The sequence below is a fragment of the Thioalkalivibrio denitrificans genome, assembly GCF_002000365.1.
Lineage (GTDB): Bacteria > Pseudomonadota > Gammaproteobacteria > Ectothiorhodospirales > Ectothiorhodospiraceae > Thioalkalivibrio_A > Thioalkalivibrio_A denitrificans.
In genome coordinates, this window is the sequence record NZ_MVBK01000010.1 from 1 (window position 1) to 42,432 (window position 42,432).

A 42,432-nucleotide genomic window follows, 5' to 3' on the forward strand; every position below is an offset into this window, starting at 1 on the left:
ATATCTCACCGGGATCGCGGTTCAGGCTCGTCTTCGCGCCCGTATGCTTGCTCTTCACTCAACCCATAGCTACGGCTATGGGTTTCGCTCCAGAGCGGCGCCTACGGGCGCGAATCCTTCGCCTGCTCCCGCGATCCCGGTGAGATATGCGGGCTAGGGCCAACGTCCGATTCTGCAGCAAACCGGGCCGTGCTGTCTCGCGGACCGGATTGCGCCTGCGCGGAAGCCGCTTCTATACTGGCCCTCCAGCCGGCGAACCGCGCCTGTTTCGTACCCGTACCGGGAGAGTCACTCGTTTCCATGTGCACCACCGCCACAGACCGGGTGTGCCCATGAGCCGGTCCGAGTGGGCCCTTTGGCCCGGCAGTCCCTATCCCCTGGGCGCGACCTGGGATGGCGAAGGTGTCAACTTCGCCCTGTTCTCCGAGCATGCCGAGCGTGTCGAGCTGTGCCTGTTCGATCCCAGGGGGCGGCGCGAGATCTCCCGCGTCGAACTGAAGTGGCAGACCGATCAGGTCTTTCACGCGTACCTGCCCGAAGCCCGGCCGGGCCTGCTTTACGGCTACCGCGTCCACGGCCCGTACGAACCGGAGCGGGGGCACCGCTTCAACCCGCACAAGCTGCTTCTCGACCCCTATGCCCGGCACGTGGTGGGGCAGGTCCGCTGGAGCGACGCCCTGTTCGGTTACCGGATCGGTGCGCCCAAGGCGGATCTGCAGATGGACCGGCGCGATTCCGCCGCCGGCATGCCCCGTTGCCAGGTGATCGATACGGCGTTCACCTGGGGCGAGGATCGCCATCCGCGCACCCCGTGGCATGACACGGTCATCTACGAGCTGCACGTGAAGGGATTCACCGCCCTGAACGAGCGCGTTCCCCCGTCACTGCGCGGCACCTATGCCGGGCTCGCCACCACGCCGGTGCTGTCCTACCTGCAGCGCCTCGGCGTGACGGCGGTGGAGCTGATGCCCGTGCACGCCTTCATTGATGATCGCCACCTGGTGCGCCAGGGATTGCGCAACTACTGGGGCTACAACTCCATCGGTTACTTCGCGCCGGACATGCGCTACTCGGCCACCGGTCACGTGGACGAGTTCAAGACCATGGTGAAGGCGCTGCACTCAGCCGGCATTGAGGTCATTCTGGACGTCGTCTACAACCATACGGCCGAGGGCAACCAGCTGGGACCGACCCTGTGTTTCCGGGGCATCGACAACTCGGCCTACTACCGGCTGGTGCAGGACGATCGCCGCCATTACATGGACTACACGGGTTGCGGCAATACCCTGAACATGCGCCATCCGCGCGTGCTGCAGCTGATCATGGACTCACTGCGCTACTGGGTCCAGGAGATGCACGTGGACGGTTTTCGTTTCGATCTGGCGTCCGCACTGGCCCGGGAACTGCACGCGGTGGATCGCCTGGGGGCGTTCTTCGACATCATCCACCAGGACCCGGTACTTTCACAGGTCAAGCTCATCGCCGAGCCCTGGGACCTGGGTGAAGGGGGCTACCAGGTGGGTAACTTTCCGGTGGGCTGGACCGAGTGGAACGGCCGCTACCGCGACGCCGCGCGTGCATACTGGCGTGGCGACGAGGCCATGCTGGGCGAGATGGCCTACCGGCTGACGGGATCTTCCGACCTGTATGAATCCAGTGGGCGGCGACCCTACGCCAGTATCAACTTCGTCACCTGCCACGACGGCTTTACCCTTCATGACCTGGTGAGTTACAACGACAAGCGCAACGAGGCCAATGGCGAGGGCAATCGCGACGGCGAGGACCACAATCTGTCCTGGAACTGCGGAGAGGAAGGACCGACGGACAACGGCCACATTCAGGCCCTGCGTGCCAGGCAGAAGCGCAACCTGATGGCCACCCTGTTTCTCTCCCAGGGTATTCCCATGCTGGCGGCCGGCGACGAGCGCGGCCGCACCCAGAACGGCAACAACAATGCCTACTGCCAGGACAACGAACTGAGCTGGCTGGACTGGTCCCTGGATGAGGAACGCAAGCGCCTGATCTCGTTCGTCCGGCTGCTGGTCCGGTTGAGACGCAAGCACCCCGCGCTGCGCCGCCGACAGTTCTTCCGCGGCCATCATCATCTCAACGGGGGGCGCATCAAGGATCTCATCTGGTTGCGCCCGGATGGCGAGGAGATGAGCGAAGTGGACTGGCATCAGCCCTTCGGACGCGTGCTGGGCATGTTCGTGGCGGGCGATGCCTTCGAGGAGCATGACGAGCGGGGCCGGCGCATCCGGGATTCCGATCTGATCCTGCTGTTCAATGCCCACCACGCCGCCATCGATTTTCGTCTGCCCGCCGAACCGGGGCGCACGCGATGGGGCGTGCTGATCGACACTCATTACGAGGACGGCGAACGGCCGGACCGGCGCAATTTTCACAGTCATGAGTATTATCCCCTTCAGGGTCGAAGCGTCGCGCTGCTGATCAACACCAGTCGGCCGGTTCCAACCGCGCGTGAGAGCGACGGACTCATCTGAGCGGGCAGGGGGAATGGATTGAACCAAAGAAGCACCGATCACTGGTGGTCATCGAGGGACGTGGAGACCGGGAAGGGGATCTGCTGGTCCCTGGGACCGCTCACCCTCAGTCTTTTCCGCAACGAGGACGCCTGGCACATGTGGATGTCCCGCCAGGAGGTGGACGACAGCCGGCCCACGGTGGCTCGGGTGGAGCCTCTTGACGCGATGCCGGCGGACACGGATGCGGAGCGTTTCGTGTACGGCAAGGCGCCCGGCAGGGTGCGCCTGCGTCCCCTGCTGGCGGATCGCCCGGTCGTGGTGCGTGCCCGCCAGCCGGTCTTTGTGCCGCCCGGTGAACGCACCACACTCTATCTCAGCACGCCGGTGTGGCTTTCCATCGACCTGGGCGATCCCGCGCGGGCCCTGAAGGAGGTCCCCGTGCTGCGTCTTTCCGACACCTGGTTCGGACCCTCCACCCGGGAAGGGGAGTTGTGTTACGCGGCACGCACCCACGCCCGCAGCCACCTGGACGAGGTGCCGCGCCGCCCGCATCGGGCCGTGACCCCCGTGCAGGTGCGCAACGAGGCAAACACCCTGCTGCCCATCGAGAAGATCAGCGTCCCGGTGCCGCTGCTGTCCGTTTACGGTGATCCGGAGACCGGATTGTGGACCGAAGAGGTGCATCTGACGCGCAGTGCCGACAGCGATCTGGCGGCGCTGCGCATCGTTCCCGGCAAACCATCCTATGCGCCCCGGGCGGAGCGTCTGAGCCCGCCTCGTGCGGAACCGGGCCGTGGCGGGCTGGTGCGGGCCTTCAGTGACCTGTTTGGTTGAAGGCGATTCAAGATTCAATATTCAAGATTCAAGGGGGAAACCAGTGCCCAAAGGACGCCCCGCTGCCAAAGCGACGATCCCTTGAATCTTGAATATTGAATCTTGAATCGTATTCACCCTGGAGCATTCCATGCTGGATTCCACACTCAACTTCCTTGCCAGCGACCAGGTGATGGGTGCGTTGCGCGCGTTCCTCTTTCTGCTGGTGGGCTTCGTGCTGGCGCGGATTGTGTCGCGTTTGGTACAGAGGATGATGGTGCGCCGCTTCAGTGCGCATCACGCCATGGTGGTGCGCCGCTTCGCATTCTATCTGATTCTGGCCCTCTTCATCGCATCGGCATTGCGGGAACTGGGATTCAGTCTGGCTGTGCTGCTGGGTGCAGCTGGCGTGCTCTCGGTGGCGATCGGTTTCGCTTCGCAGACATCGGCGTCCAACCTCATCAGCGGACTGTTTCTGATCGGTGAACGACCGTTCGGCGCGGGAGATGTCATCAAGGTGGGCGATACGACCGGGGAGGTACTGTCCGTGGATCTGCTCTCGGTCAAGCTGCGCACCTTCGACAACCTGTTCGTGCGCATTCCCAACGAGACCCTGATCAAGAGCGAGGTGACCACGCTCACCCGCTTCCCCATCCGCCGGTTCGATCTGCAGCTGGGTGTGGCCTACAAGGAGGACATCGAGCGCGTGCGCAAGGTGCTCATGGACGTGGCGGATCGCAATACGCTGTGCCTGGATGAGCCCAAGCCCCTGTTCATCTTCAACGGCTTCGGTGATTCCGCGCTGGAGATCCAGTTCTCCGTCTGGGCCAAGCGGGAGAATTTTCTGGATTTGAGAAACAGTCTGCAGATCGACATCAAGCGCGCGTTCGATGCTCAGGGCATCGAGATCCCGTTCCCGCACATGACGCTCTATACAGGCAGCGTGACGGACCCGTTCCCCGTGCAAATGGTGGACCGGAAGAGTCCGGAGCAGCGCACCGGGTCCGCATCCGGGAACCACCAATCGGAATGATCTGTTACATCGCCGCCGGCCTATCGCAATGCTTGCGGCCTCTGGGCCTGTCTCGCTTGCCTGTGGGTCGGGCTTCAGCCCGACGGGCGGTGCCTGTTTAAGCCGCGCCTGTCGCCCTGAAGGGCGACCTACAGATGCGCCTCTCTTACAAGACGACGGCGCGAGACAGGCCCGGAGACCACAATCATTCGCGATCCTTGGTGCAATATGCGGGTTAAAGATGCATCGTAGGATGCCGCGACCCTGCGGCGAACCGTCAGTTCGTCTGCCGGGGGAAAACGCGCGGTGTCAGAGCGCCTCCTGCTGATCACGTTCGCGCTGCTTCTGTGAGAGGTAGGTCTCCTTGTCCAACTCGCGCAACTGCTCGGGATAGCGCTCGGTGAGGTCGAACCAGTGCTCATGGCGAGCCTCAACTCGCTCACCCTCAGGCAGATGCAAGGTGTCCAGGTAGGCCTGCACACCCAGATAGAAGCGCATCACGTTGCGTTCGGTCATACCCTGAACGCCGCGTACCAGTTCGTCGTTATCATCGACGCTGCTGAACCCCACCCGGTCCCGGCCGGCAGTGGCGAGATAGGTCTCCATGGCAAATCGCCCGGCGGCGCCGACCTCCAGCGCGTACCGAAACCGCACCAGCGTCCGGTCGCTGCCGCTGGGGATGGCTTCCAGTTCCATACGAAGGTCACGCACGCCGTGCGGGCCGCGATCGCCGCTCAGCACGACCTCCAGATGGTCCTTCTCGATGCTCGTCAGGTAAAACGCCATTTCCACCAGGGTGGCCTCGTCCGGTTTCTCAAATTGCTTGCGCCCTATGTAGACGCGCAACTCCGAGGCGTCGTCTCCATCCGCATGGACGCAGGCCTTGACGTTCTGATGCAGAAAGATGATCTCGCACCAGTCGGCGGCCGATCCAAGCGCCTCCGACACCTTGTCGAAGCGGTGTCCCACGAGCGCGTGGATCTCGCCGCGCAGCTCGCTGTTCTCGTCACGGGAATCCAGATGAATCGGCTCGTCGAGGGGTGATGCCTCGATACGCTCCAGTATGTCGTCATGGTGCTCCTGCAGGGACTGCGCCCATACGGTTACACACCACAGCGTGGCTGTCAGGATCAGAACCAACGTAATCGGCCTTTTGCTCATGGGCAATCCCACGATGGAGAACGATGCCGGCCCGGTCGGCCCATTTGATCGGTCACAGCATCTTCTGCATGATCACGAGATCCATCCAGCGGGCGAATTTCCACCCGGCCTGCGGGATCATGCCTACGGTCTCGAAGCCCATGTCCCCATGAAACTTCCGGCCGACTGCATTCTCTCCGGTGACACAGGCAATGAGAGAGTGCACGCCACGGACACGTCCCTCGTCTTCCAGTGCCCGCATCAGTTGTTCGCCGAGGCCCTCCCCTGCGGCGTCGGGGTCCAGAAAGATGGTGTGCTCCATGGTCCGTGCATAGCCCTCACCCTCGCGAAAGGGTGCAAAAGTGGCAAATCCCGTCACCCGCCCATCCTCTTCCGAGACGAGCCACGCATAGCCTGTGCTTTGCCGCTCGCCGATCATGGCGGCAATCGCTTCCGTGGAGTACACGTCATGGTCGAAGGTGAAGGATGTATCGCGAATCATGGCGTTCCAGATGGCGGCAATCGCCCCTGCATCCCCACTACGCGCATATCGGATGGTCACCATACTGTTGATCCCTGCTCCCGAAAGACCCGAAGGCGCGGAACGCGGCGGACAGGCTCATGCGTACCGCTACATCAGATTACCCGATCGAAACGCCCCATGATGATCCGGACCAGACGGTGTGTCAGCCACCATGCGGCCGCACACGCTGCGATCACGATACCGAGCCAGGCATAGGGAGAAATCAGGTCCTGTGGCTCACCGGGGCCCCAGACCCAGTTGACGTTGCGATCCGGGCTGGAGAGGAAGAATGTCAGGATCAGGATGCCGGTGCCCGCCACCACCCACACCTTCCATGCGTCCTGATCGTAACCGAGCCGCCATACGATCCAGAACAATACGAAGGGCAGCGCCAGGTGATAGAGGGAAAGCAGACGCACGAACAGCGCGATTTCGGGATCGTACATGTAGTCCACAAAACCCAGCGGCGGCGTTCCACCCAGTAGCAGACTCCCGAGGAAGTCGATGATCCAGCCCATTTCCAGCAGTGCGACGGCCACCAGCATCATGCTCGCCAGGCGCGGGCTCTCGAAAAGCGCGGCCAGCAGTCCCCCCATCAGCGCCAGGTTGGAGAACCATAGAAAATTCAACAGTCCGTGCTCCAGGGTGTAGGCCGGGACGAGCACGGCGACGAAGGCGAGATACACCGCTTTGAACCAAACGGGGATCATCGTTTCCCTGTCGCGGACGTCGATAACGCGAAGCTCATTTCTTGTCATCTCCTAGGAGCCTGTCGGACTTAGGTGCCCGTAGCGAGNNTCCGACAGGCTCCTAGTGCGGCGACTTTCGAGTGAAGATTCTCCACGATCTCCCGCTCATCGCGGCCGTAGCGCTCCGGATCCATGGGCTCACCGATGATCACCCGCACCCGTCCGGGCCGCGGCAGGATTCGTCCGGGCGGCATGGCCTCCCGGGTCCCCTCGATCCACACGGGGATCACCGGCACCGGCTGCGCCCGAAGCACGAGGCCGATTCCCGGCCGGAACCGCTGCAGGGCGCCATCAGGGGAACGCTGACCCTCCGGGAACCAGATCAGGGTGTGGCCGCGCTTGAGGGCGGTCGCCGCCAGTGCCAGGCTGCTGCGCGGCGCCGCGCCCGGGTCGATGGGCAGGACGCGCGCGATGCGGCTGAACCAGCGCGTGAGGCGACCGGAAAACATCAGTCCCGTCCATCCGGCCCAATACAGGGATTCCAACTGGCGTGCGCTGAGGCCCCGTATGAGCACCAGGGGATCGAGGGCGCTCAGGTGACGCGGCGCAATCAGGTAAGGGCCGTTGGTGGGGATGCGGCCACGGATCTCCACCCTGAGCAGGAGTCGGGTCGCCAGCCGCACGAGGCCCAGCAAGAAGCGCCCGGCGATCCTGCGCATGGGCCCGGGCGGGGTCAGTGCGTGTTCATGCTCCGGCTCCAGGAGTTCCTCCGGATGCGTGAGCGCCTCGGCCAGATCCTCGCCGCCTTCACCCGCCTCGGCAGCGCCCGCCGCCTCGCGCAGCAGGTCCCGCACCGTGCTCACCCGGGAGATCGCCGAATCGTCCAGTTCGATCCCTGCGTGCTCGCGCAGGGCCAGGCTCAGATCCACCCAGCCGAGCGAGTCGATGTCGAGATCCCGGCTGAGCCCGCTGTCGGGAGTCAACCGCCGATCGTGAAAGCGCTTCGCCAGATAGTTCCATGTGCCCTCGGCGGCCGGATCCGACAGCAACTGCTGATCCTCGGGGGACATGGATTCACGCGAGATGGGTTCGGGTGCCGCTTCGGAGACGGCGTCGCCTTCGCCCAGCAGCTCGAACAGTTCCTTGAGCTTGTGGCGGCGCAGCTTGCCGAGGCGCGTGCGCGGCAGGGGGTCGAGGGCGAGGCGAACCGTGCCCGGCCGGTGGTGGCTCGGCAGCTCGCGCGCCGCTTCCTCCGCGGCCTTCTCGATGCGTTCGCGAAGGGCATCACCCGAGGCCTCGCTCAGCACCCCGGACTCCGGCACCACCACGGCCGCCAGGCGGTCTTCATGTGCCAGGATCCCCGCCTCGCGGATGTCCGCGGCCGCCGCCAGGGCCTTCTCCACGCGCTCGGGGTCCACGTTTTCGCCGCCCGAAAGCACGATCATGGCCGACTCGCGGCCGCGCAGGTACAGATACCCGTCCTTGTCCACCTCACCCGTGTCGCCGGTATGAAACCAGCCGTCCTCGTCCAGATCCTTGGCGGTCTTCTCGGGAAGGTTCCAGTAGCCGCCGAAGACGTTCGGGCCCCGGGCCAGGACCTCGCCGGCCCCCTCACGGGCGTCGATGCGCAGCTCCACCCCGGGCAGGGCGATCCCGGCGCTCTCCAGCCGGATCCGGTCCGGCGGATTGAAGGTGAGAATGGGCGAGGTTTCGCTCAGTCCGTAGCCGGTGGCGACCTCCCAGCCCAGGCCCTGCAGCCTGCGGCCCAGATCCGGGTCAAGGGCCGCACCCCCGGACACCACCAGACGCAGATCCGGGGACAGGCGCTTGTGGAGGCCTGCGAACAGGCGGCGCCCCGCTCGCCAGCCCACCCGCCGGCGCATCGCCATGGACAGGCGCAGCAGGCCGTGGAACAGGGCTCCCGCCAGCCGCCCGCGGCCGGCAATGCGCTCCTCCAGCGCGTTCCAGACGGCTTCGTAGAGACGCGGCACCCCCAGCATGACCGTGGCTTCCCCCTCGCGCAGGGCGCGCACGATCTGCGGGCCCACCAGGGAGAAGGGGATGATGATCGTTGCCCCCAGGGTCAGGGGAATTAGGATGCCCACCGTGAAGGGGTAGACGTGATGGAACGGCAGCGGCACCAGGATGCGGTCCGCCTGATCCGCCAGGCCCTGTTCACACAGGGCCTCCACGTTGCTGCTCAGATTGCGATGAGTGAGCGGCACCCCCTTGGGCGGACCGGTGGTGCCGGAGGTATAGAAGATAGCCGCCAGGTCCTCTTCCCCGGCGACGGGCTCGGCGGTCGCCGAGGCGAGCAGGGTGTTCCAGGCCTCTGCGTCGTCCGCATCTCCTCCGAACAGGCGAAGTTGCGCGCGCAGATCCAGGTCCAGCCCCTTGATGCGCTCTCGCAACGCAGGCGTGGTGAAGACAAATGCCGGATCGCAATCGGCGAGGGCGTGTGCCAGATCCTCACCGGGCATCTGCACGTCCAGGGGCACCACCACACCGCCGGCGTTCATTACGCCAAGCGCCGAGACGATCCAGTCGGCGCTGTTGGGGGCCATGAGCACCACCCGATCACCGCGTTCAAGGTCCGCCTTGGCGAGGCCGGCGGCCAGCCGTCCGGCGCGCTCCAGAAGCTCGCCGCGGGTCATGGTCTCGATCGAGTCCCGGCCCAGCGCCGCCACGGCGGGCCGATCGGTGGGCGCGGAAGCTGCGGAAATCAGCTCAGCGAGGGTCATTGCCCTCGACCGTCGGGTGTGCGGAAGAATCGCGCAACAGATCCAGCAGGCCGTCGATGGCCGACGGATCGGCGTTGTCGAACATGGCGCCGACACCGGTGTCGGTGACGCGCACCACAAAACAGTTCCAGATGCGGGTCGGTCCGGCGTCCTCTCTGTCCGGCCCGAATATCAGCCGCAGGCGTGCATAACTAGTCAGGTCCGCACTGGGCATCTCCAGGTAAAGGCCGCTGAGGCTGACATCGCGAATCCGCCCGGTCACCTTGCGGCCCGGCATACCGGAAAGGTATTCGATCATGGCTCCCAGGTTCACCGGTTTGCGCGCCCCTTCGCGACGTTCCATTCTTGCCCTCCTGCTCCTGCCAAGGCCCGGCGGTTGTTCGGGCAATGCTGTCGCTGCCGCACAGGTTGCCCGGACGGACTTTCGGTGTGCCCGGTTGATCTCCAGAAGAAGTCTAGCAGACCGTCGGACTCGGCCACATACCGTGCTGCAAAGCATTGACTACCCTTAACCTGCATGTCACACCAAGGCGGGCGGCGGTGAGAAGTTGCCCCGTGACCACATTCAGCGCCCCGGAGGCATGCCGTGGCCAGACTCAACGCCGAGATCGCGGACAAGTTCAACCGTCTGGCGGATCTCCTGGAGATCGAGGGCGCCAACCCCTTCCGCGTCCGTGCCTATCGCAATGCCGCACGCACTGTAGGCAGCATGTCCCGAAGCATGGCCGACCTTATCGCCGAGGGCAGGGACCTCTCCGAACTGCCCGATATCGGTGATGACCTGGCCGAAAAGATCGAGACCATCGTCAGGACCGGGCGGTTGCCCCTGCTGGAAGAGGTGGAGCAACGCACGCCGGCGGCCCTGAGCGATCTCATGAAGATCGGCGGCCTGGGCCCGAAGCGGGTCCAGACGCTCCATCGGGAACTTGGGATCGCGAGTGCGGAGGATCTCAGGCGTGCCGCGGATCAGGGCCGGATCCGAGGCCTAGAGGGCTTTGGCCCGAAGCTCGAGCAGACCATCCTGAGCCGGCTGGCGGGTACCCCGGGCTCCAAGGGCAAACGCCACCGGCTGATCGATGCCGAGGCAGTGGCCGAGCCGCTGGTAGCGTATCTCCGGGAGACCAAGGGCCTGAAGGACATCGTTGTGGCTGGCAGCTATCGGCGGCGCAGGGAGACGGTCGGGGATCTGGATATCCTGGTCACCGCCCGCAAGGGCACGCCCGTCATGGACCGGCTGGCGGCCTACGACCAGGTCTCGGAGGTGATCTCACAGGGCACGACCCGCTCGACGGTGATCCTGCGTTCCGGCATGCAGGTGGACCTGCGTGTCGTGCCCCAGGTGGCCTATGGCGCCGCGCTGCATTACTTCACCGGCTCCAAGGCGCATAACATCGCGGTGCGCAAGCTGGCGGTCGACCGGGGCCTCAAGCTCAACGAATACGGTGTGTTCCGTGGCGACAAGCGGGTCGGCGGGCGTTCCGAGAAGGAGGTCTTTGGCAGCGTCGACCTCCCGTACATCGAGCCTGAACTGCGCGAGAACAATGGAGAGTTCGAGGCCGGGGCAAAAGGCCGGCTGCCGAGGCTCATCACCCTGGACCGCATCCGCGGGGATCTGCACTGCCACACCACCGCCACCGATGGCCGCGACACCCTGGAGGACATAGTGGAGGCGGCCCGCGAGCGCGGCTACGAATATGTCTCCATCAACGACCATTCACGCCGCGTCGCTGTGGCACACGGCCTCGACACCAAGCGTCTGCTCGCCCAGATCCGCGCCATCGACAGGCTGAACGAAAGGCTCGATGACATCGTCGTGCTCAAGTCCGTCGAGGTGGACATCCTGGACGACGGCGCCCTGGACCTGCCCGACGATGTACTCAAGGAACTCGACTTCACGGTGTGCGCCGTACACTACCGGTTCAACCTGTCGCGCCGGAAGCAGACCGAGCGCATCCTGCGCGCCATGGACAACCCGCATTTCAACATCCTCGCCCATCCCAGCGGGCGGCTCATCGGCAGGCGCGAACCCTACGAGGTGGATATGGAGCGCATTATGAAGCGGGCCGCGGAATGCGGCTGCTTCCTGGAACTCAACGCCCAGCCGGACCGACTCGACATGGACGACAGCGCCTGCAAGATGGCGCGTGACATGGGGGTCAAGGTCGCCATCAGCACCGATGCGCACCGCACCGGCGATCTCGATCTCATGCGCTTCGGCATCGGCCAGGCGCGCCGTGGCTGGCTGGAGCCGGACGACGTGATCAACACCCGACCGCTCAAGGAACTGAAAAGGCTGCTCAAACGGCACTGAGACGCCGAGGGGAAGGAGACGAAAGCCGATAACTGCCTTCCAAGGATGAAAACGGGTGGCTTTTTTTGAGCTAGAAGACTCTGAAACAATGGGTTTCAACGGTCCACCCCGAACGATCAGGAGCACTCATGCAGCCAGACCGTTCCGCTCTCGGTGACGCGATCGCCGTCCTCACGCGTCCCAGGGAGTTTTACCGCACCATGCCCAGGGGAACGGGGGTTCTGGAGCCCTTGCTGTTCCTGGTGGTGGTCGGCATGATCACCGGTGCTGTTCACCTGGGTGTCGCGCGCCTTTTCCCGGGTCAGGTGATCGACCCGGGCCTGGAAATTCTGCTGCTCGCGCCGGTGGTGCTGATGGTGCTTAGCTTGGTGATCGGCAGCCTCCTTCACCTGGTCTGGAAACTGCTGGGCTCCGGAGAACCCTTTGAAACTGCCTTCCGGTGCGTCGCATACGCCATGGCGATCGCACCTGTCGCGGTCGTTGTGGGCATGCTGCCTTACATGGGGACGCTGATCGTGGTGCTGTGGTGGGCGTTGTTGCAGGCCCTGGCGAGTATCGAAGTACATGGCATCGCTGAGCCCGTGGCGGTTGCGGTGTTTGGCATCATCGCCGTGCTCCTGATCCTGCTTGGAGTAACGCTTGAGCTCGCAGTACATGAAATGCAGCGAGGGGGGGAACTTCATGTGGCGGCCGGCAGCCGCGCTGCCCTGGAAGCACGATCCAGCCTGTCTGAACTGGTGACGTAGAGGGTCCGCGAAGCGATTGGCATGCTTCTGCGTCAGTGAAGTTTCCGGGCGAAAGCTATCATTGAGATTTTGTCTTTGGAGAACGTGCCATGAGCCTAGATGAGAAAAAAGTCGCGATCCTCGTTGAGGACGATTACCAGGAGCTGGAACTGCACTATCCGCGGCTGCGCTTGCTGGAGGCGGGAGTGCGGGTCCTCGTAGTAGGCGCCGGCAAGCCGGAATACACCAGTGCAAAGGGGTACACGGTCCGGTCAGACGTCAGTGCCGAAGAGGTTGATCCGGGCGATCTGGATGCGTTGATCATCCCCGGCGGTATGGCGCCCGACAAGATGCGTCGCCATCGCGCGATGGTCGACCTGGTGCGGGCCGTGCATGACCGGGGCAAGCCGGTGGCCTGGATCTGCCACGGGGGATGGATGGCGGTATCCGCTGGTATTCTGCGCGGTCGGCGTGCGACCTCATTCCACTCGATCCGGGATGACATGGTCAACGCGGGAGCCGATTGGCGTGACGAGGAAGTCGTGCAGGATGGGAACCTGATCAGTAGCCGCACTCCGGATGATCTGCCTGCATTCTGTCGTGCCTTGCTCGAGTCCCTGGCATGACTATAGAGGTGTCCATCCACGCACCGGCCGGGATGAATAGACCAAGGCGTTGCCGTGATCACTGGTCGCGCCTGCATCGCGAAAAGAGATGGATGGTGTAGACACCCGCCGCTATCGAGGCAAGCCCGGATAGGGCGAACATGTGGCTGGGCGCCGCTCCCAGCGGGCCGGTGAGGATCCAGAAAAGTACCGGTGCCACGAGCATGGCTGAAAAGGCCAGGAAGTTGCTGGCGGCGATGAACCGGGCGCGCCGACTGGCGGGACTCTTGTTCTGGAGGTAGGCGGACATCGGCACGATAAAGAATCCGGCGCCAACGCCCAGCAGGAAGGACAGCGCGAGGGTTGCCGCATAGCTGCCGACCGCGAACAACATGAGAAAGCTGAACACGCCCACGGCAATCATCCCCGCCGGCACATGCCTCATCTCAATCCGCTCTCCAGCCAGGTGGCCCGCAACGATGCTGCCGATGCCGATACCCACTGCCAGTACGGTCAGGATGATGCCGGTGTGCATTTCGCCGACCTGCAGCTGCAGCTCGGCAAACAGCGGTACGTTGAGCTGGTACAGGGTTCCCAGCGCCCAGAACAAGGCGATTCCCAATACGACCAGGAACAACACACGGAAGTGACGAATCTCTCCGATGGCCGCCCTGACATCGGCAAAAGCATTGAGCCGGAATGGGGCTGGATCATCCTGGGCTTCGGTGGGTGTGATAAACAGGCTGGAGACCAGGCCCAGGATGGAAAAGAGCACGATGACCATCGCAGGAATCCACAACGCATCTCCGGCCCACTCCATGATGAATCCGGCCAATGCAGTCCCCAGGATGATCGCGAGGAAGGTCCATAGCTGCATGTGCCCATTGGCTCGCGACAATTCCTCCTCGCGCACGATCTCCGGGAGGATGCCGAATTTCACCGGACTGAAGAACGTGCTTTGCAGCCCCATCAGAAACAGGGTGATGAACAGACCGGTCATGTTATTCAGTATCAGCATCACCGCCGCGATCATGAGGATCCCCGCCTCAGCCAGCCTGGTACTGATGATCACGGCCTTCTTGCTGTAGCGATCTCCGATAAATCCCGCATAGGGAGAGAACAGCACGAATGGAAGCAGGAATATGAAGCCGACAAGGCTGTAGTAGAACGTTTCTGCTCCATCGGCGACGTAAACACGAATCGCGAGAAAGATGAAGACCAGCCGAAAGTAATTGTCATTCAGGGCATTGATGAACACCGTCACCATCAAGGCCGCGAAGCCCTTGGTTCTGATGTCGGATGGACTAGCCCGCATACCTCACCACCCTTCTACTGCGGCCGCCGATCTGCGCGCTGTGACGGGGCGTGCTCGCTTCAGCCGGCTTGACGTAGTGCCGGCTACGCCGGCGCCGTCTTCCGTTCCGCGCGCCCCGCCACAGCGGCATCTCGACACCCTCGCTACGAACGGTGGTGAGATATGCGGGCTAGCCCCGCATATCTCACCGGGCGGACACCGGCTGGCGCGCAACAGGTGGAAACATACGAAGAATGCCTTGGAATGGGTGCCGATCTCAGCATGACAGACTGTCTCCGCCGGTGTCCTGTCGCGGTTCAGGCTCAATTACCGGGTGGGTTCGTGCCGCACTTCTAACGCGTGAAAGTTTGCCATGGTACGCTCGTTGTTTACAGAAGGATGCCGGCGCCCTTGTCATCAAGGCGCATGGCAGCAATCGCGCTCGCTTGACCAATGCAGAACCGCTCCTGCAAAGGAGAGGAGGTATCCAAATGCCCCGCATCGTCCTCATGCGCCATGGCCAGAGCACCTGGAATCAGCGCAAGCTCTTTACCGGATGGGTGGACGTGGACCTGACCGATGAGGGCAGGGGTCAGGCCACCGATGCCGCCGGGGTATTGGCGGCCGAGGGGATCAGGCCCGATCTGTGCTTCACCTCGGTGCAGATCCGGGCCATACGCACGCTCTGGATCGTCCTCGACGGCCTGAACATGGATTGGTTGCCCGTGGTTCGCGACTGGCGCCTCAACGAGCGCCACTACGGAGCACTCCAGGGCTTCAGCAAGGCGGAGATCGCCGATCTGGTCGGCGAGGAACAGGTCCGCATCTGGCGGCGTTCGTGGGACGTGCGCCCGCCGCTGCTCGATCCGGAGGACCCCCGCTTTCCCGGCAACGATCCGCGCTACGCGGAACTGTCGGCCGATCAGTGGCCGCGCGGCGAGAGCCTCAAGGACACGGTGGACCGCCTGGCGCCGGCCTGGACGGGGCCCGTGCGCCACGCCCTGGAGCAGGGCCGCACACCCCTGATCGTGGCCCACGGCAACTCCCTGCGTGGCGTGGTGAAGATCCTCGACCGCATCCCCGATGAGGTCATTCCGCGGGTCGAGATCCCCGTGGGCAGGCCGCTGCTTTATGAACTCGATGATGCACTGCAGCCGCTGGAGAGCCGATATCTCGGCCCGGTGCCCAAGGGGACGATACTGCCACGCGACGTGCCGCGTTCGTAAGGCAGGTGCGCTTCGCTTATCCGCCCGACGCGCGGTCATTCGTCATGGCCGGGGCTCCTTGTCCGTTGCGTGGTGGGAGGGCGCCTGGTGGCGGTTCTCGTCGCGATCCCGCTCTTCGGGCTTGAGCAGGCGGAATGCACAGGTCTCGCCCGGTGAGAGATCGCGGTAGTGACCACGGTAGGCGATGGTGACGGGTGTGGTGGTGCAGGGCGCGCTGCGGATGCGCAGCATGTCGTGGTCGGCCTCCACGTCCAGCGTCTGCCCCCGGTAGTGCAGGCGCACCCGTGCCCGGTGCAGATCGTCGGGCAGCGACGGGTCGAAATGCAGCACGTTGGCCCACATGTCGATGCCCAGGTAGCAGCGCTGCACCAGGTCGACGGTGCCGGCCATGGCGCCCAGGTGGATGCCCTCGGGGGTGGTGCCGCCCTGGATGTCTGCCAGATCGCTGTCCAGGGCGCGCTGGAACAGGCGCCACGAGCGGGCGCGGTCGGCCCGCGCCAGGACCCACGAGTGCGCGAGCTGGCTCAGGGTGGAGCCGTGGGAGGTGCGCGCGGAGTAGTACTCGATGTTGCGCGGGATCGTGTCGTACTCAAAGGGATAGCCGAGCTGCTCGAACAGCAGCGCCAGCTCCTCTGCGGAGAACAGGTAGAACAGCATCAGCACGTCCGCCTGCTTGGAGACCTTGTAGCGGTTCGGCGTGTCGCCCTCGGCCTCCAGGATGCGGTCCAGGCGGTGGATGTCGCCGTACTTCTCCCGGTAGCCGTCCCAGTCGAACTCCTCCAGGTCGTCGTAACCGTCGAACTGGGAGATGATGCCGTCCGCGTTGATGGGCACGCGCAGCTTGCGGCTGACCTCCAGCCAACGCCCGATCTCCTCATCGCCCAGCCCCAGGCGCTCGCAAAGCTGCTCGCGGCGCCTGCCCGGCAACAGGTCGATCACGTCCAGTGCCCGGGTCAGCACCCAGGCGGCCATGACGTTGGTATAGGCGTTGTTGTCGATGCCGCCGGCCGCTTCGGGATCGGTATCCGGATAGGCGGTGTGATACTCGTCAGGGCCCATGACCCCCTTGATCTCGTAGCGGTCCAGCGAAGTGTTGTACGTGGCGATGCTGGCCCAGAGGCGGGCGATCTCCAGGAGCATCTCGGCGCCGTAGAAGTGCATGTACTCATGGTCGCCGGTGGCCTGGTGGTACTGCCAGATGTTGTAGGCGACGGCCGAGTTGATGTGGCGCTGACGGTGGGAGGTGTCAGGGAGCCAGCGGCCGGAGTCCGGGTTGAGATGCAGCCGCTGGGTCTCCTCGCGCCCGTTGCTGCCGCTCTGCCAGGGATACATGGCACCCCGGTAGCCGGCCTCCTTCGCCGCCCGGCGCGCCTCGGTCAGACGGCGGTGGCGGTAGCGCAGCAGCGCGCGGGTGAGGGTGGGGATGCGCAGGCTCAGGAAGGGGAAGATGAACAGTTCGTCCCAGAAGATGTGCCCACGGTAGGCCTCCCCGTGCCAACCGCGCGCCGGCACGCCCGTGTCCAGGTCGATGGAGTGTGGCGAGACCGTCTGCAGCAGGTGGAAGATGTGCACGCGCAGCTTGAGTTCCGTTTCGGACGCCTCATTGCCTTCCAGGCCGATGTCGCACTCGTTCCACAGATGCGCCCAGGCCAGTTCGTGGGCAGCACGCAACTCGTCGAAACGCCCGGCGTTTCCCAGCGCTCTCAATGACTCGATGCCCGGTTCCGAGATGGCCCAGTCCCGCGATGAGTACATGGCCACGATCTTCTCAGCCCGCAACGGCGTGTTCGCCTGCACGGTGCAGTCGATCTCCTGGGCGATGCACCGGTCCTCCCTGATCGTGCGCCGTTGCGCGTCGACGGGTGATCCATCCACATACAGGCGCATGCGCGCTGCCTGGGCGACGCCCAGTTGTGACTGGTTGGTGCGGGCACGCAGGAAGATTGTCTCCTCGCCCCGATGTTCCAGCTCCAGGACATCCAGGTGTCGGTTGGCCAGATCCCGGTAGCGGGCCACGCCGCTGTTGGTGACGCCACCGTCCAGGGCCGAGCGCAGGGTGATCCGCCCCGACCAGTCCTCAGGGGTGAGTTCAACGCAAAGGCCCGCCAGGTGCGGGTCGGCCATACTGACCATGCGGCGTTCGTTCCATCGGGTGGTACGCCCGCGGGCGTCGCGAAAGCGCAGGTCCCGGCACAGCAGCCCGCGCTTGAGGTCCAGCGTCTGTCGCAGGGACAGGGTCTCCACCTCATCCATGGAGAGCCACGGGCCGTCATCGATGCGAAACGTCAGGGGCAGCCAGTTGGGCTGGTTGACCAGATCCTCGTTTTCCACCTTGCGCCCGGCAATCTCGCTCACCAGACGGTTGTAGCCGCCGGCCAGGTAGGTGCCGGGGTAGTGCACGTCGTCGGCGCGAGCATCCGGCGCGGCGCCGCGGGTGGCGAAATAGCCGTTGCCGAGTGTGCACAGGGCCTCGCGCAGGCCCTCCTGGTCCGGGCGATAGCCCTCGTAGATCAGTGACCATTCCGGGAGGGGTTCGTCCATCGGTTTCGCGCTCATTGCCCGCCTTCCTCGTTTGCCTCGGATCCTCCCGCGATGCCGGTCAGCCAGCGGAGGAAACGTTCCACTTCACCGGTATCCGCCAGCGTATAGTCCGCCGCGGTGCGGCGGATCTCCTCGCCGCGAACGGCCACGCACAACCCCGATCCTGCCAGTACGTGGAAGGCGTCCTCGTCGGTGATGTCGTCGCCGATATAGATCGGAACGCATTCCTGCGCGCCCCCGGCATCGGCATTGAAGCGTTCCAGAAGCCAGAGCACGGCCCGCCCCTTGTCCCAGTCGATATCCGGGCGCAGTTCGAAGACCTTCTTGCCGGTTCCCCGGTACAGGCCCGGGTGCGCCTCCAGGACCTCCTGCACCACCGACTCGACCCGCGAGACCTCCTCCTCCGCGACGCGGCGATAATGCACCGCGATGGAGAAGCGCTTGCGTTCCAGGGTATGGCCCTCGATGCCGGCCAGGCGCTCCTCAAGGGTCTGCTCCGCCTTGTCCAGTTCGGGCAGAAACTCCTCCCCCATGGTCAGGCCCTGTTGCTTGCCTCCGGGACCGACGATCTCGAAACCATGGCTGCCCGCATACCAGACGCCGTCCAGGCCCACCAGCTCACGCAGCCGGGCCAGATCCCTGCCGCTCACGATGACCACCGGGCAGGCCCGGGCGAGTGCCTTCAGGGTGGCGCGCATGGACGCATCGAGCAGGGCCCTGTCGGGGTCCTCGACGATGGGCGTGAGCGTGCCGTCGTAATCGAGAAACGCCGCCGGTGTGCGGCCGCCGAGGCTTCGCTTGATACGGTCCCGGCCATCCCATGCCATGGGCAGGTTGGTCAGGGTCTTGACCGTGAGGCCGGTCTCCGGATCGAAGTGAAGCTCGCTCAGGTCGTTGACCACGATCTCCGCGCCGGCCTCCTTCAGGGCTGCCTCTCCGTCGTCGCGGGCCACGCCCACCGCAAGGCCGAAGTCGCCGCCGACCGCCGCTTCGATCCCGGCGATGGCGTCCTCGAAGACCACGCAATCGCCGGATTTGGCCCCCAGGCGGCGCGCGGCCTCCAGCAGCATGTCCGGTGCCGGCTTTCCGGGTATGTCAAGCTGCGCCCTGTCCTCGCCGTCCACCCTGGCGTCGAAGCGCTCGAGCACGCCGGCACTGCGCAACACCGCCTCTGCATTACGGCTTGAAGAAAACACCGCTGACGGGATGCCGGCGGCACGGAAATCTTCGAGGAGGCGGAGGGTTCCCGGGTACGCCCGGACCGGGTTTGCCTCCAGCCATTCATGGAAATAGCGGTCCTTGCGATTGCCGAGGCCACATACGGTTTCCTCGTCCGGTCCGTCATCCATGTCGCCCGTCGGCAACTCGATCCCTCGTGACTCGAGAAAACTTCTGATGCCGTCGCCCCGGGGTTTGCCATCCACGTACTCACGGTAGTCGCCACGGGGATCGAACGGCTTGAATTGCTCATGGAGGCGATCCGCGCGCCTCCTGAGATGCTCATCGAACAGTCGCTTCCAGGCTGCGGCGTGCGCCCTCGCGGTATCGGTCACCACGCCGTCCATGTCGAACAGCGCGGCGCGCAGGCGGAGTCCCGATTGAGCATTCTGTGTCATTGGTGGGCTAGTCGCCCCTCTCCTTCTGCTTCTCTGCCTCTTTGGCCATGAGCGTTTCCTCGCTTCGCTTGAATTGCCAACGAGCGGGCTGACTGATCGTGCCCGCTCCGGGTTTTCCGGGCGTTCTACTCTGATTAAGGTCGGCGTCTGGTGTGCATCGGCCGCAGGCGGTGTGATGACACGCCGTTGCAATACTTCTCGTCTTCATCCGGCCATTTCGGCGGCGCCCTTTGAGCATAGACCACCATTGGATCATGGGGCGTCCACCGCTGTGTTGAAGATGGAGAAGGGTATGGGTGTCAGCTGATCTGCCCGGGGGGGTGCGCAACATGCCTATACTCCTCATTGCAGGTTGCGCTTATATGACCGCGGTCTGTGGCGCAAATGCACAGACGTCCAGACGGCGGAGGGGACATGGGAAACAGCACAACAACGCACGGGCTTTCGGCCCGCCCGCAATGCCACACCCTGATCGCAAGGGAGGCTGTCCACGTCTCCGCGTTGGCCGGTTGGTGGAGGATGGCGTTCGCCCTCGCGATGGTCGGGTTGCTCGCGCTGCCTGCGGGCACCCTGGATGCCCGGGAAGACAGGCGTGCCCGGCTGCAACTCGAATACGAGCGCAATACCGTGGAGGTGGTCCGGCGGGTGGGTCCGAGTGTGGTGGCGGTGCATGTAAGCCTGCCCGGCGAGCGCATGGAGATGACACCCGAGGAATCGCGGATGGTCGGCGGCAGCGGTTTCGTGGTGGACACGGAGGGGCGCATCATCACCAATTTCCACGTGGTGATGCATGCCCTGGAGAATCCTTCCGATCCTGCGCTGGAGTTGGCATCCGGGGCATCCCTGACGGTCTCGTTTCTCGGCAGTCCCGAGCAGGAGCACGCGGTGCGGGTGCTGGGGGCGAATCCGGACTTCGATCTGGCCCTGCTGGAACTGTTGGACCCAGAAGCTGCTCCGGCGCCCGGGCCGATCCCCCTGTCCGACTCGGACCGGGTGCAGGTGGGGCAGAAGGCCATCGCCATCGGCAATCCCTTCGGGCTGCATTCCACGGTGACGGTCGGGATCATCTCGGCGGTGGAGCGTGAACGGCCCGGCCTGATCGGCATCGAGATCCCCTACATTCAGACCGATGCGGCCATCAACCCCGGCAACTCCGGCGGCCCGCTGCTGGATTCGGCGGGCGAGGTCATGGGCATCAACAACGCAATCATGGCCCCGGGTGGCACCTTTGCGGGCATCGGCCTGGCCGTGCCGGCCAACCTGCTGCGCGAGGCGATGGCGGAGCTGCGTGCCGGCGGCCTGAGCGGTTTCGCCGCAGCTGCCGCCCAATTGCCCCACCGACCCCGCCTGGGCGTCGAGGTGGGCCTGCGCGTGGTGGACTATCCGCCGGCCCTGCGTCGGGAACTGGGGTTCCCGCCCCGGGGCGTGGTGGTCACCCGGGTCTCCGAGAGCGGACCGGCGGACCTGGCCGGCATCCGCGGCCCCGAGGAGGCCATGATGGTGAATGGTCGCCTGTTTCCCGTGGGCGTGGACATCATCACCCGCATCGAGGGCAGGGAGGTGAATCGTGCCGTGGACGTGCAGCGGGTGATACTGGAACGTGAAGAGGGTGACGTGGTCACCGTCACCGTCTGGCGTGATGGCGAAGAACGCGAGCTGGAGGTGACCCTGAGCGTAGTGGCACCCCAGCCCTGAGCGGTTCCCAGTCAGCCCCGGCGTATCGTTGGCTGCTCAGAAGTATTTCTCTCGCAAAGAGCGCAAAGCACGCCAAGGGAAGCGAAACCATGGGGTCAGATTTGATGATATCTATTCAATGATTCAACAACTCTGACCCCATGGTGTATCTATTCAATGATTCAACAACTCTGACCCCATGGTGTACAAGAACGACCGTAGGTTGGGGTTCGCTCCGCTCACCCCAACCTACTTGACTGTTGTTCAATAGAAAACGGTTTTCTTGGCGTCCTTCGCGCTCTTTGCGAGAGAAATCTTTTTCGCCTGTCTCTTTTTCTCTGTGACCTCTGTGCCCTCTGTGGCAAAACGCACGCTTGCACCGTCCCCAACGTCACCTCGGCCGGTAGTTGAACTTCTGTCCGCCGACGCTGGCTTCGTACATGAGACCGCCCTTGGCCACCGTGAACACGGCCATGCCACGGTAGTAGTTCGCGCGCGCACGGGCATCGCGCTGGCTGGTGCCGGCGCCCGCCGAGGTGCCCGTGGTGCCGGCGCCGGCCTGGGCGCCGGCGGTAATGGCCACGGCGGACGCCTGTGCGCCGAACTCGAAATTGCCGCTGGTGAATTCACGCAGGGCGCGTTCGTCCTCGAAGAAGATCATCTGGCTGTAGGCCTGGCCGCCCAGCTGAAAGCCGATGGTGACCTGGGTCATGGTGGTGTCGCCGATGTACTCCCCCTGGGCATACACGCGACCGCTGCCACGGGCGCCGCCGATGCCCATGCCTCCCCGACCAATGGTGGGGAACACCGCGTACCCGTATGCATGATCGAAGAACTCGCTGCTTTCAACTGCGTTGCGAAATACCTCCAGCGTTTCCTCGTAGCGGTCCGCCCAGGCCTGTGATGCGGGCAGTAGCATCAGGAGCAGGATCAGAAGCGGGAAACGGATGGTCTTCATAGCAACGCCCTCGCAGGTGGTGTGACTGCGAACCATTGTAGCCCAAGCGTCGAACGTAATATGCCGATCAGGCGTCCTTGGCGTCCTCATCGCCATGGGCCTGTTCCGGCATCGCTTCGTCGGCCCAGGTGCCGCGTCGGCACAGCACGCCCATGGTGCAATAACGACACGCCGCCTCGTCCCCCCAGGCCGGCATGGGATGGCCGGAGCGCAACCGATTCACCATGTCCAGCAGCCGCTCGCCCACCGCGTCACGGAGTTGCTCCAGGGTCTCGCCTTCCAGACTGGCGCCCGAAGCCACCTTGTCGCGGTCAAGATGCAGATATTCGACCCGAGCGGTTTCCGGCAGCAGCATGGCGTAGGTGGGCAGCTGCACGGCCTCGCCCTCATCCACCTCCACCTGGCGGGGCGGCGTGCCGGTCTTGTAGTCGATCACGGCGGCGCCTGCCGGGCCGCGATCCACGCGATCCAGCCGGCCTTTCAGGACCAGGGCATCCCGGAAGGGCTGCTGCAACTGCGCTTCCGTGGCATCCACCCGCCACTCGGCCGCCCGGGCGATGGCCCAGTCGAGATAGGCCGGAATCAGGGCGCGCCAGCGGGCCAGCCAGCCCCGGTGCATGAAGTTGTCCTCCAGGTCGCGACGAAACACCGCCGCGCTGATCTCCTCCAGCAAGGCCTCGGCCACGGGACGCGTGCCCTCATCCAGTGGACCCCGCCACGGACCGGGCAGCCACGCAACGCCGCCGTGAAAGGCCTGCAGGCACAGGTGCACCCGCTCACCGTACTCCGCCTTACTGAGGGCTTCGGCCAGTTCCTCCGGGGGCGCAAGGCCCAGTCCCCGGGCGGCATAGAAACGGTACGGGCAGTCGATCAGATCCTGGTGGGCACTGGCGGAGAGCTTCGCGGGCAGGCGGGCAGGAGGGAATGGCGGTGCCGGTCGGCGGGGCGGGGGTGGCAGCGGCCGGTCATCCGGACTCGTCACCCGGGCTTCGTCGCGGTTCAGCCAGTCGGCGAGGGTGTCGTCGTGCAGGGATCGGGCCCAGGCCAGTTCGTGGAAGGCGTTGATCAGCTCCACCCATGCTCCGGGGCGCTGGGGCCCTTGGTCACCTTCCCGCTGCCAGGTGATCAGTACACGGGGTGCCGCCTCCAGCAGGCGCCGGAACCGCCCCCATTGGCGCTGCACGCGATCATGCCAGGCCTCCAGCCCCAGGGCATGGCGCACACCGTCGTTGAACACGGGCCGCACCGGTTCGTGTCCGGGCAGGTGCGCCCGGTCCGCGGAGGCGATGATCAGTGCGTCGAACCGGGCCAGCCCGGTCTCCGCGAGGCTCAGCAACTGCACGGGCGCGGGCCGCGGATGCGCACGGAAGTGACGGGTTTCGAGCACGCGGCCGAGCCAGGTCCGAAACGCCCGCCAGTCCATGGTCAACGGGCGCCCGCCAAGGTCGGTCTCCATGGCGTCCAGTTCCTCCAGCAGGCGCTGGCCAGCGGGGTCGGCCTCAAATGCCGCGTGCATGCCCAGACGCTTCAGGCTCTCGCGCAGTGCCGGGAATATGCGTGCCGCATCTCCCTCGGGTGCGTTGACCAGCTCCTTCAGCGGTGCGGCCGCGTGTTCCAGGGCGTCCAGCAGGGCACTCACCGCGCGGGCACCCGAGTCTCCCGCCGGACCCAGCCGGGCGCTGCGCTGTTGCAGGTGAGTGCGCATGCGTTCCAGCCCTCGGGGGATGTTCTCGCGCAGCATCACGTCCTGCTCGAGTCGGTACACGGCGAACAGGTGTTCCTCCGCAGGGCGCTCCGGAAACACGAACGGGGACTTGAGCACATCCATGAGGGGCTGATACGCGAAGTCCTCCTCGATGGCCTCCAGCCAGCGCTCCAGTGCCGAGGCCGCGCGCGTGGTGGACAGCGCCCAGCCTCCTGGATCGTCTAGGTCCACGCCGGCCCGCTCCAGCAGGGCGCGCAGACGCCGGGCGAGACGCCGGTCATCGGTGATCACGCCGATGTGCCGGCAGCCTTCAATCAACCATGAGCGGATGCGTGTATCCACGGCCGCAGCCTGGGCTTCGGCGTCCTCGGCGGCCAGCAGTGCGAGGCGGTCGACGGCGGGACTTGACGGGTGGGAACTGGCGAATGCCAGGGCGCGCTCGCGAAGCGGTGGTCCGTCGGTGCGAAACACTTCGTCCAGGAAGGCTCCGAAGGGTGGATCCGGGAGTGCGGTGTCGGGGGATGTGTCCGGCAGTCCTGGCGGGGTCGGTGTCGGCACCAGCCACCGGGCGTGACCCCGCAGCGCAAGGCCGTTCAGCAGCGCCGCCTCCGCGGGCAGGACCTCGTCGTAACCGACCACGTAGATGGCATCGGATGCGAGACCATCCGGATCCAGCGCCGCCAGTGCGCGCAGGTAGCGGGCATCCGGGTCCTCGCGCCCCTCGGCGTGCTGCTGGCGCAGCCATGCGTGCCACAGTGTATGCACCATGCGCGCCTCGCGGCCCAGCGGCTCCAGCCCGCATATCTCGCCACCGTTCGTGGCGAGGGCGTCGAGGCGCCGCTGTGACGGGGCGCGCGGAGCGGAGGGCGGCGCAGGCGTAGCCGACACTACGTCAAGCCGGCCGGAGCGAGCACGCCCCGTCACAGCGAGCGGATCGGCGGCCGCAGTAGAAGGGTGGTGAGATATGCGGGCTTGACAGGCTTCTGTTCCGGCCCCCAGTCCGTAGGCATCACGCAGTTGTGCAACGAAGTCCTCGTACTCCGGCGGCGGTGAGGCGTTTCCCAGTGTGAGCTCGCGGAAGAGCTCCAGCAGCGTGTCAACCATTTGCCACGGGTCGCGGTCGCCGAACAGCTGCGGGTGTTCGCGAAGGGCCTCGAAGAGCATCAGCTCCCGGCCGTGTTCTCCGAGAACGGGCGTTTCCTCGGAGGCGCGTTCAAGCACCCACTGGCGCAGCGAGGTGATGCGCAGCCCCAGCAGGGCATCGAAGCCCCCCTCCCGGGCGTGGCTGAGGAGCAGCCGGCGCAGGCGGGCGTCGGCATGTGCGCGGGGGCGCAGGACGGTGACGTGGGTGAGGTCGGGCAGTCGCCTCGACTGGTCCTCGACGATGCGCCGGACCAGCCAGGCGAGTGGATCGGCGCCAGGGGCGGCACCCTGTACCCGGGCGTCCTGTCCCGGGCCCATGTTCAGCGTTCCAGGTACTTGAGTTTGTCCGGCTTGCCGTCCCATTCCTCAGCGTCGGGAGGTGCTTCCTTGCGGGTGGTGATCACCGGCCACTGCCGCGACAGCTCCGCGTTGAGCTCCAGGAACGCCTCCTGTCCCTCCGGGATGTCGTCCTCGGGAACGATGGCCTCCGCGGGGCATTCCGGTTCGCACAGGGTGCAGTCGATGCACTCCTCCGGGTCGATCACGAGGAAGTTGGGGCCCTCGTGGAAGCAGTCAACCGGACACACCTCGACGCAGTCGGTGTACTTGCACTTGATGCAGTTTTCGATGACGACGAATGTCATGATGCGTCTCCCTTATACACTTGCGATGAAGTGTATCGGTTCTGAAGTGGGAAGTGCGAGTTGGGAGGTGGGAAAAAGGGCTTCTGCACGCCGCCTGATTGTCGGTGGTCAATTCCCGGTGGCCCGAATGAAGCCAACCGCAACCCGGTGGGGACCGTTCGGCCGGGCACGGGCTGTCCGGACTTCGCGATGCTTTATCCGGATCACCAGTGTCCCGTGAATTCCACCCCGACGTATCCCCGCCGGCTCTCGTCCCGCTGCTCGCGGATGCCCGCCCGAATGCCCGCCTGAACAGTGGAGGATAACTGCAGGCCGGCGAGGAAGGCTCCGTACTGGACGGCCCGGTAGTCCGGGTCGCCCTGCAGGATCAGTTCCGGCCCTGCGCGCAGGCCCGGCCCCACGTCCATGCCCAGGCGGGCCCGGGTCCAGTAGCCTCGCTGGCCGAACACGTAGCTGCCCAGTAGCCCCAGTTCGGCGGATTCCGAGACGGGTTGGTTGTATTCCACCTGTGCCCGAAGACGCCATTGGGCGCCGCGCGCGGCGCTGTCGGGGTCGTCGGGGCTCAGGGTCGTGTCCCGATAGAGGATACCCATCGTGGTGGAGAGTTGGCCGGACCCGACGGGCGTGACATAGCCCAGGGCCGCCTCGGCGCCGAGTCCTTCGGCCTCGATACGCCGACCGTCGCTGTCGTAGCGGTAGGTCAGGTAATCCACCCAGTAGCGCTGGATAAACCCTTCCCCCAAATGACCGCCGAACGCGGGCATCAGCAGGCCCGCGTAACTGTAGCTGCTGCCCGGGGCGAGTTCGGTGCCCGCCAGCCAGAGCCGTTCCTGGGCCGAGGCCGCGGAGGCCGCCAGCAACAGGGCCGTCAGGCAGCAGCGGAGACCGATTCGCGATGTCGCGGATCGGCGTCGGTTTGCACGTCTTGCCATGTGTCCTCGAGATCGAGTTCTCTGACAGATGTCAGGTAAAGGGGGGCGACGGGACTGTCCAGGACCTCGCCAACGCCGGTTCTGGCGATGAAGCTGGCCTGGCGGGTGCGTGTGGTGAGCCGGCCGTGCAGCAGTGCGGCCTCCGGCAGTGGCTCGAAACTCAACAACTGATGGGGGTCATCCACGGATGCCGGCAGGGACAGCAGCCCCAGACTCTGGCCGGGCTGACCCTCCACCTCATAGGTGATGGCGTTCCAGTGTGCCTCGCCGGGCACTTTGCCGCGCCCGCGCCGGAACGGATCGGCCAGCCATTCCAGCGGGGTGCGGCTCTGTTCGCTCAGGCTGTGCAGATGCCACTGCAGGTCGGAGCCGTAGAGGAACAGCTTGAGCAGATCGCGCTCGACCCGGGTCGGCCAGATGAACTCGCAGCCTACGGCGCGTGTGTAGCCTGACTCCACCCCTTCCCCAGGGATGCGTGACATCACCCGGGCATCGAGCGTGCGCTGACCCGAGGGCAGGGCGAGGTCCATGGTGACGACTTCACCCGGCTGGAGGGATTCGGTCATGGGGCCGTAGAGGCGGCATCCGGACGAGGAGATGTCGTCCACCGTCGCCAGCTGCCGCCCGCCCGCGAGATGAAGCCGCGCCGGCAGGGGGATGGGGAACCGGTACTCGCCGCGGCGCTGGTCGCCCCGGTTCAGGGTGAACAGCACCACCGACAGGGCCAGCGCCAGGTTCAGGCTCGCCCACATCACGTTGACCACAGCCGCCTCCACGGGAAGGTGGTTGTCAATGGCCATGAAGAGTGCAAGACCCACGGGCAGGGCAATGGCGTTCAGCGCGAGGATGATGAACTGCGGAGTGAGAAAGCGATAGGTCTCGCGGGTACGGGACAGGCCCTTGGGTGTCACCGCGAAGCGCAGGGCGCGCCGGAACAGGGCGAGCGTAGCCCAGGCAAAGGCGGCGAAACGGCTCATGTTGTACTGCTCGATCAGGACCGAGCGCCCGTAGCCGCGACCCAGTTCCTCGAACAGCCAGAAGGAGAGCACGTAGTAGGGGATGAAGCGCACGAAGAACTCCGCACCCAGCGCGGTGATGGGCATCACGCCGGTGAGCAGCACGATCACCGGGGCCACGTAGAAGATGGCCTTCTGCCAGCCGTCGAAGTAGGTGGACATGGAGGCGAAGTAATTGAGCCGCTGGGCGAGCGTCAGGCCGCGGGCAGTCAGCACGCCTTCCCTGCGCCAGACCTGCATGGCCCCCTGACCCCAGCGGATGCGCTGCTTGAGGAACGGCACCACGTTGGAGGGCGCCAGTCCGAAGGCCAGGGATTCCGGGTGATAAACGGAGCGGTAGCCCAGCTTGTGCAGGCGCAGGGAGGTGTGCAGGTCCTCCGTCACGGTTTCCGTGGCGAAGCCGCCGATGCGCTCCAGCGCGTCGCGCCGCACCACCGCGCAGCTTCCGCAGAAAAAGGCGGCATTCCAGGTGTCCTTGCCCCGCTGGATCACCCGAAAGAACAGGGACTGCTCGGTCCAGACGAAGCGCTTTCCGGGCTGGCGGCGGTGCTGGTAGGAGTCCAGGTTGAAGAAGTCCTGGGGGGTCTGTACGAAGGCCACCTTCTCGTCCTGCACGAAATAGCCCAGGGTGCGTTCCAGGAAGTGGCGCTGGGGCGCGTGGTCGGCGTCGAACACGGCGATGAAGTCCGCGTCCGTTTGGGCCAGGGCATGGTTCAGGTTGCCCGCCTTGGCGTGGGTGTTGTCGGCGCGCGCCAGGTAGTGGGCGCCCAGTTCCTCGGCCAGGGCCTTCATGGCCGGGCGGTTTCCGTCGTCCAGCAGCCAGGTCTCGTGGGGGTAGTCCATGTGCAGCGCGGCGATGAGCGTGTTGCGCACCAGGTCCTCGGACTCGTTGTAGGTGGGGATGAACACGGCCACCTTGAGCCCGTCCGGTACGGGCGGGCTGACCCGTCTGCGCAGACGCCAGGTCATGAAGATGTGCAGCAGGGTGGCGAGAAAGCCGAACAGCTCTGCCCCGTAAATCACGAGGGAGAAGGTCAGCGCGTCGGGATTCAGACTGCCCGCACGCCAGCTCAGGTACCACAGGGCGACGCCGATGAAGATGAAGACCAGCAGCTTGCGGGCGGGATTCAGCTCCTCGTAATCGTGGGTTGGGGGCTTCGGATGTCTCACGGTGCGGGATTGCCGGGCAAGGGTAGAGGCCGTGTTTGCGTTGGTATGCTTTGCCAGTCGCAAGAGTCGGCAGTCGCCCGCGTACTGCTGGGCGGTAGCCACTCATACAGATGAGTTATATTGTGAACTACATCACAAAATGATGCAATGCGCCAAAACGGATGCCGATCAACGAAAACGACCGTTGGTCAGTGGCTTGGGGGTGGTTTGGGATGTGAGGGGTGAGGGGGAAGTGGGAAGGGTGAATTGGGAAGTGGGAAGTGAGGGGTGAGAAGGGAGAAGCGAGGGCCTTAGATTCCAACTTCCCAATTCACCCTTCCCACTTCAACAGCGTTTCCCTCAGCCGATACAGCGCCTCCAGCGCCTGTTTCGGCGAGAGGTCGTCCGGGTCGAGTTCGGAAACCGCTTCGCGCAGGGCCTCCAGTGCTGGGTCCGGGGCAGACGGAGGTGGTGCGCCGGGGGCGAACAGGCCCAGTTGCGGGTCCCGGGCATCGCCGGCCAGGTTCTGGCGTTCCAGTTCCGCAAGACGTTCCCGTGCCTTCCGGATGACGGTGCCGGGCATGCCCGCGAGGGCAGCGACGTGCAGACCGTAGCTCTGGTTGGCCGGACCCTCCTTGACCGCGTGCAGGAACACGATGCGGTTGCCGTGCTCCACGGCGTCGATGTGCACGTTGGCGATGGCCTCGTGCTGGTCGGCCAGGGCCGTGAGTTCGAAGTAGTGGGTGGCGAACAGGGTGAAGGCGCGGTTGTGGCGCGCCAGGTGTTCCGCGCAGGCCCAGGCCAGGGACAGGCCGTCGAAGGTGGAGGTGCCGCGGCCGATCTCATCCATGAGCACGAGGCTGTGTTCGGTGGCGTTGTTGAGGATATTGGCCGCCTCTGTCATCTCCACCATGAACGTGGAGCGCCCGGAGGCCAGGTCGTCCGAGGCACCAATGCGTGTGAAGATGCGGTCCACCGGCCCGAGCACCGCGCGTTCGGCGGGCACGAAACAGCCCACGTGGGCCATCAGCACGATGAGTGCCGTCTGGCGCATGTAGGTGGATTTGCCGCCCATGTTGGGGCCGGTGATCACCAGCATGCGCCGGCCCTCGTCCAGGCGTACGCCGTTCGCGACGAAGGGTTCGTCCAGCACCCGCTCCACCACCGGGTGGCGGCCGTTCTCGATCAGCACTCCCGGCACGTCGCTCATCTCCGGGCGGACATAGCCCAGCGTCTCGGCCCGCTCCGCGAAGCCGGTCAGGACGTCCAGTTCCGCCAGGGCCGCGGCAGTGCGCTGCAGCCCGGGCAGGGGTTCCAGCAGTGCCTGCAGGAGCGCCTCATACAGGGCCTTTTCCCGGGCCAGCGCGCGTTCCCGGGCGGACAGCACCTTGTCCTCGAAGGACTTCAGTTCCGGGGTGATGAAGCGCTCGGCGCCCTTGAGGGTCTGGCGTCGCGTGTAGTCGGCGGGGGCCTTGTCGGCCTGGGCGCGGCTGATCTCGATGTAATACCCGTGCACCCGGTTATAGGCCACCTTGAGATTGCCAATCCCGGTGCGGGCCCGCTCCCGGGTCTCCAGATCCACCAGGAACCGGTCCGCGTTTTCCGACAGGGCCCGCAGTTCGTCCAGTTCCGGGTCGTAGCCTGGCGCGATGACGCCGCCATCGCGTATGAGTACCGGGGGCTGTTCAATGACGGCGCGGGTCAGCAGGTCGACCACCCGGGGGTGCTGGGCCACTGCTTCGGCGAGATCCTGAAGGCGCGGCGCATGGGCACCGGCCAGGCAGGCCTGCAGTTCCGGCAGCACTGCGAGGGAGTCCCGCAGCGTGACCAGGTCCCTGGGGCGGGCGGAACCCAGCGCCACACGAGCCAGGATGCGCTCCAGATCGCCGATGCGCCGCAGGTGCCGATGGATCTCCCGGTGGTCGAGGTAAGCCAGCAGCTCGCCCACTGCACCGTGGCGGGCCTCCAGCACGTCGCGCCGGCGCAGGGGCTGATGGATCCAGCGCGACAGCAGCCGGCTGCCCATGGACGTAGCCGTTTCGTCCAGCACCTCGGCCAGCGTGTGTTCCCGGCCGCCAGAGAGGTTGCGGGTGAGCTCCAGGTTCCGGCGCGTGGCGGCATCCAGGACGATGCCGTCCTCGCGGCGATCCACGCCCAAGCTGTTGATGTGCGGCAGCGCGCTCATCCAGGTGTCCTGCACGTACTGGAGCAGGGCGCCTGCCGCACCGATGGCGAGTCCAAGTTGCTCGCAGCCGAAACCGGACAGGTCGCGGGTGCCGAAGTGGCGCGTCAGCAGGGTCCGGGCCGCCTCCGTCTCGAAATGCCACACGGGCCGGGTGCGGGTGCCCTTGCGCTGGGTGCCCGGAAGCGGTTGGCCCTCCGGCAGCAACAGCTCCGCCGGGCTCAGGCGCTCCAGTTCCGCGGCCAGGGCCTCGGGGCCATCCAGTTCCTGGACGCGGAAGCGGCCGGTGCTCACGTCCAGCGCCGCAAGGCCGTAGCGCCCGTCGTGGCTGCAAGCGGCCACCAGCAGGTTCTCCCGGCGTTCGTCCAGCAGGGCGTCCTCGGTTACGGTGCCGGGGGTGACGATGCGCACCACCTTGCGTTCCACCGGGCCCTTGCTGGCAGCGGGGTCGCCGATCTGTTCGCAGATGGCCACGGACTCGCCCTGGCGGATCAGCCGGCCCAGGTAGCTCTCCACCGCATGCACCGGTACGCCGGCCATGGGGATGGGTTCGCCGGCCGACTGGCCCCGCTTCGTCAGGGTGATGTCCAGCAGACGCGCGGCGCGTACCGCGTCGTCGTAGAACAGCTCATAGAAGTCCCCCATGCGATAAAACATGAGGATGTCCGGGTACCGGGCCTTGATGGCCAGGTACTGCTGCATCATGGGGCTATGCTGCGGGGCCTTGGCGCTGGCGGGGGCGGAGGACATGAGCGGGGATTTTACGCATCCGGTGCGTTGCAAGGCCACCGGGCCGGCCGACCTGGTGCAATGTCCGGGTCAGCCCCTCTCCCGGGGTTGCCTTGACCGGCGTCACGAAGTGTCCCTGTTGTGGCGCCGCCCGTCGGCCGGGCACTGGAGAGATTCGGGATTCCCGCTATATTCTGAAGCTATGAGTGGAACTGACGCGTTCCGACCCCCGTGGCGCCCTGATGGAAGCCACACACCCGCCTGTCCCCGTTCCTGTACTGGAAAGTGCATGATGTATTTCCCGCATCATGCTGAATTCGCTTGAAAGGTCACCTTGGCCCGGCCGGGCCGGGGTGGTTTGTTGTCCGCGAACCGCAAGGAGGTTACGCCTTATGACCACATGGGTGATCGTTGCAGATGCAAGCCGGGCGCGCATATTCAGCGCGGAGAAGTCCTTCAGCGCCCTGGAGCAGATTGAGGAGATTCACCATCCGGAGGGTCGACTCCACGAGCAGGACTTCAACTCGGACCGGCCGGGACGCAGCTTCGACAGCAGCGGCGACGGACGCCATGCCATGGGCAAGGAGGTTCCGCCCAAGAAGCACGAGGCCGTGCGCTTTGCCAAATCCCTCTGCGATCGCCTGAACAATGCCCGGGCCACGGGCGTGTTCGAGAAACTCTACATCGTGGCCTCGCCGTCATTCCTGGGCACTTTGCGCCAGTGCATGAACGAGGTGACGCAAAAATCCATCGCCGGGGAACTGGACAAGAACCTCACCACCCACGACAGTCAGACCATCCGCAGCCATCTGCCGAACTTCCTCTGAACGCCGGCGCCGGGTGACCGCAGCGCGCAAGCGCCGCGGTCACCCGGGATGACATCCGTTTCCGTTAGCCGTTAAAGTGAGCCAAGGGGCCCGCGCGGCGTTTGCGCGCCGAAAAGGGCGCACGGGATCCTCGGGCCATAAGAGGAGAAACCATGAGGGAATTCGAGGAGAAGCGGGGGTTCCACCGGATGGAACTGAATTGCCGGGTCACCCTGATCCTATCGGACGAGAGTGAGACTCTGGAGGCTGAGGGCAGGGATCTGAGCGCACAGGGTTTTTCGTTCCATGCGGATCGTCACTTCGAGCCGGGCGCCAGGCTGGAGGTGACCATCAGCCCCGAGAACGCGGTGGTGCGGCCCCTGCGCGCACGGTTGGAGGTGGTGCGCGCGCAACCGGAGGGGGACGGCTACCTGGTGGGCACCCGGATTCTGGAAATGCTCGAGTAGCACGTGCCGTGCGGGTCCGCCCGCGCCACGCGGCGTATTTCGGCGCGCCCCGCACCGACATGGCCATTCACGAGCCGACCGTGATCCCAGATGACACCCAGCTCGAAGCGCTTGCCCGGGACGTGGGGAACGTCCTGGCCGGTGCCGGCCTGCGTCTGGCCACCGCCGAATCCTGCACCGGCGGCTGGATCGCCAAGCTGGTGACCGATGTGGCCGGCAGCTCCGGGTGGTTCGAGCGGGGTTTCGTCACCTATAGCAATGAGGCAAAGCAGGAACTGCTGGGCGTGCCCGAAGGGTTGCTGGAGCAGCACGGCGCAGTCAGCGAGCCCGTGGTGCGCGCCATGGCGGCCGGCGCCCTCGCGCGCAGCCGCGCGGACCTGTCCCTGGCGGTGAGCGGTGTGGCCGGGCCGGGGGGCGGTTCCGCCGCCAAGCCGGTAGGCACCGTCTGGCTGGCCTGGGCCGGCGCCGGCGGCGAAAGCGTCACCAGGCAATTCCATTTCGACGGCGACCGCGACGCCGTGCGCCGCCAGGCGGCGGCGGTGGCGCTGGAAGGTATTCTTTCCAGGCTTTCGAGGTAACCGTGGAACAGACTGACGACCACACTAAGCGGCTGTTTTTTGCGCTCTGGCCGTCGGACGAGGAGCGGCGCGCGTTGGCCCGGTGGCGGGACGGACTCGCGGGTGTGCGCGGGCGGTCTGTGCCCGCGGGCAACCTGCATCTCACCCTGGCATTTGCCGGCAACGTGGACCCGGCCGTTGCCGAGTGCCTGGCGGCGCGTGCCGAGCGCGTGCGCGGTGTTCCGTTCAACCTGGTTCTCGATCGCACGGGCCTGTTCAGGCGCGGCCTGCTCTGGGCGGGCACGCAGGCGTGTCCTGAACCGCTGGCGGCCCTGGCGAACGACCTTGCCGCGGTGCTGGCCGATTGCGGCATTGCACCGGATCCGCGGCCCTTCCATCCCCACGTGACATTGTTCCGCAACGTCAGGGGCCGGGCGCCCGTACCGGATCCGCCGGCGCAGGTCTGGCGGGCGGATCGCTTCTGTCTCGTGCATTCGCGACCGGGCGCCGGTTACGCGGTGCTCAAGTCCTATCCGCTGTGCGGAGATGGCCCGGGTTCGCTTTCGGAGCACTCCGCTTCTGTGAAATAATCCGGGGCTCTGCAGACCGGCGGGAAGCCGGTTTCCGGCACCGTGTCCCCGGACCGGGCACACATCGTTTTCAACGGATTTGCGAGGACTTAACGTGGACGAAAACCGCAAGAAGGCCCTGTCCGCCGCACTGGGGCAGATCGAGCGTCAATTCGGCAAGGGTGCCGTGATGCGCATGGGCGACAGTTCGGCGGTACGCGACGTGGAGGCCATATCCACCGGTTCCCTGGCGCTGGATATCGCGCTGGGTATCGGCGGCCTGCCCAAGGGACGGGTGGTGGAGATTTACGGTCCGGAATCATCGGGCAAGACGACGCTCACGCTGCAGGTGATTGCCGAATGCCAGAAGGAGGGCGGTACCGCCGCGTTCGTGGATGCCGAGCACGCCCTGGACCCGGGCTACGCGGAAAAGCTCGGCGTCAATGTGGACGACCTGCTGGTGTCCCAGCCCGACACCGGCGAGCAGGCACTGGAGATCGCCGACATGCTGGTGCGCTCCGGTGCCGTGGACGTGGTGGTGGTGGATTCGGTGGCCGCGCTCACCCCCAAGGCCGAGATCGAGGGCGAAATGGGCGATACCCACGTGGGCCTTCAGGCGCGGCTCATGTCCCAGGCGCTTCGCAAGCTCACCGCCAACATCAAGCGTTCCAACACCCTGGTGATCTTCATCAACCAGATCCGCATGAAGATCGGTGTCATGTTCGGCAACCCCGAGACCACCACCGGCGGCAACGCCCTCAAGTTCTATTCCTCCGTGCGCCTGGACATCCGCCGCATCGGCGCGATCAAGAAGGGCGACGAGGTGATCGGCAACGAGACCCGCGTGAAGGTGGTGAAGAACAAGGTGGCCCCGCCCTTCAAGCAGGCCGAGTTCGAGATCCTCTACGGCGAGGGTATCTCGCGCCTGGGCGAGGTCATCGACATGGGCGTCAAGGACGGCATCGTGGACAAGTCCGGCGCCTGGTACAGCTACAACGGCGAGCGTATCGGTCAGGGCAAGGACAACGCCCGAACCTTCCTCAAGGAACATCCGGAGATGGCCCAGGATATCGAGCGCCAGATCCGCGAGAAGCACCTGCCCAAGCGGGTGCCCCAGACGGATGAGGCGGAATCCGCCGAAGCCTGAGTACCAGGCGGACCCCTATGCCGACGCGGTGAGGCTGCAGGCCCGCCGCGAGCACAGCCGGTCTGAACTGCGGCGCAAGCTCGTTCACAAGGGCCATCAGGCCGACGCGGTGGACGAGGCACTGGACCGGCTGGCCGCGCAGCGCTTTCAGAGCGACGCGCGTTTCGTCGATACCTTCGTGCGCCACCGGGTCCAACAGGGATACGGGCCCGTGCGTATCGCCGCCGAACTGCGCGAGCGGGGCGTGGACGGGGCCGATGTGGAAGCGGGCATCGCTTCCGCCGAGGCCGACTGGCAGGTCCTGGCCCGCGAGGCGGCCCTGAAACGCTTTGGCGAGGCTCCCGCTGCGGATGCGCGGGAATGGGCCAAGCGTGCGCGCTACCTGCAGTCCCGGGGTTTCCCCGCGGACATGGTGCGGCGAGCGCTGAAGAGATGATTCAAGATTCAAAATTCAAGATTCAAAGGGAAATCGTAACCTCCCCCTTGAATCTTGAATTTTGAATCTTGAATTCGATCCACACGAGACCTTTATGAAAAGCGCCGAACTGAGAACAAGCTTCCTCGAGTACTTCAGGTCCAAGGGCCATGAGCTCGTGGCCTCCAGCCCGCTCATCCCGGCCAACGACCCGACGCTGCTGTTCACCAACGCCGGCATGGTGCAGTTCAAGGATGTCTTCCTGGGTCGCGAACATCGCCCCTACAAGCGCGCGGCCAGCTCGCAGCGCTGCGTGCGTGCCGGCGGCAAGCACAATGATCTGGAAAACGTGGGCTACACGGCGCGTCACCACACCTTCTTCGAGATGCTGGGCAACTTCAGCTTCGGCGACTACTTCAAGCGCGAGGCCATCGAGTTCGCCTGGGAATACCTCACCCGGGTCCTGAAACTTCCCGAGGAAAAGCTCTGGGTGACCGTGTTCGAGGAGGACGATGAAGCCGCGGACATCTGGCTCAAGCACATCGGCGTGAACCCCGAGCGCTTCGCGCGCATCGGTGCCTCCGACAACTTCTGGGCCATGGGCGACACCGGCCCCTGTGGTCCCTGCACCGAGATCTTTTACGACCATGGCCCCGAGGTCGAGGGCGGACCGCCCGGGTCCCCCGAGGCCGACGGCGACCGCTACATCGAGATCTGGAATCTCGTGTTCATGCAGTACAACCGCGACAAGAGCGGTGAGCTGACGCCGCTGCCCAGCCCCTCCGTGGATACCGGTATGGGTCTGGAGCGCCTGGCGGCCGTGATGCAGGGGGTGCATTCCAACTACGAGATCGATCTCTTCCAGAATCTAATCCGCGCCATCCGCGACATGGCCGGCGACGCGGACCCCGACAGTCCGTCGCTGCGCGTGATCGCCGATCACATCCGATCCTGCAGCTTCCTGATCACCGACGGCGTGATGCCCGCCAATGAAGGCCGCGGCTACGTGTTGCGCCGGATCATCCGCCGCGCCGCCCGCCACGGTCACAAACTGGGCCTGACCGATCCGTTCTTCCATCGCCTGGTGGGCCCGTTGGCCGCCGAGATGGGCGAGGCCTTCCCGGAGCTGGTCAAGGCGCAACCCATGGTGGAGCGTGTCCTGCGCCAGGAGGAGGAGCGCTTCGCCGAAACGCTTGAGAAGGGCCTGCGCATCCTCGAGGATGACATCGCGAAACTGGCCGGCACCGAGATCCCCGGCCACACCATCTTCCTGCTCTACGACACCTACGGCTTTCCCGTGGACCTCACCGGCGATATCGCCCGCGAGCGGGGCCTGACCCTGGACATGGCGGGCTTCGAGGCAGAGATGGATGCCCAGCGCGAGCGCGCCCGGGCGGCCAGCCACTTCGAGGCCGACTACCACGGCAAGATCGACATCGAGGGCGAGAGCACCTTCACCGGCTACGATCACCTGGATGGCAGCGGCCGCGTGGTGGCGCTCATCAAGAACGGCGAGCCCTCGGATGTCCTGGAGTCCGGGGATCACGGTTTGGTGGTGCTGGACGAGACGCCGTTCTACGCGGAGTCCGGCGGGCAGGTGGGTGACACCGGCGAACTGCTGGGAGAGGGCGTCGTGTTCGAGGTCACCGACACCCGCAAGCACGGAGCCGCGCACGCGCATGTGGGGCGCGTGCTGGAGGGCCGCATCGCCCGGGGCGACATGCTGGGCGCCAAGGTGGATCGGGAACGTCGCCAGGCGGTGGTGCTCAACCACTCCGCGACGCATCTTATGCATGCTGCGCTTCGCGAGGTGCTGGGCGATCACGTGCAGCAGAAGGGTTCCCTGGTGGCGCCCGACCGGCTGCGGTTTGACTTCTCCCACTTCCAGCCCGTCACCGACGAGGAACTGGAACGCATCGAGCGCCGCGTGAACGAGGCCATCCGCGCCAACGCCGAGACCCAGGCGCGCATCATGCCGCTGCAGGCCGCCCTGGATGCCGGGGCCATGGCGCTGTTCGGCGAGAAGTACGGCGACGACGTGCGCGTGCTCTCCATGGGTGATTTTTCCACGGAGCTGTGCGGCGGCACCCACGTGCGCCGCACCGGCGACATCGGCCTGTTCAAGATCGTCTCCGAATCCGGCGTGGCCTCGGGCATCCGCCGCATCGAGGCCGTCACCGGCGAGAACGCCCTCAACTACATCCGCCAGACCGAAGAGAACCTGGACCGTGTGGCGGAACGGGTCCGCGCCGGGCGCGGCGATCTGGACGAGAAGGTGGGCCAGCTGGTGGAGCGCACCCGACAGCTGGAGAAGGAACTGGAGACCCTCAAGGCAAAGCTGGCCAGCCAGGCGGGCTCGAGCCTCGCGGACCAGGCCGTCGACGTGGGCGGCATCAAGGTGCTGGCCGCGCACCTGGAGGGGGCCGATCCCAAGTCCCTTCGCGACACCGTGGACCAGCTCAAGAACAAGCTGGGCGAGGCGGCCGTGGTGCTGGCCACCGTGAGTGACGGCAAGGTGAGCCTGGTGGCCGGGGTAACGAAGGGCCAGACTGGGCGCATCAAGGCCGGCGAACTGGTCAACGCCGTCGCCAGCCAGGTGGGCGGCAAGGGCGGTGGACGCCCGGACATGGCCATGGCCGGCGGTTCCGACGCGGCGGCATTGCCCGGGGCCCTGGCGTCCGTGCCCGACTGGATCCGCCAGCGTCTTAACCCGAATGTTTCATGAATTGCGCGCGCCCTGGCTTGTCTCTTGTCCGCACAGGGGATTTTCCTCAGTCGGCCGTATAGCCCGATACGGCGCTCCCTCGGAAAATCCCCTGTGCGACCAATATCCTGCGCGATCATCGCGCGAATTCATGAAACATTCGGGTTAACTGACATATCCCCTTCATAATTTGCGGGGTTCGTGTTTTAATGGCCGCCCCGAAATGCGGCACTGCACAAACATGGTGCGTCTGGCGGCCCTGGGCTGCTAACACAGGGAAAGCAATGGCATTGATCGTCCAGAAATACGGCGGAACCTCCGTCGGCAGCGTGGAGCGCATCCAGCACGTGGCCGACAAGGTGCTGGATTACCGCCGCCAGGGTCATGACGTGGTGGTCGTGGTCTCCGCCATGAGCGGTGAGACGGACCGTCTGCTGGGTCTGGCGCGCGATATCAACGCCCGCCCCGAGGGTCGCGAACTGGACGTGCTGCTGTCCACCGGCGAGCAGGTCACCATCGCCCTGCTGGCCATGGCCCTCGAGGGCCGCGGCTGCCCGGCACGCTCCTACACCGGCGCCCAGGTGCACATCCTCACTGACAGCGCCCACAACAAGGCCCGCATCCGGGACATCGACGGTGCCCGCGTGCGCCGGGATCTCGCCGACGGCCGCGTGGTGGTGGTGGCCGGTTTCCAGGGCGTCGATGAGCATGGCAACATCACCACACTGGGCCGTGGCGGTTCCGATACCACCGCCGTGGCGCTGGCCGCCGCCCTGAAAGCGGACGAATGCCAGATCTATACTGATGTGGATGGCGTTTACACCACCGACCCGCGGGTCGCGGCCAACGCCCGGCGCCTTGAGCGCATCACCTTCGAGGAGATGCTCGAGATGGCGAGCCTCGGTTCCAAGGTGCTGCAGATCCGGGCCGTGGAGTTCGCCGGCAAGTACAACGTACCACTGCGTGTGTTGTCCTCCTTCCAGGAAGGGCCGGGCACGCTGATCACTTTTGAGGAAGACGGAATGGAACAGGCGCTGATATCCGGCATCGCGTTCAATCAGAACGAGGCCCAGGTCACCATCCTGGGCGTGCCCGACCAGCCCGGTGTGGCCTGGCGTATCCTGGGCCCCATTTCCGACGCCAATATTGAGGTGGACATGATCGTGCAGAACGTGGGGGCCGACGGCACCACGGACTTCACGTTCACGGTGCACCGCAACGACTACGATAAGGCCCTGGCCATCCTCCAGGGCCTTCCGGAGAAACTTCACGCCCGGCAGATCTCGGGCGATCCTAAGATAGTGAAGATTTCGCTGGTGGGTGTGGGCATGCGGTCCCACGCCGGAATCGCCAGCAAGATGTTCGAGGCCCTGGCCGGAGAAGGCATCAATATCCGCATGATCTCCACATCGGAGATCAAGATCTCGGTGGTTGTTGATGAAAAGTATCTGGAACTCGGTGTCAGGGCCTTGCACGACGCCTTCGAACTGGAGTCGCCGCAGCAGGGACGATAGAAGCCGGAGAACGCGGCATGTTCGTGGGCATGAGGACGTCGGACTGACAGGCCGGCGATTGGACCCAGGTGATTGAAGCAAATGGAGTAAGGACTATGTTGATCTTGACCCGCAGAGTAGGAGAGACACTCATGATCGGTGACCAGGTTTCGGTGACCGTGCTGGGTGTGAAGGGCAATCAGGTGCGAATCGGAATCAACGCGCCCAAGGACGTTGCCGTCCATCGCGAGGAAATTTACGACCGCATCAAGCGCGAAGGCGAAGACGGGTCGGCCTCGGCCGGCAACTGAAAGCCCGCGAACCTTTACCCGCCAGGGACCGGCGGGTATTCTAGCCGCCTGACCCACGCGGGCTCGGGCGTGTGCGGGTGTTCCGGAGAGATGGCCGAGTGGTCGAAGGCGCTCCCCTGCTAAGGGAGTATGGGTCAAAAGCCCATCGAGGGTTCGAATCCCTCTCTCTCCGCCATATTTCAAACCAAGAGGGGCCCCGGCTTGTTCGGGGCCCCTCTTGGTTTGGAATGTGATGAACGACGGATTCGAACCCGAGATTGTGGGAATGATGGTTCGATCAGATCGGCAGGAAGCCGATCTGACGTTGCGCGCAGCGCAACGCCCCGAAGGGGCGGGCGACATGGAAGTCGCCCGTCAATCCCTCTCTCCGCCATATTCAAACGAACGGGGCCTCGGCATTGTCGGGGCCTTTTCTTTTGACAAGGTGATGTGGACCAGATTCGAACCCTCAGTATCAAGCCGACAACCAGAAGCCGATGCGTCCCGTAACCTCACGGATTTTCCCTCTCCCTCAGGGAGAGGGTAGGGTGAGGGTGGTTTTCATCGCCACGGCAGAGGATTTCATGACGAAGTATCTGGGACTCGACGGCTGCAGGGCCGGCTGGTTCATGGTCTCCATGGACGAGGACGGTGATGCTGACTTCAGGATGCTGTGTGCCATTGATGAACTGTCCGCATATCTCCCGGATGCGGCAGTCGCGCTGATTGATGTGCCCATCGGGTTGCGTGGTCGGCACACGGACGAGCGGCAGTGCGACCGGGAGGCGCGCAAGCGGCTTCCCCCCGGTCGCAAATCGAGCGTGTTTCCTGCGCCCTCCCGTTGCGCCCTGGATGGCAATTCATATGCGGAGGCCAGCGAGCTCAACAGGGCGTGCACCGGCCGCGGGCTTTCCCGGCAGACGTTCGCCATCATTCCGAAGATATGCGAGGTGGACCGGTTTATGGGGGTGACGCCCTACCGACACAAGGTCCGCGAGATTCACCCGGAGGTGTGCTTCTGGGCGCTGAACGGCGAGAGGGCGATGACGTTCAGGAAGAAGAGCCGGGCGGGTTACGAGGAACGGTTGGCCGTCCTGGAGCGTTACTGTCCCGGTGCCGCCAGCCTCGTGGCCCGTGCCCTTGGGACATACAGGCGGCGTGAGGTGGCGCGGGACGACGTTCTGGATGCCTTCGTGGGTGCGGTGACGGCCGCACACCATGGCTCGCTTAAGCAGGTTCCCGACGTTCCGGAACGGGATGAGACAGGGTTGCCGATGGAGATCGTGTTCGCGATGACGGTATAGGCCTTCGCGTGCCGGAAAGGGCGCACGGTTTCCGGCTCATGCAACAGGTACACTGCCCATTCCTCGGGTGAGTGGAGCACGCTGATGATCGTGTTTCGTCGTTGCGGTTCGGTATTGTTCCTGCTGCTTTATTTGGTGCTTCTTCACGGCTGCGCTTCCATGCTAGCCCGGACCGAGCCGCCGCGGGTTCACCTGGTGGGATTGCAGCTCCAGCAGATGGACCTGTTCGAGCAGCGGTACCTGGTCCGACTGCGGGTACAGAATCCCAACGATTTTCCCTTGAGGGTCCGGGGGCTGGATTTCCGGGTGGATATCGATGGAGAGCGGTTTGCCGACGGCGTGTCCAATCGACCGCTGGAGGTGCCGGCCTTCGGCGAGGCGCTGGCGGAGGTGGAGGTGTCGTCGAGCCTGTGGTCGCTGGCGCGCCGGTTGCGTGATGCGGGTGAGGCGGGTGTCGGGGCGATGGAGTATCGGCTGCACGGGCGAGTTGCCCTCACGGGGTACGCGGTGCCGCTCGGCTTCGAGTCTTCCGGAAACCTGGGCGCGCTGGTTCCGGTGCGTTGAGTTTCTTTGGTGTCTGAAACCGGCTTCGTGTGGAACACCTGTCTGGCCAGGGGCTCAAGCCACATCGTAGGCGCGGTGACCCCGCCGCGAATGCCCCGGCACGATTGATCTCCGCCTTCGGCCCGAGGGCGGGCCTCCTACATGCGGTACCGAGATATGGGTATGAGATATGCGGGCTAGATGTGATCTCTCAATACGTTGTTCATCCGGGGTGAGCTGCTGGCAGGCAGGACCGATTGTAGGAGCCCAGCCCTCTGGGCGA

31 protein-coding genes, 1 tRNA gene and 1 pseudogene are annotated in these 42,432 nt (G+C 65.2%); 20 read left to right on the forward strand and 13 right to left on the reverse strand.

Going from position 1 to position 42,432, the window contains the following annotated elements; translation table 11 throughout:
• Positions 1-332: 332 nt before the first annotated feature.
• The 3 genes from glgX to B1C78_RS01885 all read left to right on the forward strand — a co-directional run bounded on the left by glgX (position 333) and on the right by B1C78_RS01885 (position 4,332).
• A complete protein-coding gene (gene glgX / locus B1C78_RS01875) occupies positions 333-2,504 on the forward strand; it encodes a glycogen debranching protein GlgX (protein WP_077277449.1) in 2,172 nt (723 codons plus the stop codon).
• An 18-nt stretch (positions 2,505-2,522) separates the two neighbouring features.
• Positions 2,523-3,320, forward strand: a complete 798-nt coding sequence (locus B1C78_RS01880; protein ID WP_077277450.1) for a DUF432 domain-containing protein — start codon at positions 2,523-2,525, stop codon at positions 3,318-3,320.
• 130 nt (positions 3,321-3,450) lie between these two features.
• Positions 3,451-4,332, forward strand: coding sequence for a mechanosensitive ion channel family protein (locus tag B1C78_RS01885; protein WP_077277451.1), 882 nt, complete (start codon positions 3,451-3,453; stop codon positions 4,330-4,332).
• A 288-nt stretch (positions 4,333-4,620) separates the two neighbouring features.
• Here the strand turns inward: B1C78_RS01885 and B1C78_RS01890 are convergent, their stop codons facing one another.
• The 5 genes from B1C78_RS01890 to B1C78_RS01910 form a co-directional block, all read right to left on the reverse strand.
• Complete coding sequence (locus B1C78_RS01890; RefSeq protein WP_245795268.1) at positions 4,621-5,472, reverse strand: hypothetical protein; 852 nt, start codon at positions 5,470-5,472, stop codon at positions 4,621-4,623.
• A 52-nt stretch (positions 5,473-5,524) separates the two neighbouring features.
• Positions 5,525-6,016 carry a GNAT family N-acetyltransferase gene (locus B1C78_RS01895; protein ID WP_077277452.1) on the reverse strand — a complete coding sequence of 164 codons (492 nt, stop codon included), beginning with the start codon at positions 6,014-6,016 and terminating at the stop codon, positions 5,525-5,527.
• A gap of 71 nt (positions 6,017-6,087) precedes the next feature.
• Positions 6,088-6,684: a hypothetical protein gene (locus B1C78_RS01900; RefSeq protein WP_077277453.1), complete on the reverse strand. Its 597-nt coding sequence runs from the start codon at positions 6,682-6,684 to the stop codon at positions 6,088-6,090.
• A gap of 68 nt (positions 6,685-6,752) precedes the next feature.
• Positions 6,753-9,404, reverse strand: coding sequence for an AMP-binding protein (locus B1C78_RS01905; protein ID WP_077277454.1), 2,652 nt, complete (start codon positions 9,402-9,404; stop codon positions 6,753-6,755).
• Positions 9,391-9,747: a PilZ domain-containing protein gene (locus B1C78_RS01910; RefSeq protein WP_077277455.1), complete on the reverse strand. Its 357-nt coding sequence runs from the start codon at positions 9,745-9,747 to the stop codon at positions 9,391-9,393. Before B1C78_RS01910 ends, B1C78_RS01905 begins: the two co-directional genes overlap by 14 nt.
• 243 nt (positions 9,748-9,990) lie before the next feature.
• Between B1C78_RS01910 and polX the strand changes: the two genes are divergently transcribed.
• The 3 genes from polX (at position 9,991) to B1C78_RS01925 (ending at position 13,066) form a co-directional block, all read left to right on the forward strand.
• On the forward strand, positions 9,991-11,715 hold the full coding sequence (polX, locus tag B1C78_RS01915; protein WP_077277456.1) for a DNA polymerase/3'-5' exonuclease PolX: 1,725 nt from the start codon (positions 9,991-9,993) through the stop codon (positions 11,713-11,715).
• 128 nt (positions 11,716-11,843) lie between these two features.
• The gene (locus B1C78_RS01920; RefSeq protein ID WP_077277457.1) at positions 11,844-12,461 is read left to right on the forward strand and encodes a YIP1 family protein; all 618 of its coding nucleotides are present in this window, start codon (positions 11,844-11,846) and stop codon (positions 12,459-12,461) included.
• 89 nt (positions 12,462-12,550) lie between these two features.
• Positions 12,551-13,066 (forward strand): type 1 glutamine amidotransferase domain-containing protein, encoded by a 516-nt coding sequence (locus B1C78_RS01925; RefSeq protein ID WP_077277458.1) that lies wholly within the window; start codon positions 12,551-12,553, stop codon positions 13,064-13,066.
• 58 nt (positions 13,067-13,124) lie between these two features.
• Here the strand turns inward: B1C78_RS01925 and B1C78_RS01930 are convergent, their stop codons facing one another.
• Positions 13,125-14,312: an MFS transporter gene (locus B1C78_RS01930; protein WP_077277459.1), complete on the reverse strand. Its 1,188-nt coding sequence runs from the start codon at positions 14,310-14,312 to the stop codon at positions 13,125-13,127.
• A 518-nt stretch (positions 14,313-14,830) separates the two neighbouring features.
• Here B1C78_RS01930 and gpmA point away from each other — a divergent pair.
• The gene (gene gpmA, locus B1C78_RS01940) at positions 14,831-15,565 is read left to right on the forward strand and encodes a 2,3-diphosphoglycerate-dependent phosphoglycerate mutase (RefSeq protein ID WP_077277460.1); all 735 of its coding nucleotides are present in this window, start codon (positions 14,831-14,833) and stop codon (positions 15,563-15,565) included.
• Between the two features lie 42 nt (positions 15,566-15,607).
• Here the strand turns inward: gpmA and otsB are convergent.
• Positions 15,608-19,722: pseudogene (otsB, locus tag B1C78_RS17775) on the reverse strand (trehalose-phosphatase).
• Between the two features lie 519 nt (positions 19,723-20,241).
• Here otsB and B1C78_RS01950 point away from each other — a divergent pair.
• The gene (locus B1C78_RS01950) at positions 20,242-21,417 is read left to right on the forward strand and encodes a S1C family serine protease (protein WP_245795269.1); all 1,176 of its coding nucleotides are present in this window, start codon (positions 20,242-20,244) and stop codon (positions 21,415-21,417) included.
• Positions 21,418-21,787: 370 nt separating this feature from the next.
• Here the strand turns inward: B1C78_RS01950 and B1C78_RS01955 are convergent, their stop codons facing one another.
• The 6 genes from B1C78_RS01955 to mutS form a co-directional block, all read right to left on the reverse strand.
• The gene (locus tag B1C78_RS01955) at positions 21,788-22,354 is read right to left on the reverse strand and encodes a lipid-binding SYLF domain-containing protein (RefSeq protein ID WP_077277505.1); all 567 of its coding nucleotides are present in this window, start codon (positions 22,352-22,354) and stop codon (positions 21,788-21,790) included.
• A gap of 67 nt (positions 22,355-22,421) precedes the next feature.
• Positions 22,422-25,520, reverse strand: coding sequence for a PD-(D/E)XK nuclease family protein (locus B1C78_RS01960; protein ID WP_245795270.1), 3,099 nt, complete (start codon positions 25,518-25,520; stop codon positions 22,422-22,424).
• A gap of 2 nt (positions 25,521-25,522) precedes the next feature.
• Positions 25,523-25,846 carry a ferredoxin FdxA gene (gene fdxA, locus B1C78_RS01965; RefSeq protein WP_077277461.1) on the reverse strand — a complete coding sequence of 108 codons (324 nt, stop codon included), beginning with the start codon at positions 25,844-25,846 and terminating at the stop codon, positions 25,523-25,525.
• 203 nt (positions 25,847-26,049) lie between these two features.
• Entirely contained in the window at positions 26,050-26,778 is a 729-nt protein-coding gene (gene bcsS / locus B1C78_RS01970; protein WP_077277462.1) for a cellulose biosynthesis protein BcsS, read from the reverse strand.
• Positions 26,715-28,964 carry a glycosyltransferase gene (locus B1C78_RS01975; RefSeq protein WP_077277463.1) on the reverse strand — a complete coding sequence of 750 codons (2,250 nt, stop codon included), beginning with the start codon at positions 28,962-28,964 and terminating at the stop codon, positions 26,715-26,717. Before B1C78_RS01975 ends, bcsS begins: the two co-directional genes overlap by 64 nt.
• Positions 28,965-29,274: 310 nt before the next feature.
• On the reverse strand, positions 29,275-31,875 hold the full coding sequence (gene mutS / locus B1C78_RS01980; protein ID WP_077277464.1) for a DNA mismatch repair protein MutS: 2,601 nt from the start codon (positions 31,873-31,875) through the stop codon (positions 29,275-29,277).
• Positions 31,876-32,246: 371 nt separating this feature from the next.
• Between mutS and B1C78_RS01985 the strand changes: the two genes are divergently transcribed.
• From B1C78_RS01985 to B1C78_RS02040, 12 genes are all read left to right on the forward strand, one after another.
• Complete coding sequence (locus B1C78_RS01985) at positions 32,247-32,681, forward strand: host attachment protein (RefSeq protein ID WP_077277465.1); 435 nt, start codon at positions 32,247-32,249, stop codon at positions 32,679-32,681.
• A gap of 152 nt (positions 32,682-32,833) precedes the next feature.
• Positions 32,834-33,127: a PilZ domain-containing protein gene (locus B1C78_RS01990; protein WP_077277466.1), complete on the forward strand. Its 294-nt coding sequence runs from the start codon at positions 32,834-32,836 to the stop codon at positions 33,125-33,127.
• 59 nt (positions 33,128-33,186) lie between these two features.
• The gene (gene pncC / locus B1C78_RS01995; protein WP_077277507.1) at positions 33,187-33,705 is read left to right on the forward strand and encodes a nicotinamide-nucleotide amidase; all 519 of its coding nucleotides are present in this window, start codon (positions 33,187-33,189) and stop codon (positions 33,703-33,705) included.
• Between the two features lie 2 nt (positions 33,706-33,707).
• Positions 33,708-34,274: an RNA 2',3'-cyclic phosphodiesterase gene (thpR, locus tag B1C78_RS02000; RefSeq protein WP_077277467.1), complete on the forward strand. Its 567-nt coding sequence runs from the start codon at positions 33,708-33,710 to the stop codon at positions 34,272-34,274.
• 94 nt (positions 34,275-34,368) lie between these two features.
• Positions 34,369-35,400 carry a recombinase RecA gene (gene recA / locus B1C78_RS02005; protein WP_077277468.1) on the forward strand — a complete coding sequence of 344 codons (1,032 nt, stop codon included), beginning with the start codon at positions 34,369-34,371 and terminating at the stop codon, positions 35,398-35,400.
• Positions 35,375-35,836: a regulatory protein RecX gene (locus B1C78_RS02010; RefSeq protein ID WP_245795271.1), complete on the forward strand. Its 462-nt coding sequence runs from the start codon at positions 35,375-35,377 to the stop codon at positions 35,834-35,836. Before recA ends, B1C78_RS02010 begins: the two co-directional genes overlap by 26 nt.
• Before the next feature lie 94 nt (positions 35,837-35,930).
• Positions 35,931-38,540: an alanine--tRNA ligase gene (gene alaS, locus B1C78_RS02015; RefSeq protein ID WP_077277509.1), complete on the forward strand. Its 2,610-nt coding sequence runs from the start codon at positions 35,931-35,933 to the stop codon at positions 38,538-38,540.
• 263 nt (positions 38,541-38,803) lie between these two features.
• Positions 38,804-40,033 (forward strand): aspartate kinase, encoded by a 1,230-nt coding sequence (locus tag B1C78_RS02020; protein ID WP_077277469.1) that lies wholly within the window; start codon positions 38,804-38,806, stop codon positions 40,031-40,033.
• 95 nt (positions 40,034-40,128) lie between these two features.
• On the forward strand, positions 40,129-40,323 hold the full coding sequence (csrA, locus tag B1C78_RS02025) for a carbon storage regulator CsrA (protein WP_077277470.1): 195 nt from the start codon (positions 40,129-40,131) through the stop codon (positions 40,321-40,323).
• Between the two features lie 84 nt (positions 40,324-40,407).
• Positions 40,408-40,498: transfer RNA gene (locus tag B1C78_RS02030), tRNA-Ser, on the forward strand.
• Between the two features lie 388 nt (positions 40,499-40,886).
• On the forward strand, positions 40,887-41,606 hold the full coding sequence (locus tag B1C78_RS02035) for a DUF429 domain-containing protein (RefSeq protein ID WP_175628203.1): 720 nt from the start codon (positions 40,887-40,889) through the stop codon (positions 41,604-41,606).
• Positions 41,607-41,765: 159 nt separating this feature from the next.
• Positions 41,766-42,170: an LEA/WHy family protein gene (locus B1C78_RS02040; protein WP_245795272.1), complete on the forward strand. Its 405-nt coding sequence runs from the start codon at positions 41,766-41,768 to the stop codon at positions 42,168-42,170.
• The last annotated feature ends 262 nt before the right edge of the window (positions 42,171-42,432 follow it).

Excerpts from the sequence above, each read along its gene's own strand:
- glgX (WP_077277449.1), top strand. The coding sequence starts at position 333 with ATGAGCCGGTCCGAGTGGGCCCTTTGGCCCGGCAGTCCCTATCCCCTG.
- B1C78_RS01885 (WP_077277451.1), top strand. The coding sequence starts at position 3,451 with ATGCTGGATTCCACACTCAACTTCCTTGCCAGCGACCAGGTGATGGGT.
- B1C78_RS01890 (WP_245795268.1), bottom strand. The coding sequence starts at position 5,472 with ATGAGCAAAAGGCCGATTACGTTGGTTCTGATCCTGACAGCCACGCTG.
- B1C78_RS01895 (WP_077277452.1), bottom strand. The coding sequence starts at position 6,016 with ATGGTGACCATCCGATATGCGCGTAGTGGGGATGCAGGGGCGATTGCC.
- B1C78_RS01900 (WP_077277453.1), bottom strand. The coding sequence starts at position 6,684 with ATGATCCCCGTTTGGTTCAAAGCGGTGTATCTCGCCTTCGTCGCCGTG.
- B1C78_RS01910 (WP_077277455.1), bottom strand. The coding sequence starts at position 9,747 with ATGGAACGTCGCGAAGGGGCGCGCAAACCGGTGAACCTGGGAGCCATG.
- B1C78_RS01920 (WP_077277457.1), top strand. The coding sequence starts at position 11,844 with ATGCAGCCAGACCGTTCCGCTCTCGGTGACGCGATCGCCGTCCTCACG.
- B1C78_RS01925 (WP_077277458.1), top strand. The coding sequence starts at position 12,551 with ATGAGCCTAGATGAGAAAAAAGTCGCGATCCTCGTTGAGGACGATTAC.
- B1C78_RS01930 (WP_077277459.1), bottom strand. The coding sequence starts at position 14,312 with ATGGTGACGGTGTTCATCAATGCCCTGAATGACAATTACTTTCGGCTG.
- gpmA (WP_077277460.1), top strand. The coding sequence starts at position 14,831 with ATGCCCCGCATCGTCCTCATGCGCCATGGCCAGAGCACCTGGAATCAG.
- B1C78_RS01950 (WP_245795269.1), top strand. The coding sequence starts at position 20,242 with ATGGCGTTCGCCCTCGCGATGGTCGGGTTGCTCGCGCTGCCTGCGGGC.
- B1C78_RS01955 (WP_077277505.1), bottom strand. The coding sequence starts at position 22,354 with ATGAAGACCATCCGTTTCCCGCTTCTGATCCTGCTCCTGATGCTACTG.
- B1C78_RS01960 (WP_245795270.1), bottom strand. The coding sequence starts at position 25,520 with ATGGGCCCGGGACAGGACGCCCGGGTACAGGGTGCCGCCCCTGGCGCC.
- fdxA (WP_077277461.1), bottom strand. The coding sequence starts at position 25,846 with ATGACATTCGTCGTCATCGAAAACTGCATCAAGTGCAAGTACACCGAC.
- bcsS (WP_077277462.1), bottom strand. The coding sequence starts at position 26,778 with ATGGCAAGACGTGCAAACCGACGCCGATCCGCGACATCGCGAATCGGT.
- mutS (WP_077277464.1), bottom strand. The coding sequence starts at position 31,875 with ATGTCCTCCGCCCCCGCCAGCGCCAAGGCCCCGCAGCATAGCCCCATG.
- B1C78_RS01985 (WP_077277465.1), top strand. The coding sequence starts at position 32,247 with ATGACCACATGGGTGATCGTTGCAGATGCAAGCCGGGCGCGCATATTC.
- B1C78_RS01990 (WP_077277466.1), top strand. The coding sequence starts at position 32,834 with ATGAGGGAATTCGAGGAGAAGCGGGGGTTCCACCGGATGGAACTGAAT.
- pncC (WP_077277507.1), top strand. The coding sequence starts at position 33,187 with ATGGCCATTCACGAGCCGACCGTGATCCCAGATGACACCCAGCTCGAA.
- B1C78_RS02010 (WP_245795271.1), top strand. The coding sequence starts at position 35,375 with ATGAGGCGGAATCCGCCGAAGCCTGAGTACCAGGCGGACCCCTATGCC.
- alaS (WP_077277509.1), top strand. The coding sequence starts at position 35,931 with ATGAAAAGCGCCGAACTGAGAACAAGCTTCCTCGAGTACTTCAGGTCC.
- B1C78_RS02020 (WP_077277469.1), top strand. The coding sequence starts at position 38,804 with ATGGCATTGATCGTCCAGAAATACGGCGGAACCTCCGTCGGCAGCGTG.
- csrA (WP_077277470.1), top strand. The coding sequence starts at position 40,129 with ATGTTGATCTTGACCCGCAGAGTAGGAGAGACACTCATGATCGGTGAC.
- B1C78_RS02035 (WP_175628203.1), top strand. The coding sequence starts at position 40,887 with ATGACGAAGTATCTGGGACTCGACGGCTGCAGGGCCGGCTGGTTCATG.
- B1C78_RS02040 (WP_245795272.1), top strand. The coding sequence starts at position 41,766 with ATGCTAGCCCGGACCGAGCCGCCGCGGGTTCACCTGGTGGGATTGCAG.